The organism is Streptomyces sp. NPDC003248, assembly GCF_055563235.1.
The window spans coordinates 54,034-97,793 of the sequence record NZ_JBVHDT010000022.1; the positions used below are offsets into that span (position 1 = coordinate 54,034).

Consider the following 43,760-nt stretch of genomic DNA (forward strand, 5'->3'; position numbering starts at 1 on the left):
ACGCGGTGATGGCCTCGACGCAGTCGGCGAACTGGTCGGCGGGGCGCGTGATCAGCTCGCACTCGGCGCCGATGCCGTCACCGGCGAGGACGGTCCACTCGTCGCCGGTCGCGGGCGCCCGGTCGACGGTGATCTCCTCGTCGTCGGTGTCGCTGTAGAGGTAGAGCACGACGTAGGGCTCGACGAGCATGCGCGGGAAGCCCTTGCGGGTCTGGTTGTGCCCGACGACCAGCCACGTGTTCCCGGCGTCGTCGTCGCGGTGGACGGTGATGCCCCGCTCATTGAGGGCGCGGATCGCGATGGCCTCCGCCGTCTCGGGCTTCTCCGGGGCGTACGGGGCCTCCTGGTTCTCGTGCTCGCCGCCGTGCTCCACGATCAGGTCGCGCACGGCCTCGACCGGCACGTCCACGTAGAGCGAGCCGTCGCCGAACTCGCGGCCGGTCAGCCAGTCCTCCCACTGGTCCTCGTTCTCCCAGGCCTCCGTGTCGGGGGCGTCGAGGCCCGGGAACAGGAAGACCTCCGCCGTCGCGCCGCCGGGGGCGACGTTGAGGGTGAGCACGTGCCCGTCGGCGAGACGGATGCCGTCGAAGACCTTCTCGGTCCCGCCGGCCGTGAGGTTGTCGAGTCGCGGCGTGCTGATGGTCATGGGGTTGTGCCCTTCGTTCGTTGAGCGTTCTCGGTGTGGCCCGGGGGCCGATGCCGGTCGGGATTCCCGCCCCTTCCGACGTAACCAATACTCTCAAATTTCTAGGGGAGGGTCAACTCCTCTCCCCTGTGAATCCGCAGTTCAGGGCCCCGCCCGGGCCCACCCTCGGAGGGCGGGCCCGGGCGGTGAGGCGGCTCCGGTCCGGAGTCAGCCGCGGGCGAGCTGGGCGAGGTCGGCGCGCTTGCCGTGTAGGGCGAACACGGCCTCCAGCAGGGCCAGTACGACTTCCTCGGTGGCAGCCGCGGTGACGTGGTCGTGCAGGGTGTCCAGCGCGGCCACAAGCTGGGCGTCGTCGTCGGCGAGGCCGCAGGCGGTGAAGCCGAGGGGAGCCGAAGCCATGAGCGGGCGGCGGTCCAGGGCGTGTGTGACGTACTGCCCGAAGCCTTCCGGGAAGCCGGTGCCCGGGGCCTCGATGGCGGTGGTCTCGGCATCGGCGAGGGCAAGCCGGGCACTGTCGCAGATGCCGTCCGGGCGGGTCGGCTCCTCCTCGTAGAGCGACAGGGTGACGATGTCCAGCAGGTCGGCGATGACGAGCAGCGCGCGGCCGTTCCAGGCGGAGGCGAACAGGGTGCGGCGGCGGGCGATGTCGGCCAGCACGGCGGCCCGGACGGCGGCGGCGCGGGCCTGCTCGGTCGGCTCGAAGACGATCATGTCGACGTCCCTTCCAGGGGAGTTGAGGTTCTTCGGTGCGGCCCGGGCGCGGCGGGATTCCCGCCCCGCCGGCGTCCGGGCGGTGTGGTGCGGCGGTGCCGCCGGGCCCGGGGAGATCCGGGCCCGGCGGACGGCGGGCTACTTCTGGTAGGCGGGGATCAGCGCGCGGACCTTCTCCTCGCCGATGCATCCGCCCTCGTGGCGGAAGGCGGACGGCGGGTTGCCGTTGCGCCCGCGGTGGTGGCTCCAGTAGCGGACGCCGGACCAGGGGCACAGCTCGCACTGGAGGTACCAGGGGTTGTCCGACCCCGGGAAGCCGTGGAGCACGGCCCGCCAGTGGTGCTCGGTCAGCCCGGCGAACGCGACGTGAGCGCCCGCGATGTTGCGCGGGCTGGCGGGCATCCGCGGGTGCAGCAGGGGCACCGGGCCGTTCAGCGGCTTCGGGGCCTCGGCGCGGATCTGCTCCAGGGTGACGGCGGTGACGCGACCGGCGGCGTACTCCTCGGCGAGGTACTCGGCGGCCATGTCGATGCCCTTGGTACCGGTCGGCGGGCGGCGAAGGTTGTGCTCGCCCTCGGTGGTGACGACAAGCCAGTCACGGTGCCAGCGGTAGGCCTGCCCGATGACCCGGTCCTGGCCGATGATCACGGGGTAGCGGCACTCGATGTCCGGCTCTCCGATGCGGGTCTTCAGGGTGGTGGCGCTCATGGACGTGCTCCTTGTTGAGGTTCTTCGGTGGGGTTGGGCCCGGCAGGCGGACGGGGATTCCCGCCCCGCGTCCGCCCGCCGGGGTGTCGCTGGTCAGCTGCCGGTGGAGTAACTGGGGGCGACCCTGCCGGTCGGCGTGTAGGTGACCTCGCACGGGAACGGGTTCGGCTCCCGGATGCTCAGGTGAATGCGGCTGCCGTCGGTGTACGCCGTGCGGGCGTCGCCGCCGCCGGGGAGGTGAGTGACGAGATCCCGGAGCACCACCGTGCGGGACACGATGGACCGAAGGGACCGCTTGCCCGGCTGCCGGTGGACCTTGCGGTACTCGGCACCCCAGGGCGCATCGGGCAGGCCGATCAGGCGCCCCGTGCTGTACAGGACGGGGGTGTGACCCGGCGCCAGCCTGCGCAGGGCGGCGGTGAAGCGGAGGTAGTCCGCGCACTCACTGACCGCAACAGGGGGGCAGTTGAGCATCCGCCCATTGCGCAGTTCCGGGATGCGCACGTAGGCGCACGGCTCGGTCTGGTCGGCCTCGGCCTCCGCGCGCTCGCGGTAGACCATGCCGTCGTGGGTGCCTTCCGCGAGGCTTACGGCGATCCAGCCGGAGGCCTGGGCCGACAGCAGCAGCGCGATGGCGTCGGACATCTGCGCGGCGGCTTCGGTGTACTCGTCGCGGTTCTTCATGACTCTCCTGGGTCGTTGAGGTGTTTCGGTGGTGGGCCCCGGCGGGGTGGGCGGGATTCCCGCCCCGTCCACCCCGCCGGGCGAGAGGGTCAGCCCTTGCGGGCAGGGTTCTCGATGACGCGGAACGCGGTGCCGTTTTCGGCGACCAGGACGTGGCCGCGGGCGAGGTCCTGGACGTGGGCCGGGATCTCGCCGGTGCGGAAGTCGGCCTTCTGCATCTGCGGCCACAGCAGGCCCGCCACGTCCTCGGGCTCGACCGAGTCGTCGCCTTCGGCGATGGTGATCCACTCCTCGCCCGTGCGGCGGAACTGGCCCAGGTACTTCGGCTCCTTGGACTGCTCGACCGGCCACGTCGGCTGCTCGTGGCCGTAGTAGCGCACGGCGTTGAGGACGGCGTGCAGACCGCCGCCGGGGTGCTCGTCCACGTCGGCGAGGTGCATCAGGTCGGCAATCAGGTAGCTGACCTCCTCGCCGTGCAGGTCTCGGTACATCTCCCAGACCGTGCGGGCCCGCTCGGCGCGGTCCGGGGTGGTGAGGTCGTCGTGGTCCATGCTCAGCCTTTCGTTGAGGGTTCTCGGTGTGGGCCCGGGGCCCGGTGGCCGGTCGGGGATTCCCGCCCCCTTCCGACGTAACCAATACTCTCAAGTTTTAGGGGGTGAGTCAAGCCCGACACCCCACAAAACAGCAGGTCAAAGGCATTTTTCGAGGAGTTCCCCGTACCCGCCGCGGGCCCGCAGACGGACGCCCTGCCACGACGATGCGGACAGGGCTGACCAGCTCGACGGCCCCGGCCACATCGCGGCAGCAGCCGCTCCCCCTCAGCCACGCCCGGACGGCGCGCTCTGCTCACGCTCACGCATCCGCGACGGCGGCAGTACGGCGCCCGGCCCAACTCCGGCCCGCCGGACGGCACTCCGGACCCCCGCCGGGCACCCCTCCCCTCCCCGCCGGCCCCTACTACGCGCACAACAGCGAAAGCCGCAGCCGGGCGACGGCTGGCCATGTAAACCCCGGCGCGTAGCCGCCCCACCTCTTAAGAGGTGACTTGGGAGAGGGATCAGCCGACGAGTCTCCTGCGGCGCCGGCGTGCCCGTCCGGCTTGGTCTCGGCCACGGCAAAGGGCCCGGCGAGACGGGTGTCTCTCCGGGCCCGGGTGTCGGGCGGGTCAGTAGAGCTGGATGCGGGTGAGGACGATGTGCGGCGGGTCGGCGTCGGCGACGATGACGTACTCGGCGATGCCGAGTGAGCCGTCCGCGCCGAGCGGCATGCGCCGTTGCTGGGGCCACCGTGACGATGCGGTGCTGCCGGGCACCTGGCCGCTGGTCTCGTTGATCATGACCGTTGCGGCCACGATGGCGCCGAACACGTCACCTGGCAGGGCCTTGTCCATGAGGAGTTCGGTGACCTCCTCGGACAGCACGCACGGTAAGCCCTGCGGGTTCTCGTCGTGGGGCTCACTCAACGGGCAGGCCCGCGTCCTGGCGGCGCCAGCAGAGGTCGGCGACCGCTGTCGTCGGCAGGGTTCCCTCCAGCGCGGCCGCGGTGAGCCGGTCTCCGGCGGGGTCGGTGTCGAGCATCGCGTCGCACCACCAGCGCCGCAGGACGCCCTCCGCTTCCTCGGGTGCCGCCGCGAGCAGCTCGCGGTAGAACTCCATGCGGCGCTCGCCCGACAGCGCGGCCGCGATGCCCTCGGCGTTGCGCGGCACCCGCTCCGGCTCGTGCGGGTGGATCGGCTGTGCGGTCATTGCGTGCCCCTTTCGGTCTGCTCCGAGTCTGCCCGCTCGCGGCGGCCGCCGTCGACTGGCTGCGCGGGTGCCGCGGCCCGCTCCGCCCGGCTGGCGACCCCCGCCTCGGCGACCGCGTCGGCCAATCGGCGCACAGCCGGAGAATCGCGCCGGCGTCCGGGTGGCCGATCGACGTCACGGTCACCGCCCGGCGGACCTGGCTGAACGCGTGGGAGACTCTCACGTGATGTCGACCGTCGGATTCTCAGAATCCGTGTCATTTCCTCAGCTCACCCGTTCGATGCAGGCCGCTGACCTGCGACATGACACGGGGATGAGACTGCTGCGGAGAAAATGACACGGGATTTGAGAACCTACAGCAGGTCAGAAGCCCGTACCGAGGTCGCGGGCACGCGCATAGTGGCCCTGGAACGCGACGGTGACGGTACCCGTCGGTCCCTGCCTGTTCTTGCCGATGATCAAGTCCATCTCGCCCGCCCGCTCGTGCTCCTTGTCGTACGCGTCGGGGCGGTGCAGCAGGATCACGGCGTTGGCGTCGGCCTCGATCGACCCGGATTCGCGCAGGTCGGCCATCATCGGCTTCTTGTCCTCGCGCTTCTCGACCTCGCGGTTGAGCTGAGCCGCCGTGATGACGATGATCCCGAACTCGCCGGCCAGTGCCTTCAGACCGCGGCTGATCTCGTCCACCTCGCCCGTGCGGTTCTGCCCGCGCTTGCCGGAGGCCCGCATGATCTGGAGGTAGTCCACCACCAGGACGCGCGGGAGCCTGCCTTGCGCCTGGAGCCAGCGCAGCCGCGAACGGAGCTGCACCGTGGTGGCCGCCGGGCCGTCGTCTACGACCAGTGGCGCCCCGCCGATGGTCAGGGCCGCGTCGTGGATGCGCTGGCGGTCGTCGTTCTCGTAGTGCCGGTCCTTGACGCGGTTGAGCGGGACGCGCGCCTCCGCGGCGATGATCCGCTCCATCAGCTGCGGGCGGCTCATCTCCATGGACGACATCAGCACCGTCATCCGGTGCTTGATCGCCACGTGCCGGGCGATGTCGAGCAGGACCACGGACTTGCCGATCGCCGGACGGGCCGCGATCACAACCAGGTCGCCGGGCTCCATCGGCAGCATGGCCTGGAGGTCGGCGTACGGCAGCGGCAGGCGCTCGGGCGGCGGCGCGTCCATGCTGACGAGGTACTCCTCCAGCATGTCGTCCACGTCCGAGACCCGCTCCAGCCCGCCGCCGGCCCCGAGCTGGGCCGCCGCCTGCATTTCGGCCTGGGCGGCGTTGACGATGTCGGCGACCTCGCCTTCGGCCGCGTAGCCCATCTGCACGATCCGGGTGCCCGCCTCGATCAGGCGTCGCAGCTTGAACCGCTCGACCACGATCTCCGCGTGATACTGGGCGTTCGCCGCCGTCACCACCGACTGCACCAGCGTGTGCAGGTAGGACACGCCACCGATCCGCTCGATGTCGCCGGACTTCGTCAGGTACGCGGCGACCGTGATCGGATCGACCGGCTGGCCCTTGCCGTACATGTCCATGATCGCGTCATGGATGACACCGTGCGCCGGTCGGTAGTACGCCTCGCTGGGAACCCCGGCCTCGTTGACGTCGGCGATGGCGTCCTTCGACAGCAGCATGCTGCCGAGCTCGGACCGTTCGGCCTCCACATCGTTGGGCGGGACACGCTCGAACGGGACAGTCTGGGGCCCCTCATCGAACAGCGAGCCGCCTCCGTCCTCGATGCCGTCGTGCTGGGTGGGTACGCTCATGGGTGAATCCCTTCTTGAACCGGGTGATTCGAGCGGCGGCAGGGGCCTTTCCACGGGCTCCCCTGCCGCCGTTGTGCTGCGGAGGATCTAGGCCAGCACCGGCTTCTTGGCGTTGCTGGGGTGGCTCGGGTGGCACTCGCACCGGATCAGGCGGCCGTCGTCGGCCTCGCGCATCCGCTGGCCCGGCTGGGCGGGCGGGATGCCGTCGTTGCACTTGCCGCACCAGTCGGGCAGTGCGGGGCGCTGGCCGGGCACCACGCTCCTCGGCGGGACGAACCGCTCCAGGTGACGCGGCAGCGAGTACCAGTTGCCTCGGCTGCCCATATCGGCGGCCGCGGCGACCAAGTGTTCAACATCGATGCCGTCGGCGAGCAGCGCGGCCGCGTCACGGACCATCGCGGTCCGGCTGCGGGCCGGGACACCGTGACCGTGCCTCTGGCGGGAGGCGATCCAGGCCTCCGCCACCCGCACGTCGTCGTGGGTGTCCGGCTCCTCGGCGGCAGCCGAGGGGGCGGTGTCGTTCTCCGGCGAAGCCGAAGTCTCCTCTCCTCGTCCCGTTCTGGCCTTCGCCGTGACGGTGGGGCCCGTTGGGGCACCCGGGTCACCAGAGAGAGAGGCTTCTTTGAGAGAGCTTCTTAGAGGGTGATCGTTTTCGCTGGTCAGGGGAAGATCCGTTCCAGAAATCTGGTCTGGCGTTCCAGTTTTCTGGAAGGACGTTCCAGTTTTCTGGAACGAGGGGGTCTCGGGGGCTCCGACCTGCGGCGTTCCAGTTTTCTGGAACGGCTCGCCGTTGGAGTCGACCAACCGGACCCTGGCTCGGATCTGACCGTTCGGCGTTGCCTCGATCTCGGTGAGGTGGGTGGGCGGCGCCGGCGGGTTCTCTCGCCAGTCCGGCCGGTAAGCGTCGAGCTTGTCCCACGCGTTGCGCCACCCGGTGTGGACGGCGTCGGGGGGCAGGTCGTTGACGACGAAGCCGCGGGAGATGCCCTTGGCGGCCCGCTCCTTGCCTTTGAGCTGGCTGATGCCCTCTAGCTCCAGCACGTCCTTCGGCACGACGAGGTTGAGGTCTTCCAACGTGCCCAGGACCTCGTACATGGTCGAGACGCTGGTGGGCTTGTCCTTCGGGCCGGGCAGCAGCCAGCAGAGCTGGTCGATCGTCATGCGCCGCATGCCGTTCCACGACTGGCGGGAAGCCTCTGCGATCATCGACCGCAGCAGGCTATAGAGCCGGTACGCGGTGTGCGTCATTCCCGGCATCAACATCAGGTAGTCACGGACCTGCGTGTACGACCAGTAGTCGGTGATGGTGCCGGAGAACTCGTACAGTTCATCGCCGTCCGGCGGAGCGGCAGCGGCGGACAACGCCTTCTGCGGGCGCTTCACGGCGCCACCGCCTTGGTGGCGAAGAACACAGCGGGTGCGACCGAACGAGTCGGTGCCGTGACGCTGCGTGTCGTTGGGTGGGTCTGGTACATCGTGCGGGGTCTCCCCTGGGTGGTTCGGGGAGTCGCATACCGGCAAGTGACGGAAAAGAGACGTGGTGACCTGGGACACGCTGCTGCGTGTACACCGCCGCTCGTTCTATTCTGTGAGTGGTGACCTCGGGCCCCTGGCAGGGCTCGGGCCCCGGCGTCATCGCCGACCTACGACTCAAGCTGTGGAGGCTGGGAGTCGATCTAGATGGCCGTTCTGCTGGCAGGCAGGGCGGCCATCGGCATTTCATGGGGCTGGCCCGGTCCTGGTTTTCGCAAGGGACGGAGGCAATGGGAGGCACACGAAGATCTTGCCTCGGGATCCGGGCCGCGGAGAACAGCTTTCCGGGGCAGCGAGGCAGGTCCGCACTGTCGTCCGCGACCTCCTGAGTCGGGGTGCGGGGGTGCGTGAGGTGACCTTCATGCCGGGGCCTCTCGGTTCCGTGGGCTTCGCCGCGGGCGCGGTTACTCGGAGTGCCGCGATGCTGACCGGTATGGTCAGCAGCCGCGACAGGCGTACGGGCCGCATTCTCCTCCTCCGGCGCGGGCTTTGGCGCCACACCCCCCCGATCTCGGAGTGTCGCCTGACGCGCCGGAGTCCGATCCCTCTGGTCAGGGCTGTCAGCTGGTCTCTTCCGGTGTCTCGACTGGGTCAACGGGCCACTGCGCCGATTCACCCCGCTGGAGTTTTCCCGCCAGCTCGACCCGGTCTCCCGGGATCACGCGGACGGTGACCTCGATCGGCTTGCCGGTAAGGGCCGATGTCCCAACGATCGTGGACTCGAGCACGGGGATGGACTGGGCGATTTCCAGCAGCCTCGCCTCCTCGCGGTCCGGCATCCGAATGCGAGACGTCTCCTCCCACTCGATCGGGCCGTGGCCAGCCTCTTCCAGCCTGTCCAGGTAGCCGCCAGGGCCGGGTGACGGCTCGGCGATCCTGGGGGCGGTCTCCACGGCTTCGGGGCTGAGCCACGTGTCCACGAGCTGGAAGGGCGGTTCGCCGGCGGGGCTGGTGACACGCCGACGGCGCAGCACCTCGGCGCCAGGCTCCAGCTCGAATTGGTCGGTCACCTGGGCCGGGGCGGGGACCACCTCGCGGAACGGGCGGCCGTGGACCTGCCACGGTTCATCCGGCCGTGAGGCGGCCGGGAACACATAGCCGCGAGCGGGGTCGCGAGTGATAGTCACGCCGCGCGTGATCCGTCGTCGAACGGGGGGCTCCAGGACGACGGACCCCTTGCGCTGGATCGTCCGGACGAGCCCTTCCTTCTCCAGCTCCTTGTACGCCGCGCGAACGGTCTCGTGGTGAATCCCCCGTTCGCCCGCATACGCCTTGAGCTGCGGCAATGTCGATCCCGGCGGGTAAGTCCCGTCCTGGATTTTGGCGCGCAGCTCGTTTGCGAGCTGTCGCCACTTGATGGAGCTGGATTCGGTCATCGGAACGCATCTCTCCTTGGCTACTGGGCGTCACCACCACACTAGTTCAGACCTAGGTTTTAACGCTCATTGCACCTCACTGTCCAGGCGGTGAGGAAAAAACCTAGGGTTATTGACACGCTTCGTCGGTCATGGTGTCATCTTCCCAGGGCGGCAAAAACCTAGGTTTTAGTTCCGCTCGTGACGGTGTCAGCGGAGGTCCCTCGCGGGCTGAGGCTGGCTGGCCGCTCGTTGCTTGAGAACTCCACAGAGGACGCACCGCGACCTGAACACGGGAAGAAGCGGCCGTCAGAAGTACGCAGGCAACAGCGACAAGCCGTAGGCCCTGCCGCACACGAGAGCAGTAAGCACCTTCTCCCGATGCTGCCCTTGCGGGGCAGGTGGAGCCGAGACGTGCGGTGAGACAAGGGCGAAGATCGCGGGCCCCACAGGCAGCGCGACCGGTTCGAGTCCGGTCCGGGGCGCTGCGGCAGATGCCGCTCAACTGCGCCGCCCAGACGGCGCGACCCCCGACACGTGCGCACAGGCGTTGCAGCGCTCGTGCGTGTCGGGGGTCCACGGATCTACCAGCGAAGGAACTGATCCGCATGACCATCATGCCCGCCGACATGCCCCTGTCGTCCACCGGGATCACCGAGGACGTTCAAGAGGCCGTCAACGAGGTTTTTCCCCTTTTCGAGTCGGTCCAGAAGCTGGCCCGCCTCGGCGTGAGCGTCGCCTTCGAGGTGGCGCCCTCGCGCATCGTCGCCACGATCAAGGTCACCGCGGACGCGGTGAAGGTCCTGCCGGCGCTGCTGGAGGAGATCGACGGCACCCGCCCGGGCCAGTTGCCCGACGGGCAGCTCGTCGTCACCGGCTCGATGTGCCAGGGGACGGTCACCCTGCGGGTGCTGATCCCGCAGGAGTGGGTGACCCCCGAGGAGCTGGCCGTGCTGACCGGCATCGCCGTCGCCGACCCCTCCAACCTGCTGTGAGCGCCGAGTCTGCCGCCCAGGCCGCCCAGGCTGCCGAGGCCGCTGAGGCGGCCCGCAAGGCGGAGGAAGCCCGACAGCGTGCACAGGCCGACTTGCAGCGCCACGGACAGGCCATGTCCGGGATCGGAGGACGACGGTGACCCTCATCCTGCTCACCCGGCCGAAGAAGGCCGTCAAGAAGTTCTACTACGAGCACGGACCGATGGACGGCTGGTCCGCCGACGACTTCGAGCACCTGCTGGACCTGCTCGTCGTCGTGAACGCCCCCGGCCCGCTGGCCCGGCTCCGCCTGCGGCTGACGCTGCTGATGTGGACCGGCGCGGCGATGCCGTTCTATGCCCTCGGCGAGCTGCTGTGGGAGGTGCAGAACCGCATCCCCGAGCGACTGGAGAAGCTCACCGACTGGGTGGACGACCGCTGCTCGGCCATCGAGTCCGCGTGCAGGCGGGCCGGTGACCACGCGCTGGTCGAGCGCGCCAGCAGTGCCGTCGAGTGGATCTCGACCGCGGCCAACTCCGTTGGCCGCACCGCCGCCCGCCGCGTGCGGGGCTGACGGACCGAACACCGAGGTGGCCGCCGGGAGGCGGCCACCTGCATGAGAGGAGGTCGGTGTGGGGGCCCGAAAGCCAGCCCGCAACGCCAACGCCCGGAAGACGACGACGCCGCGCCGCCCGGCCAAGGCGGCGGCCCCGCCGCCGAAACCGGGGGCGGGGGAAGACAGCGAGGCCCTGGACGCGGATCTCCGTGACCGCGCCGCCGACGTGATCGACGGCGCCCGGTGGACCGGCGCTCAGGAAGCGGCGGCGCTGATCCAGGCCGCCAAGAGCGAGGTGGACCAGATCCGCCGGGCGGCGGCCGCCGACGCGAAGCGCGTCTTGGTGGAAGCCGCCGAAGAGGTCGGGGAGCGGCTGCGCCGAGTCGAGGGCGACGCGGACACGATCCGCGCCGGTGCCCGCAGCGACGCGGAGGCGATCCTCGACCGGGCCCGGACCGAGGCGGCCGCCGAGACCGAGGAGGTCATGGCGGCCGCCGAGGAGCAGGCCAAGAGCCTGCTCGCCGACGCCGAGAAGCAGGTGAGCGTCGTGCTCGCCGAGGCGGAGGACCGGGCGAACGCCCTGGTGGAGCTGCGCCGCACCTCGGCGGAGGCCGCCTACCGCAAGGCCCTGGACGACGCCGCCCGCATCGTCGGTGAGGCGCAGGACCAGGCGGTGGAGATCCGGACGGCGCGGGCCGCCCTCGACTCGGAGCTGGACCTCACCCGCCGGTCGGCCCGGCTCGACCTGGACGAGGAGCTGAGCGCGCGCCGCGCGGAGATCGACGCCGAACTCGCGGCCTACCGCGAGGAGGTGGACGCCGCCCGGGCGGACATCGAGAGCCAGTTCCGTCAGCTCGGCGAACAGCACGAGCGGGAGCGGCAGGCGCAGCGGACTCGGCTCGCAGCCGAGTTCGAGGAGCTGCGCCGGGAGGCGGAGAAGGAAGCCCGGACCGCCGCCGGCGCGGTGCGCGAGGAGGCGGACGCCAAGCTCGCGGAAGCCAACCGCGAACTGGACGCCGCCCGAGAGGCCCGCCGCATCGCCGAGAAGCGCGCGGCCAGCCTCAAGAGGACCCGGGACCGGGGGGAGGTCATCAAGCATGGCAGCATCTGGATCGCCCTCGCGGCCGTGATCGCCCTGACCGCCTCCGGTGAATGGGCCTTCGCCCGGATGGTCGGGCTCGGCAGTACGCCGTTCGGAGACCTGGGGTGGGCAATGCCGGTGGGCCTGGACGTCTACGCGGTCACGGCGTTCCGCATGCGGAAGGACGTGCCGTACGCGCTCGGGCTGATGGCCGCCACCAACATCACGTACCACGTGGCCGACATGACGGGCACGGGCGTGACCGTGGTCGACGGCAAGCAGCACCCGAGCATTGGGCTCATCGTCGTCGCGGTCCTCGTCGTCGTCGCCATCGTCTGGCGGGTTCACCGCCTCCTGGAAAACGACCACGAGGAGAAGGCGACGGCGCCCGCCGAGCTCGAGACGGACGCGGACGCCCCGTCCGCCGGACGGGGCGAGCCCGACCGTACGGCGACCCCCGAGCCGCACCGTACGGCCGACCCCAACCCTGACCGTACGGAGCCCCGTACGGACCCCGCCCGTACGGGGCGTACGGCAGACCGTACGGACGCACCCCGTACGGACCGTACGGCGGCCCGTACGGCAAAGCCCCGTACGCCCCGTACGCCCGCCCCCCGTACGGGCGGACGTACGGCGGCGGTCCGTACGGACGAAGAGGCGATCGAGATCCTGCGGGGCCTGCCCCGCGGGGAGGACAGGTTCGTCACCGTCAACGCCGCCCGTACGGCCGTCGGATGCAACCGCGACCGGGCCGTACGGCTGCTGGACGAAGCGGGGCTCCTGAGCCCTGCGGACCGAGAGAAGCACCTCGCCGCTCGCTGACCCGCGCGGCACGTACGTCGCGGGCCGGGCCCGCTACTGCCCCCCGAGGTCGGCGGGCCCCATCCCCCCGAGAGGAGATCACCCCGTGCCCGAGATCGAGCACACGAACAACGACGAGGTCCTGAACCGGGTGCCGGCGGAGTTCCGGCCCCTGCTCAACCTGGACCACCTGACCACCTGGACGCTGGACCGGCAGCGCGTACACAACGACGACCAGAGCGAGTACGAGGCGGCCCGGGCGATGTTCCAGGCCGTCCTGCGTTCCCAGCACGTGGAGGGAGACGGCAGGTGGTCGGCCCGGCGGCGGGCTCGGAAGGTCGAGAAGCACCTGAACCGCCTGGTCAAGGGCTCGCGGGAGGCGGCGCGGGGCGCGGAGGGCCTGCGCACCGCGTACGCCGACCACGTCCGCGTCATCCAGGCCCTGCCCGGTCAGCGGGCGGCCAAGGCCAAGGCGAAGGCCGACCGGCGCGACCAGGTGAACACCTTCGCCACGAAGTCGCTGAACAAGACGATCGGCGCGATGACCGCCCGGCCCGACATCGACAACGAGGAGAGCAGCGAAACCGCAGGTCAAGACGCCGGTAAGGCGTCCGGCGGCCGCACGGTCCGGGGCGTCAACGACCTGTTCGACCGCAAGGGAGCCTGAGCAGTGCAGCAGGTGCCCTCGATCTCCGAGGTCCGCAAGGCCCGCCGCTCCGCCCACTGGGCGGAGCGGCAGGCCCGGCAGGTCCAAACGCGCGGTGACGCGGGTCTGGCGGATGCCTGGTGGGACCGGGCCCGCGCGATCTGCAAGGCCAATCCGGAATTGTGGAATGACCTCGCGCGGACGCTGGAGAACTGGACCGGCCGTCACGACGGCAGTCACGGCGCGTAAGCGTCATCACCATCATCATCACCCGGGGGCGGACCGGTTTTGGGGGGCCAAGGCGGGCGCGCGGGCGCACGGGCGCGCGGGCGCGCGAGGATCTCCTACCCGGTCACCCTCTGTCAACCCTGGAGAGCACGTGGCTGATGACCCTCGGGACGACAACCGGAACGGCAACGTCGTCTCCTTCCGATCTCGGGGTGGGGCCCCGCCGGGGCTCCCCCCGATCCCGGGCGCCCCTCCCCCGGCGCCCCCGGCCCCGCCCACCGAACCCCCTCCCTCGGCTCCCGGTCCGGACACGGGCAGCGGCGACGGGATGGTGGTCCCCTCCCGACGGCGCCGGTCGGTGGCCGACTCCCTGGCCGACCTCACCCCGGCCCTCCCGCCGGCGCCCGGGGCGACCGGCACCGCGGGCACCGTCGCTCTCCGCTCGGAGGGCACGGTGCCCGCTCGCCGGGACGACGGTGACGACGAGGCGGACGGCCCCGGCGTCGCCGCCCTCGGCCTCGCGGCGACCCTGGCCATCGCGCTCGCCGCACTGCGGGGCACCGCAACCGCCCTGACGGACTGGCGCCAGCGGCGCCAGGAGCGAGCCGAGGAACTGGCCCCGCTACGCGAGGCCCGCCTCAAGCACCGACTCGCGGGCGAGGAGGTCGCCGCCAAGCACGCCCTCGCCATGCAGAGCATCGGAGACAAGGCGGCGCAGCAGCGCGGCAAGTCGATCCCCTCCAGCCAGGACTTCGGCCGGAAGTCGCTCGGCGGCGGCCGCGGCTCCCTCATGGGTGGCGGCGGAAAGGGAGGCGGAACCGGCGGCGGCAAGGGTGCCGGCGGGACCGGGCCCGGCCGCAGCGGCAAGGGCGGCTCGGGCAGCGGGCTGACGCCGGGCGGCAAGAAGACCTCGCCGAAGGCGTCCACCGGGCTCGGCTCGGTCGGCGGCAAGGGCAAGGGCGGCTCGAAGACTCCGGGCTCCGGGAAGAACGGCGGCGGCTCGGGGTCGGGGATCAAGTCGCCCTCGGGCGGCAAGTCCCCCAGCTCGAAGAAGTCCAGCCCGGCGCTGGAGCGAGCCCGCAGCCGCCAGGAACGGACCGCCGCACGGCAGGACGGCAAGCACCAGCGGCGCGCGGACCGGCAGGCGGCCCGGCAGGAGAACCGGGCCAAGGACCGGGACGCCGCCCGCGACCGCAAGACCCGCGCGACGGACGCCCGGCAGGACATCAAGGACCGGGTCCGCAACGCCCGGGCCGACGCGAAGCAGGCCCGCAAGGAGCAGGTCCGCCAGGACCGCTTCGAGGCCAAGCAGAAGGCGCGCAAGGCCCGGGCCAAGGCCCGCCGGAAGAAGAAGGAGACGGCGGCCGCCGCCGACGCGGACCGTACGACGCTCGGGCAGGCCGTCGCCAAGGAGGCACGGTGCCGGTTGAAGAAGCGCCGTAAGAACCCCGCCCCGCCGGTGCTGACCACGGTCAAGCGCAAGAAGTCGAAGAAGAAGGGAGGCAAGAGCGGCGGGTCTGCACCGGCCGGGCCGAAGGTCGACCTGAACAAGAAGCCGAAGCCCGCCGGCGGTTCTGCGACCGCCACCGCGCCCAAGGTCGACCTCACGAAGAAGCCGAAGCCCGCCGGCGGTTCTGCGACCGCCACCGCGCCCAAGGTCGACCTGACCAAGAAGCCCAAGCCCGGCGGCGGCACGAAGGCCTCCGGGCCCGGCAGGAAGCAGAAGGTGCGGGTGAAGCCGAAGTCGAAGAAGAAGCGCGGCGGCTCCGCCTCGGGCACCGGCCCCGCCGACCGGCGCAAGGCCAGCCGCAAGGAGCGGGCCCGCCGCACAAGCGAACGGGCCCGGGCCAAGGCGGAGGACACCAGCGACTCCCCCGGGAGCGGCTGGGAGTTTTACACCCCGCCGCCGCGCGGGGAACGGCGCAGCGCCTACGACTCCATGCGGGACACCGACCCGCAGCAACAGGAGGTGTGGGTGACGGAGCAGGTCTCTCCGCCCGGCTACCAGGCCTCCCCGCGCGAGCTCCTGACCACCGGGGCCCGCGGCATCCCCGCCGAAACCGGCAGTCCCACCACGAACACGAAGGAGGCCCCCGTGGGTAACTCGCCCGCCGTACAGACCGGAGCTGTCACGACCGCGATGGACGACGGGATGAACCCCAAGCACGCGACGGAAGTCACGCTCGATGACGTCGTGGACTTCCTGGACGAGGTGGTCTCGGAGGCCTTCGCCGCGCACGACGACTGCCTTCAGCTCTCGGCGCAGGCCAAGGAACTGATGTACGCGCTGGACGAGGTGGCCGCCCGGTTGGCCGTCAAGCACAACCTCATCGGCCGCGTCACCGCCTGGGCGATGCGCAAGCTTGCCGAGTCGATGGAAGTCCTCTCCCGCAAGGCCGAGGAGATGTCGGTCAAGTCGCTCCACGCGGCCGAGACCTGCGAGACCGCGAAGACCGAGATGGACGACGCGTACCGGCCGCTCACCCAGGCGACCGCGGACGCGGGCCTTCGTACCCCGTCCGCCCGCGTGCACAACGAGAACTAGGAGGTCACCCCCGTGTCCGGAGAAATCGTGCCCGGCCAGGTCGTATCCGGGGAGATCGTCCCCCGAGAAAGCTACGTCCCCGCGGTCCCCGTCGGCGGCGACAACCTCCCGGCGATCCCCGACAGCAACCTGGGCTTCGTCAGCCTCGGGCTTGCGGTCACCACGCTCGCCGCGCGGGCGCTGTGGCTCAAAGAGAAGATCTGGATTCTCCAAGGGCTCTTTCGCCGCAACGCCGATAAGGCGAGCAACATGTCGGAGATGTGTGACGCGGCAGAAGTCGAGCCGCGATTCACCGCTCTCATCATGGAGGGCGCCAACTCGCTGCGGGAAGTCGCCGATGCATCGGGCGACCTGGTGAGCGCTGCCGACCAGATGCAGATGGACGCGCAGGGCTTCGCGGACTCCCACCAGAGCGAATACGGCGGGATCTACGAGACCGTGCAGTCCATGGGCGTGCAGCAGCCCAAGCCCGGATTCAACGAAGTCAAGTAACCGAACAGCCGCCCCGGCCGTGAAAGCGCCGGGGCGGAAAGCCCCACGGGAGGGGCCCCGGCGAAAGCGCCGGGGCCCCTCCCCCTTTCTTTTCTCCCGGAGGGGAAATGACGATGACGACGACCGACGTCGTGAAAGCCGATGCCGCCGCCGGTGAGCGGGGGCTGACCCGTAGGACCGCCCACCGCCTCGCCTGGGCGGAGCGCACCGTGTACGCCGCCGCCGGCACCTGGGCCGCCGTCGGCCCGGTGACGGACGTTCCGTGGTGGGCACACGGCGCGGCCCTGGCCACAGGCGCCCTCACCAGCGTCGGCCTGTGGAAGCGCAGCGACACCGACGACTGGACGCGGCGGCTCACCTCGTCGCTGCGGGCCCTGCCCGTGCTCGGGTGGACGGCCGCCTACACCGGCGGCCTGCTGGTCCCCGTCTTCGACTACCCCGACGGGTGGCCGATGCTGTGCGCGGCCGCCTGGACGGCCGTGATGGTCCCCATGACGCCCTGGACCCGCTCCAAGGGCCTGAAGCGGGCCGTCGGCAACCTCCCGGTCCTCGCGGGTGAGCCGGAGGTCGTGGACGCGGAGCCGGTCACCTTCGCCGACCACATGCGGGCCCTGTGGAATCAGTCGCAGGCCACCGGGGACACCACCCTGGAGGGCATCCGCCAGTACGACCCCGACGGGCCGGACTTCGAGGCGATCGTCCTGGCCCCCGCCGGCCACACCGTGCCGCGCACCCTGGACGAGCGGGCCATTGCCGGGGTCTTCGACGTGCCGGTCGACGCGGTCGACACGGCACCGGTCGCCGGGTACGGTCCCGGCCGCCTCGCCATCCAGGTCGCACCCTGCCTCGCTGAGGATCGGCGCGCACGCGAGGCCCTGGAGGTGGAGGCCGAGGACCCCGGTGCCTCCCTGGAACGCATCTGGGCCGAGCACGTCAACTGCACGGGTGGCGCCGCCCCCGGCGTCGACCTGGTCGCGTACGCGATCGGCGAGGATCAGATCCGGCTGCGGATCGCGGCCCCGCGCGGCAAGACGCTCCGGGTCAACCACGAGGCCCTGTGCTCCGCGCTCGGGATTGACGACATCTCCCGCCTCGTCATGGATGGCGCGGGCCCGCGCGAAGCGGTCGTTTACATCTACCGGGCCAACCCCCTGCTGCACGTCCGGTCGCCCACGGTCGAGGACCTGACGATGGACGACCGCGGGCGCATCTCGATCGGCGTCGCCCACGACGGGAGCGTCGCCAGGATTCAACTGTTCAACTTCGACACGGGCAGGGCGCAGCACGGCATCACCGCCGGAACCACCGGCGCGGGCAAGTCGGGCCTGATGCGCATCCTCGGTGCCGCTCAGCGAATCTCGGGCGTCATCTCCTGGATGGCCGACGTCCAGGGCGGCATGTCGATGCCGGAGATGGAGGGCCGCATCGACTGGATGGCCAAGGGCCCCGTCGAGACGATGCAGCAACTCCGGGCGCTGCACGCGGTCAAGGAGTACCGCGAGGCCCACTCGCGCGGCCGCGGTGACTTCGACTTCCACGGCCGGTGGCGCCTGATCCAGTGGACCGGTGACGAGATCAACCGCCTGCTGAGCAGCCTGGACCAGGAGGTCCGCAAGGAAGCCGCCTGGATGATCGGCGACCTCCAGAAGACCGGCCAGAAGGTCGGCATCGGCGTCGACCTCGCGGTGCAGTCGCTCCACCTCAAGGAGCTGGGCGACAACCACGAGATCCGCGAGAAGGGCAAGGAGGGCCACGTCTTCCTGCTGCGCACCGCGTCCTCCTCCACCCAGGGCATGGGCCTGGACGGCATCGCGCCGGTCGGCGCACACGTCTCCCCCATCCCGGAGCGGATCTACGAGGGTGCCGGGGCCAAGGAGCTGTTCGAGGGCACCGCCGCCACCGAGGGCGTGCCCACGCCCGGCATGGGATGGCTGATCACGGAGGGCAAGGCCATCTTGTTCCGGACCTTCGTCCTGAAGAAGGTCAACGGCCTGTACCCGCAGCTCGAAGAACTGATGGACGGCCGCCCGATGCCGACGCTCACCCCGGAGGAAGCCCGCGCCGCCGGCGCCGCGTACGCCCACCGGGGCACCGCGGCCGCCAAGGACGCAGGAAAGGCCGCAGGCGGCCCGTCACGGCCCCCGCAGGGGCCCGGCGGCAGCAGCACCTCCAGCACCGAGCCGGAGCCCGCCACGGGCTCGCAGGAGGTCGACAGCAAGGCCACGGAGCAGGGCGCCGAGGAATTCCCCGAAGCGCCGTCACCCATGGCGGCCGCCAAGGCGAAGGCCCCGACGATCCGCGAACGGATTCTCGCCGCGCTCCAGGGCCACCCCGAGGGCCTGGCGCTCCGGGAGATCCGCACCGCCGTCGGCTGCGGCACCGAGGGCGGCCCCGCCACCCGCAGCGTGAACAACGAGGTCAGCACGCTCGCCAACGAAGGCGGTCTCGTCGCACTCGGCAAGGGCGTCTACCGCCTGCCCTGAGCCGCGAAACGGCAGGGGACCGGCTACTCCGTCAAGACCGGCCGGTCCCCTGCCCACTCCCCCAACGCATCGAAGGAGCCACCCCAGTGAACCACCCCGACCGCCCCGCCGGCCGCGCGCTCAGCGAAGCCGAGGCGGAGGCCGAAGCCGCTCGCCTCATCGCCGAGGGCTACAGCACTAACGCCCCCGTCGCCACCTTCTACAAGGACGTGGCACCGGTCCCCGCCGTCGGCACCGCCCCGCCCGAGCCGCAGCCCGGCCGGACCGCCATGAGCCAGCGCGCCACCGACACCAGCGTCCTCATGCTCGCCGGCGCCGGATCGGTGTCCATGGTCAGCGTGTCCGCCGGAATTCTGATGTACCTGTCCCAGTACGCCGACCCCGTCGTCTGCGGCATCGTCCTCGGGGGCCCCACGGCCGTCGTTCTCGCCCTCTGCCGCCTGGCCAGCCGAGCCAAGGAGGTCGTGGAGGCTGCCCCGCCCGTCGTCCACCACCACTACGAGGGCACGGTCATCCAGGACAACACCGAGATCACCACCCACACCCGCGGCGTCATCGCCCGCACCCACAACCGCTTCGACCGCTGAGGGGAACACCGTGACGCGACCCGGGAACGTCCTGACCGCCGTCCTCGAACAGTACGGCGGGCGCTGCGCCTGCCATGGCGCCTGCGGCAAGACGCACACGGGCGACGGCGAGCGCTGCAACGCCGCCAGCAGTGGCAAGAACAAGCCCCTGCTGGCCGCTCCGCAGACCCCGCACGCCACAGACGTGCAGAACGCGGCCGCGCCGCCGGAGGAGCTGCGGCCCTGGTGCTGGCCCTGCTGGCGAGACGCGCTCGCCGCCGAGCGGGCCCGCGCCAACGACCAGCGCGGCCAGGAACTCATGGAGATGCAGATCGGCCTCTTCGACGTCGGCACCGACGCTGCGGCCTAGCACTCCGATCCATCTGCAAGCGGTCAAGCACAACGTCGACTGGCCACCGACGCGGGAGCGGCCGGACTTCTGGCCGGGTGCACGGCCGCCCCCGCACCCCCCGTCCAGTCCAGCAACCGAGGAGAAGCCTCAGTATGAACCGCAACCTCGCCGCCCACTTCGGCGCCGCCTACGCCCTCTTCCGCATGGCGGCGGACTACGCGGACCACTGGGGGCAGTCGGACTTCGACGCCCAGTGCAAGGGCGCCACCGACGACGCTCCCGTCACCTACAAGTACGAGGACACCGGAGAAGAGACCACCGTCGGCACCAAGGGTGGCCGCGCAGCCTGCATCCGCCACGTCATCCGCTACACCGCCACCCAGGGGATCGTCTTCGTCGCGGGCTCCCGACTCCTCGGTATCCGCCTCAACCCCGCAGCTGTCGCCGGCGCGCTCGCCCTCTCCGGCCTCACCCACTACGCCGCCGACCGCCGAGTGCCCAACGGACTCCTCCACCGACTCGCCAAGGCCAGCGGTCAGGAGCGGTTCTACAAGCTCGCCGACCACGGGATGAACGGCGCCTACTGCCTCGATCAGAGCTGGCACCACTCCTTCGAGACCCTCGCCGCGGGGCTGGCCGCCCTGGGATCCTCGACCCGCTGAACGACCTGGTCGCCCTCGCCTGGTGGGAACTCCTCCAAGAGTCGGGTGGTGATCCGTTCACCAAGCTGTTCACCGCGGCCTGCGCACAGCATCTGAGCGGACAACAAGAAGCGGGCCCCGTCCTCGGACGGGGCCCGCTTCTTGCGTTCGGGGGTACTTACGCAGCCACAGCTTCCGATTTCTCGGCGTCCGTCTGCGAGGCCTCAGAATCCTTCTCGACCTCGGTGGGCTGCTCCTGCGCCTCCGTCGCCTTCCCTGATCCTCGCTTGGGCTTCGCGGCCTCGCTGAGCTGCTCCCGGCACTTCACGATCTCCGCTTCAAGCGCGTCGAGATAGCGCTCGGCGGCCGCCCTGTCCTTCCGGGCCAGGCGTCGCACCCAGGGCGAGGAGATCGCCTTCTCCGCCTTGGCGGCGATGTCGACCTCCCCCTCACCCTTCTCGTCGCTCCAGTTGTCCAGGAAGGCCTGGATGGCTGCCTTGGCGGCCTCCTTGTTGAACTCCTCGCCCTTCGGGAGGGCGTCGACCGCTCCTCGTAGGACCTCGGCTGTGACCGGGACGTCCGAAGTGGCCACCGTCGCGTACACGAAGACGGCGTGCTCCACGTCCCACGTCTCACGGACGGATACCAGCTCCCACACCTGAGCTTGGTTGGCCTTCTTGGCTTGCTCCAGGGACAGGCGAGGCGTTCCAATTGGAACCGAATTGTTCGATGCCAAATCGAACAGGGCTTCCGCGACCTGCCATGTGCGAATGAGCTTCCCCGCGTAGTTGGCCTTCATCCCCCAACGGGTCCAGCAGTAGTCCTCGAAGCTGTCGTGCTCCGCGCGGTACAGCCGACTGTCTCGGATGATCTGCAACGCCTTGCCGGCCAACCAGAACGCCCACTTCAGGGTGTCGACGGCCGCCTCGCACTGGGCAAGCGACTGACGCTCGTCCGAGGTGAGGGTCTTGGGCTGTCCCGAGATGGGGCGGAAGAGGTTCGGCAGGGCCCGAGCCATGTCGATGGCGCTCTTGAACTCGAAGCGCTCCTGGGCTGACGCGCCGCGCTGGCGTCCCATCAGATCAGTCCTTCCACGGCCAGGGCCAACTTGTAGAAATCTTCGCGCGCTCGGAGCGCCGTGCCGCTCTCCGGGTACTGGATCACGGTCAGACCAGCTTCGGGTGCCTTCGCGTGGATCTTGTAGCGCCGGATGGCTTGGGGCATGTACGGGTAGCCGCGCACTTCGCACCAATCCTGCATGTCCTTGAGGTCAGCCCGTGTGCGATCTGCCCCGGAGTCCCAGTTGTTGATGACCACCCGGAACTTGATCCCGTGCGGGCGCAGCAGGCGCTCGATGGTGTACTCGGCTGGACCGTGGGTCAGGGTTTCCACTGGAACGACCGGCACGAGTGCGAGATCGGTGAGGTCCAAAATCTCGCGCATCGCCTCAGCCGCCGGTCCGGTACCCAGAGGGTCCTCCGCGTCCAGGTCCTTCGTCGGGTCGATGTCGGCGAAGCCGGGAGTGTCGACCACGATCCTGGTGACCGCGGGGTCCTTCACGAGGGCGGGCAGCTCGCCCAACTTGCCGCGTGTGATGACGTAGTCGAACGGAAGGCGTTCCTCGGGCACCTTCCGTGCCCACTCGTCAAGGGAGCCCTGGAGGTCGATACCGGCAGCGACGACCGGGCATGGGCAGTTGGGGTCGTTCGGGTCGGAAGGGGGGTTGTTCTCACCCAGAACAGCGGCCACGTTGATGCCGATTGTGGACTTCCCGGCGCCGCCCTTCTGTTGGAAGGTGGTGATGACCTTGGCGCGGTGCTCTGGCTCGGGATTGTCATGGGGGGGCATGTGACCTCCGTGGGCTTCCCCTGGTGGGTACTCGGACGCGGTCATATTGCCAGAGGTCGAGCTGGCGACCGAGCATCGGCCGTCAAGGGTGAGCTGAGCCTGCGAAAGCATGCCCGTTGTTCTATTTCTAATCGAACGAAGCCGTTCCAATTGGAACGGCGCTCTCAGGACTGCTCGGGGATTTCGGGCTGGTTCGCTCCCGCCGCCCGGTCGATCGCGGCGCGAAGCAGGTCCCCGGTGGTGAGCACCTGGGCGCGGAGGCGGTCACGGATCTCCAGTGCGGACTGCGGTGCGGAGGGTCGCCCGGCTGCGGACATGAGGGCGAGTTCGGCAGGGATGCCGTCGCGCTCGGCTTCCCGGAGGGCGACGTCGACCCCGTCCCCCCAGCGGTCGGCCCAGTCCTGGAGTGCTTCGACGGCTTCCTTGCTGGTCCAGTACGCGGCGCGGCGGATGGTATCGCCGAGGTTGTACGGCAGGTTCACCGACACGCGATGGGTGTACCCGCCGTCACCCATGGGGGCGCTCGGCGGGGTGCCCCACGGGCGGCCCGGCGCCTCGACCTCGCCCTCCGGAGGCTTGGGCCACTTGCGGTCAAGGCCGCGGTCGCGCAGCTCCTCGCGGACGGCGCGGGTCACGATGTCGTCCCGGGTGCCGCCGAACTCGCCGGTCCGCCGCATCCGTGCGACCCGGGCCCGGATGTCGCGGCGGACAGATGCGGCCGCACGCCGCGACATGCCGGGCAGGATCAGCTCCTTCCGGCGTGCGGCGATCCACTCCTCCTCGCGCTCGCGCTCGTCCTTGCGGCGCGCGTTGAGCGCCTTCAGGGCGTCCTCGGTCACCGCCACGTGGAACTTCATGTTCACCCTCGCCATGGGGGAAATGTAGCCAGATAATTAGGCCGCGTGCTGCTGCCGCTGTGACGCGGGGTGCCGTGAGGCAACCTCCGGTGCGGCAGGGGAAATCCGCTGTTGGTGAGTCGTAGGGTCACAGAGGATGGATCATGTCCGGCCGCTGTTGAGCATCCGGGCGAGGCCGGGGGAGCCCCTGGTCCCGTCCGTGGTGACGGTGTGCCGGACCGGGTCCTAGGCCTGTGCCCTACCAGCACCGCGGGGGAGAACGCGTATGAGCATCGGGGGAGTGGAGCCGCCGCTCCGCGACAAGGAGGAGAACCGCAGTGACGCAGCTCAGCAGGCACGGGCAGACGGCTCGGGAGTATTGGGAGACGTACCGGCCGCAGGCCCTGGAGTCGCTGGGGGGTCCGGTGCAGCAGGCGGCGTTCTTCCAGGAACTGGACCTGCGGGTGACGGAGAAGATCGGGCAGGTGACGACCGAACTCCTCCAGAAGCTGCCGATGGAGCAGCGCGCGGCGGCCCGGCGGGCGACCCGGTCGCAGGCGCAGGAACTGGTGTACGCGGAGGAGATCTGGCTGGAGAAGGAGCCGGGGACGGAGCATCGGGAGATGTAGCTCCGCCCCGCTTCCGCCCGGAGAGCCAGCGGGACCTCGCGCCGGCCGGGCAGGGCGAGCGGGCCCGCGCCAACCTCGCGGCCCTGGAGACGCTGCGCGTCCTGGAGCGCGAGCATCGCCCGGCCAACGATGAGGACCAGCGCACCCTCGCGCGCTGGTCCGGCTGGGGCGCTCTGCCAGTCATCTTCAACCCGCGGCCGGCGCGGGCCGCGTTCGGCCCGGACGAGGACGAGCCCTTCGAGCGGGCCGTAGCGCGCTGGGACGCCGTCAGCGACCTGCGCGAGCAGATCCGGGAACTCCTCTCCGAGGACGAGTGGGCGGCGGCCCGCCGCAACACCATCAACGCGCACTACACCGACGCCGACCTGGTCCGCTCGATCTGGGGCGCGGTCCGCGGGCTCGGCTTCACCGGCGGCCGCGTCCTCGAACCTGGCTCCGGCTCGGGCAACTTCATCGGCTTCGCGCCGATCCTGACCTCGACCCCGGTACAGATGACCGGCGTTGAGGTCGAGCCGACCACTGCGGCGATTGCCCGGCACCTGTACCCGGACGCCGAGATCATCACCAGCGGCCTGGAAGAGGTCCCGCTCGCCGACGGCGGCTTCGACGGTGTGGTCGGCAACGTGCCCTTCGGCCGCTACAAGCGGTTCGACAAGGTCCACAACGCCGACCTGTCGCTCTCGATCCACGACCACTTCGTGCTGAAGTCGCTGTACGCCACCCGCCCGGGCGGCGTCGTCGCGCTCATCACCTCGCGCTACACCATGGACGCGGAGAAGCCGGACGCCCGGGAGCGCATGTACCAGCTCGGCGACCTGGTCGGCGCGGTCCGTCTGCCCGCCCGGGCGCACGCGGCGGCGGCCGGGACGGACGTCGTCACCGACGTGCTGTTCCTGCGGCGCCGGATGCCCGGCGAGGAGCCGGGGGACAAGACGTGGCTGACCTCCCGCAAGCGGGTGCTGCCCGGCCACGACGACGAACTCGCGGTCAACAGCTACTTCGACGCCCACCCCGAGTATGTGCTCGGCGAGCTGCGCGCGGGCTCCCGGGAGTGGGGGCCGGAGGTCACCGTGGTCGGCCGTACCGACCAGGCGCCGGCCGAAGCCCTGGCGGCCGCGGCCGCCGCCATCGTGGTGGAGGCCCGGGCCGCAGGCCTGTCGGCGGCCGCCGACCAGCGCACCGAGCCGGTGCAGACGATCGTCACCGGCGGCACCGAAGGCGCGCTCGGCCTCGACGCCGAGGGCAACCCCACGATCATCGACGGCGGCCGCCCGGTCCCGCTGGAGATCCACCCCGACCAGCGCGACCAGCTCGTCCAGCTCATCCGCCTCAAGGGCCTGACCCTGGCCTTGTACGCGGCGGAGGCGGACACCCCCGAGCCGGGCGAGACTCCGCAACTGGCGGCGCTCCGCGCGGAGCTGCGGGTCGCCTGGCGGGACTACCGCAAGAAGCACCCGCCGCTGACCAAGCCGCGTCAGCACTACAAGTTCACGCCGCCCGAGGCCCGCGCGCAGGCCACGGCGCAGGGCCTGAAGGAAGTCCCGGAGGCGTGGAAGCAGCGCACGGCGTTCGCCTGGATTGACGACGACCCCGACGCCTCGCTGCTGTTCGGCCTGGAGGAGTGGGACGAAGCGACGGGTAAGGGCACCGAGCAGAAGGTGCTCCTGACTCGTGTCCTGGAGCCGCGCATCCTGCCGTCCCGCGCGAACAGCCACGAGGACGCCATCGCCCTGGCGATGGAGTACGACGGCGGCCGCCTGGACATGAGCAGGGTCGCCAGCCTCCTGGGGCTGGACGAGGAGAGCGCGGCCGCGCAGTGCGCGGACGCCGGGCTCGCTTACCGCGACCCCCTCCAGAATGACGCCTGGGAGCCCCGGCACCGCTACCTGTCCGGCAACGTCCGCACCAAGCTCGGGGCTGCCCGGGAGCGGGCCGCTGAGGACCCGACGTTCCAGGGCAACGTCTCCGCCCTGGAACGGGTCCAGCCCGCCGACCTGGCGCCCTCCGAGATCAAAGCGAAGATCGGCGCCCCGTGGATTCCGGTCGAGACGTACAACGACTTCCTCGCCCACCTCGGCTTCGAAGACGCCAGCGTGCTGCACGCGGGTGGCACCGTGTGGGAGGTCCGTGGCGCCAAGAACGGCGACCTGGCGCGCACCGAGTGGGGCACTGGCTCCCGGCCCACGCAGGACCTGTTCACCGCATTGCTGCGGCAGACCGAGTCGACCATCCAGGTCACCTATCGCGACCGTGAGGGACACACCTACGTTGACAAGGAGGCCACCGACGCGGCCCAGGAGAAGGCCAAGCTGATCGCGGAGGCCTTCGAAGACTGGGTGTGGGACGACGAGACCCGCGCGGGCCGCCTCGCGAAGATCTACAACGAGCAGTTCAACAACATGGTGCTGCCCGAGTATTCGGGCTCCGCGCTGACCCTTCCCGGGCTGATCAGCGACTGGAACATGAAGGAGCACCAGAACGCGGCGATCCGCCGGATCGTCAACGAACCGACGGCGTTGCTCGCGCACGTCGTCGGCGCGGGCAAGACGGCGACCATGGCCGCCGGCGCGATGGAGCTGCGCCGCACCGGCCTGGCGACCAAGCCGTGCATCATCGTGCCCAACCACATGCTCAAGCAGTGGTCGCGCGAGTTCCGGCAGCTGTACCCCAACGCCAAGATCCTGGCGATCACCGCGAGCGACCTGAGCAAGAAGAACCGCGCGAAGTTCATGGGCCGGATCGCGGGCGGCGAGTGGGACGCCGTGATCCTCACCCACGAGGCCTTCACCCGGGTGCCGCTGCGGCCCGAGAACATGCGCGCCTATCTCGACCGTGAGATGAAGTCGCTGCGCGACCAGCTCGACGTCGCCGCCGAAGCGGGGATGCACCGCAACACGGTCAAGCAGATCGAAGAGTCCCTGGCCAACGCTGAGGCCAAGCTCCAGCAGCAGATCGACTCCATGGACGACGAGATCGGCGTGTTCCTGGAGGACACCGGGATCGACTACGTGTTCCTGGACGAGGCACACGAGTTCAAGAACCTGCGCACGGTCTCGGCGATCCCCGGCGCCGCCATCCAGGGCTCGGCGAAGGCCACCAAGCTCCACATGGTGCTCGACTACCTGCGGGCGAACAACGACTCCGAGCGCGTGGCGACCCTCGCCACCGGCACCCCGATCGCCAACTCGGTGACCGAGGCCTACGTCCTCAAGCGCTACCTCGCCCCGCAACTCCTGGAGGAGATGGGGCTCGACGCCTTCGACAACTGGGCAGCCACCTTCGGCGAGGTCGTGAGCCAACTGGAGCCCGACCCCAAGGGCGACGGCTACAAGTACAAGGCCCGCTTCAGCCGCTTCTTCAACGTCCCCGAGCTGATGGCCGCCTACCGCACGTTCGCCGACGTACAGATGGCGGAAGACCTCGACCTGCCCACCCCGCCCGTCCGGGAGAACGAGGACGGGCAGCGCGGCGAGACCATCCTCATCCCGCCCACGCCGGCGCAGCGGCAGTTCATCAAGGAACTGCCGCACAAGCCCTGGGTGCGCAAGCCCGGCGGCGTCCTTAAGGCCCTCGGTGAAGGCCTGCGCGCCTCCGTCGATCTGGACCTGGTCGACGCCACCGAGGCCCTGCGCAACCTCGGCCTGAACGTCACCACCGACCAGGTGATGAGCGACGACCCGGTGTACGGCGGGCGCGTGCTGGACATGACCAAGGTCGCCGAACTCGCCGACGCTGCCGCCACCGACATGCGCAGCCTCGGCGGCAGCAAGGAGATGGGCAGCAAGATCCCGTACGCGGCCGAGAAGATCGCGGAGATCTGGCAGGAGACGAAGGACATCGTCTACCCGGTCTCCGGGGACGACCCGACCCCGCAGGAACTGCCCGGCGGCCTCCAGCTCGTCTTCCTCGACGAGGGCACCCCGGGCAGCACCGCCAAGCATGCCGCCGACCTTTACGCGGACCTGCGCGACGAACTGGTGCAGCGGGGGATGCCGCGCGAGTCCATCCGCTTCATCCACGAGGCGGGCACCGACCGCAAGAAGGAGAAGCTGTTCGCCGACTGCCGTGCCGGACGCGTCCGCGTCTTGATCGGAAGCACGCAGAAAATGGGCACCGGGACCAACATCCAGGACAGGGCGGTCGCGCTGCACCACCTGTCCTACCCGTGGCGGCCAGCAGACATGGCCCAGCGTGACGGCCGGATCGAGCGGCGCGGCAACCTCAACGCCCCGTGGATCGAGAACACCCCCGACGACGTCCGCATCCTGTACTACATCACCGAGCGGACCTTCGATGAGTTTCGGCTGACCACCCTTGCCCGCAAGGCGAGGTTCATCGGCCAGATCCAGCGCAAGGACTTCTCCGCCCGCGAGATCGAGGACATCGGCGCCGACGCCATCAACCTCGGCATGCTCTCCGCCCTGGCCTCCGGTGACCCGGCGATCCTGCAACTCGCCGAGGCCACGGCCGAACGCGCCCGGCTCCAGGGGCTTGCCCGGAGCTGGGACCGCCAGCAGGACACCCGCACGCAGCAGCTCAGCGACATCGACGACTTCCTCGCCCGCGCGGGCACGGCCTTGGAGGGCATGCGGGCGGCGGCACCGAACCGGCGTCCGACCACCGGCGACGCCTTCGCGATGACCGTGGAGGACGCCACCTACCGCAGCCGCGACGCGGCCGCGGACGCGCTCGGGGCCCGGATGGCCGCCATCGCCGGGGACCAGTCCCTGCGGCCCGGCGAGCGTGTCCCGGTCGGTACCTTCGGCGGGCAGGACTTTCACGCCGAGATCGCCTACGGGGCCAGCGGCCGCCGCCAACTGCGCCTGCGCTTCGCCTGGGGGCACGTCGTGCCCATGGGCCAGCGCGAGGACCGTGCCCAGTGGCAGGCCTCCTCCGTCACCCCGTCCAACGGCAAGGGCGCCATCCAGTCGCTGGAGCACTTCCTCAACCACCTGGACGACGACCTCGACAAGCTGGAGAAGTCGGCCGCCTCCCTGCGCGGCCGCCGCGAAGAGATCGCCGCCAACCTCCGCCCGAAGGACGAGAACCCCTACCGCATCCAGGCCCGTTCCAAGGAGCGGGAGGAGAAGGCCCTGGGCAAGCTCGTCGTCGCCAACGAGAAGGAGGCCGCCCTCGCCGAGCGGGTCGAACGCGCTGCGAGCGTCAACGAGGACGCGGCCGAAGAGGTCAACGAGGAACTCGAAGCGCTGCGCGAGCACATCGCCAGCCTGCGCAAGTCCATCGCCGACGAGCACGAGATCCAGGCCCGGGCCCGGGGCCTGGTCCAGAACGAGACCCGCTCCGACGATACCGACGCCGCCACCGATGCGGAGAAGACCGCAGCGGAAGCCTTCGCCCAGGACCTGGCCGATGCGTTCTTCCCCGACGGGAGCGCGGAGCCTCCATCCCCTGAGCGGACTGCCAGCGGTGCCGAGCAGCAGCAGGGCGACACCCCGCCGGCCGAACCGCAGGACCAGCCCGGCCCCGCCCCGTCCGGCCCGGACACCGAGCCCGCACAGGCCACCCCCGAGCCCGTCGCGCCCGGACCCGAGGCAGGACCGTCCCCCGAGACGGTGACGCCCGAGACCTCTGGCGGCGCCGCACCCTCCATGCAGGACCCGCCCACCGACCCGCTTGAGGACAACTGGTGGGCGGGCGCCAGCGAGGAGGCCGTACCCGAGGGGCACCATCCCTTCAGCGACGGCTCGGTGACGCTGGTGACCGGCGACCGGGTCCGCGCGGGATGGCGCCGGTACGCAGAGGACCGCCAGCTCCACTACTGCACCGTCACCGTGGAGGGGCGCCCCGACCCGAGAGACGGCTACTACGTCGGCCGCAACGACGACGGCGTGGCCCGCCGCTTCCACCCCAGCCAGATCGTCGCCGTCCCCGACAGCTCGCGCCTGCTGCCGGACAGCGCACCCGCTCCGCAGGAGATTCCGGCCCCCGCGCCGGAGGAAGCGGCGCCAGAGGAGACCGCGCCGCTCCAGGACCTGATCGACGCCCTCGGTGACCGCGTGTCGGTGACGCACATCGGTGGCACGCAGCCGGAGCCTGCCGCCGAGGCGGCCGCGGGTGAACCGGAGGCCCCGGCGCCACAGCCACAGCCGGAGCCGGAGTCGGAGGCGGAGCAGCACACCGGCCCCTCCCCGGCCATGGCGCGGTGTGCGGCCGTGCTGCGGTACTACGAGCCGCTGTTGCAGCGCCACAAGCTGTCCGGCCGGGACGTCGTCGCTTACATCGACCGGCCCGGCTTCGGGTTCTCCTACGAGCCGGACAACCCGCTGCCCGAACTGATCCACCAGATCGGCAAGGTCGCCGAGCGTGTCGGCGGCTCTTACCGCGTCAGTTACCACGAGTGGGTCAACTACCAAGTCGGTGAGCGCCGCCAGCAGGAGAGCGACGTCCTGACCAACCTGAACCTGGACTTGCTCACCCTGTACCAGGGGGAGACCGAGCCGCTGTTCTTGGTCGACCTGGAGGCGATCCTTGCCGCGCCCGGCACGGTCATCGAGCTGCCGTCCGAGGCGCAGACCGAAGCCGAGGATGCGGCCGCGGCCCGCATCGTGATCAACCACGACACGGAGGGCACTGAGGTCCGCAATACCCCTCGCGGCGGGGACCAGCGCATCCGGGACGCGCTGAACGACCGCGACTTCAAGTGGTCGCGCCGTCAGCAGAAGTGGTACCAGCAGCGCGACACCCCCTTCGAGGACCGCGACACGGCCGTACGCGGCCTGCGCGTCGCCTTCGAGCGGCTGGGCGTCCCCTACACCTACAACGGCCCCGACCCCGACTCGGAGGCGGAAGACACCCCGCAGGCTGAGCAGAAGACCACCGCCGCCCCGTCCGCGCCGGAACCCGCGGCGCAGGCCTCCGCCGACGCTCCCGGACAGGCCGCTGACGGCGAGAGCGCGCCGGACACGGGCGCCACGGAGGCCGCCCCGCCGACCGCCGCCGAGCCGGAGAACGCGCCCCTGGCCGGGCCGGACCAGACTGCACCCGCGCCCGAGCCCCAGCCCGAACCGGCCGAATCCACGGTCGAGAGCACGCAGGCCGCGCGCATCCGCCAGTCTCCTGGGTGGGCCATCATGGCGGTGCTCAGCGAGGACCAGGTCAAGACACTGGTCAGCGCGGTCACGGTCGACCGCCAGCCGGTCAGCACGCAGCCACAGCGCCTGCCCGGCGACCGGGTACGGGAGTGGATCGCCGAGCAGCGGCAGACGCCGACGACGGCCTTCCACGCCTCCACCAGCAGCGACCTGCCGCCCGCCGTGCGCGGCGACGGCGACGTACACCTGTCGACCCGCGCCGACGGACTGACGATCGAGCAGGGCGACGTCTCCACCACGATCCTGTGGGAGGAACTGCCCGCCTGGATTGACGCTGCCGTGGCGCACGACAAGGTCAACCGCTCCAGGTTCCAGCCTGCCTGGCGCTACGGGAGCCTGGACCGCGAGATCCATTTCCGGATCGATGAACGCAACCAGTCGGCGGCCCTGGCGCTGAATGCCCTGGCCACCGCACTGCGCGAGACCACTCCGCCCACCGACGATGAACTCGCCGAAGCGCGTGAGAGGTTCGCCCCGCCGGCTGCGGCCGCCGACGCCGCTGCCGACGCTGCGACGGTCGTCCAGACCCCGGACGGGCCCGGCAGGGTCATCGGCACCGATGACGGCGACCTGGTGCTCGTCACCACCGAGTCCGGTACCCGTGTCTGGCAGGTCAGCGAGGTCCAGTGGCCCGACGGGGCCGCTCGGCCCGAGAACACCGAACGGGCGGTGAAGGAGCGCCAGAACGCCGCCGACGCTGCGCAGGCCGCCACCGCCGAGGGCATCGAGCTGCGCTACGGCAACGGCAACCGGCTGGTCGACCTGGACACCGAAGCCGGGCACGGCACGGTGGTCGACGCCGACGGCGCAGTCATCGGCTGGGTCCGCGCCCGGACTGGCGACGACGGCCGCCGCTACTGGTGGGCGCAGGACGCACGCGGCGGCGCCCCCGACGACATGCCCTACCACGAGGCGCTGCCGCCCTCGGCGGGCGTCCCGGCGATCCGGGCCGCCGGGAGCATCCGTTCCGAACTGCACGCGGTCAAGGAACCCGCACACCGCGGCCCCATCCCGGCCGAGTACGCCGCCCGCGAGGTGCGGCTGACCACAGCTCAGGTCCGGGAACTGCGCCGCCTGGCGCTCGATGCCACCTACTCGGACGGCACCCCGATCGAGCCGCCGGAGTGGGTGGCCTCGCACCGCAAGTACGTCCTGAACACCGCGCAGATGCGGGCCCTCGGCGACGCGGCGCAGGCCGCCGCCGACGCCTTCCCCGGCTTCACCACGGAGGAACGGCGCACCACCCGCGTGCTGCGCAACGCCGCCGAGCGCTTCGAGTTCGAGGTGTACGACACCGCCCGGTGGCGGGCCACCATCCCGCCGATCGGCGAGCCAGACCCCTACGCCGGGCCCTACCAGCCCCGCCCCCGGCCGGAGACGCCCGACGCACCGCAAGAGACGGCGGACGCACCCGCCCCCGCCCCGGAGCCCGCAGCGACCCAGGCACAGCCCTCCGCCGGGAGCGAGGCAGAGCCCGCGGCGCCGGCCGACACCGGCACCCCGGAACCGGACGCAGAAACGGAGAGCGCACCCGCCGACCCGCAGCCCGAGGACCGCGCGGACACGGCACCAGACACCCCGGCCCAGGACCCCGCGCTCACGGCGGAAGCGCCTCCCGGGCCGACCGGTGCGGAATCCCAGGACGCCGAAGCCGAAGACGAGGAGACACAGCTCGACCTCTTCCCCAGCGGGACGCCGGAGGCCCCGGCGCCCGCGAGTCGACCCGGCAGCCGCCGGCAGACCAGCCGGAGGGAACCCGCCATCCACCCCGGCGCCGAAGGCAGCCCGGAGGACGGACGCCTGGGCGTGTACGGGCACGCCGGTCACGGCGAGTGCGACCGGTGCGGCACCCCCGACACCGATCGCTACACAATGGTGTGGAGCTGGCACACACGGACCGAGGACGGCGGCGCCATGGCCGCCGAGTGCGGGAGCTGTGTCGAGCTGACCACCGGCCTGTCCTACACGGAGTACCAGCGCCTCGCCACCTTCGCCGAGGCCCGGCGCGCCGGCCGCCGCATCGTGCCGAGTCCGTACGCGCAGGGTGACGTCACCGGGAGCCGCACGGCCGAGAACGAGTGGACCTACGTCCACCAGCCCACCGGCAAGCGGTACCGCCTCGCGCAGGAAACCGCCAGCGGGTACCGGGGGTTCGTCCTGCGGGATCTGCACGGCATCGCCCAGGGCACAGGCATCTCCACGAGTTCCGGCTACGAGCTGGCCGAGCGGGCGGCCCTGGGCCGCACGGCAGAGAGCCACCCGAACGACAGCGACGACTGGGTGTTCTTCGGCTACCGCTCCAGCAAGGTGGCGCTCCATGAGGGCGAGAGCATCAACGCTCATTACCCCAACGGGCCGCGCCGTCACGGCGCCCCGTTCGAGCACGGACCGCGCTGGGACATCACCGTCAGCGGCACCGACTACCAGGTGGAGATGGTCTACCAGCAGGGCCAGCCCGGCGAGGACGGCCACCGCCTGGAGGTCACCGCCCCGGACGGCACGAGCGCCCGTTACGTGGAGTGGGACGGCGTGCTGGAGTGGGCGCGCGAGCGAGTCCGGGCACCGGAGCCGGAGCAGGCAGCCCCGACGCTTGCCGCGCCGCTGGCCGAAGCCGAAGAAGCGCTCACCGCAGCGGAGGGCATCCGCGACGCTCTTCAGAGCCGCAGCACCACCAGCGCCATCGTCCGGGCGCGCGAGGCCTGGGACCGGGCCCAGGCCCACTACGAGGCCGGTCGGCTCACCGAGGGAGACGGCCACCTCGCTACGGCGCGCAGTCACGCGATCTGGGCCCGGTTCCGGGAGAGCGCGCATGCCGACTTCCAGCCGCTCAAGGCTGCTGCGCGCCGCTTCCACGACGCGGTGGACGAGATCCTCTACCCGGGCGGCGCGGGATGGCGGCCGACGGTGGGCGACTACGTCCGCTCCCGGCACCAGCACGTGCCCGAGTCCGAGGGCTTCTGGATGAAGGTCACGGCGATCGGGGCCGACGGCATCCACGTCCAGTCCGGCTCGACCGGAGACGTCAAGACCGTGTTGCAGCCCGCCGACCTCGGGCCGCACGCGGATCTGGCCTGGCAGGAACAGCCCTTCCGTGCTCCCGGCGAGCCGAGGGCATCGGACCAGGAGCGGCGGGCGCACCTCGGCATGCCGCCGCACGAGGCGGCGCCCGAACCCGGCCTCCCGGAACCGGCGGAGACGCAGAGCGCGCCCGGTGACTCGGACAGGGAACAACTGGACCTGTTCACCGCCACGACTCCGGAGGCACCCGCCCCGCCGGCCACCCCGGAGGACACCACGGCGTCCGGCACCGAGTCGTCGGGCGAGTACAGCCTGCACCTGGTCGACGGGGAGAGCCTGACGTACCGGGGTCACTGGGACGGCCGCTACGAGATCACCCTTCCGGGCACCAGCTACCTGCTGTTCCTGCCTTCCATCGAGTACCGGCGCACGAAGTGGGCCGTCGCGTCGAACGATGAGCCGGACACCATGTCCCCCAAGCGGCTGCGCCGGTTCGATGATCCGAACGAGATCATGCCGTGGGTGAGGGCCCATGCCTCGAAGCGGCAGACCGGCTACGTCTTCCGCGACGGCACATGGACCGAGGCCCCGGAGACCATCGCACCGGAGCCGCCGGCGGAGGACGCGGCCGCCGAGGACGGACAACTCACGCTCCGCGGGGCCGACGAGAACGCCGCCCCCGCTCCCGACCTGGCGGCCGGAGAGGACCCGGCCGCCCCCGACGCATCACCCGCTGAGGCGGCCGCGCCGGACGACGCGGACGAGGACCCCGACCAGCAAGACCAGGAGGAAGCAGTGGCAGACGAGCCGGTACCCACCTCCGTCGCGACGGACGTCCCGGCCGTCGACCCGCCCGTGGAAGACCTCCCGGCGGAAGCCCCCGCACAGGAGGTAGCCGAGTCCACCGTGGACATCGAAGACCCGCCCGCGCCTCGGAACTTCACCGAGACGTTCCCGCTCGCTACCGACGCGCGGTATCAGCTCCTGCTGACCAGCGTGGAAGGCGAGGGCCCCCGCGAGGGCGAGCTGCGGTACGGCGAGGCCACCATCGCCGCCATCCGACTGTCTGCCTCCGGGAGCTGGTTCGCCCGGATGACGGTCGACGGCATGCCCGCCGACGTCACAGAACTGAACGGCTCACCGCTGGACGCGGCGCACCAGGGCGCGGTGATGTTCGCGGTCATCACCGGGGAGTCGTACGGCGAACTGCCGGTCGCGGCCGATGCCCGGGGGCCGCTCTCGCGGGCGGACGTGTTGCGCGGCGAACTGCGCTCCGCCAGCGATCAGCACCTGCGCACCATCACCGTGGCGGCCGCCCGGGTGACCCCGGACTACGGACAGAACCCCCAGTTCCAGGCCCTGAGCACCCAGCTCGGGCGGCTCGGTGCCGCCGACGTTGAGTACCACGGCTCGCGGCAGATGGCCTCGAACCTCACTGCGGTTCAGGAGGCGGTCAACGCCTGGGGGGCCGCGCTGCCGGTGGACCCCGCCCTCGATGAGCGTCAGCACCTGGCCTTCCCACTCCTGAACCTGCTGCACGAGACCACGCGCCTGCAAGCACGCCTCCAGGCCACCCTGGACGCGATGGTGGCCGAACGTGCGGCCGCCGAACGGCAGGAGGCCGCGGCCGCCGCCCCCGCGTCGACCGAGCCCGCCCGGGACGACAGCGCACAGCAGGCCCCGGCGCCAACGCCCGACCCCGCCCCGGACCCGGCGCCCGCCCCGACGGCGGAGCCGCCCGAGCCTGCCGACGCACCCGGCCCGGACGGCGCCGCCGAGACGGGCGAGGAACAGCAGCGCCCGGCCGACATCACGCAGCGCGAGAGCCGCGCCGACCGGCCCGGGACCGCCGAATCCGCGCCGCCCGCCGCAGCGGAGCCGGAGACCGACCTGTTGACCGGCCCGGCGGAACCCTCCGCCTTCGACCCGGGAGAGGACCTCCCGTTCGACGCCGGCGCCGACTTCGCGGCCGTCCAGGAGGCGCGGGACGATCACGTGCCCGCCGACAAGGGCACAGGCGCGGACCTGTCCGCCACGGTGGAACCAGTACGCGGCCCCGTCGTCACGTTCGCATTGCGGGAGGCCAGCCACGGACAGGTGGTCGCCGAGGTGCGCACCGAGGGCGCCTCGACCACCCTCAGCCTGCCGGGCGCCACAGTGAACGACCTGCCGGTCACGGTGGAAGTGCCCATGCTGAGGCGTCCGGCCCAGCGGGCGGAGCAGCTGGTGTCCTACGAGGAGACGCAGACATGGCTCGCCGCGTACCTCCCTCAGGGCCCGCTAGCCCCCGTCTGGAACACCGACGGCGCGCGCCAGATCCTCGTCCTCGGGGTGCGCGACATCTTGCGTGATGCCATGGCCCCGGAGATGGAGGCCCTCGCGGACTGGCTGGCACAGGCCGCCACCGAACAGGACGACCTGATCCGTGCCGCTCACAGCCTCGGCCTGGAAGACTTCACGACCCGGTTCGCGCAGGCCTCCGACGCCCTGGTCGCCGACGGCGGGTCCGAGCACCTGCTGTGGACCTATCTCGGGCACGGGAGAGGCCTACGGGATCAGGTGCTGGAGCGGGCCGCGCCCGTCGCCTACGAGCAGCTGCGTACCCTGCCCGTGCCGGTGTCGGCCCCGGAGCGGGCCGCTGATGTCACCAGGAGCGAAGTGCCTGCCACCCCGCAACCCGAAGCAGCGAAGGAGCCCGAGACGGCCACCACCGCCAGGCCCGTGATGCCCGAGAACCGGTGGACTGCTGCTCAGGCCCCCGCCGAGACTGTGAAGCCTTCTACTCCGGCACCCACTGGGGAGCTGCCGCTGTGGACCGGCCCGGCAAACACCGACGAGCCGGAGGCCCGGCCGGTCGACATCCTCGCCGACTTCCGGGCCGTCCAGGACGCCTGGAACGCATCCGTCCCCGCCGACAAGGGCACAGGCAGCGACTTGCTTGCCGACGTGCATGCGGAACTGGCCCGGCTGAAGCAGATGCTCGCCGACGCCGTCTCCACAGTCGAGCCCGCTCCCGAGGTGCCGCCGGCCGCTTCGATGCAGCCCGCTCCGGCGGCACCGCCCGCGGCCGCACCGTCCTCCGGCGAGTGGGGCGAGAGGGGCCGCGACCCGAAGAAGGAGGCGGACGCGGTGAACACGGCTCTGCGGCAGAGCGACGCCCACGCCTCGACTCTTCAGAACCTGCCGGAGTGGCAGCAGATCCAGACGGTCCGTGGTGCGTTCAGCCACCTGGTGAGCGTCATCAAGAAGCGGGCGGGCGAGCACTTCGACAAGCTGTCGAGTGACGGCCGCGTCGCCGACTTCTTCCGCCGCGTCTCGCTGCGCGTATGCGAGAAGGTCGCCGAGTGGGCGCAGGCCGGTGCGGACCGGCTCCGGCGGGACGACGACCGCAGTACGGAACAGCGTCGGGAACTGCCGAGCGCCGTCGCGCTGCTCCGGCTGGGAGACGCGGCCCTCGAGTATCGCGGTCCACGACACGGCGGCGGCAGCACACCGCCCCCGTCCACGGCCGCAGTCGACATCCCGGCGATGCGCAAGATGGGTGAGGCGTTGAACCGGCCCATGCCTGGTGCCACCCGGCGCGTGTCTACGGCGGCCGCCCGGGGCCGGTCGACCACCTCCAAGCGAGGAGTGAAGAAGCCCACCGACGGCACCGAGCAGGCCGGACACCTTCGCAGGGGCGGCGCCGAACAGCAGCAGGCCCACAAGCCCACCCAGCGGTAGGCGCGAGTGTTCTCCGGGCGGCTCTGGCCATGGTCACCCGCCCGGAGCCGCACCGGGTGGCTGTGTCGGTGAGAACTGTCCGTTGACAGCGAAGTCGGTCGACCGCGAGGCGCTGACCTGCGCGGACTAACTTCGGTGTCAATGCGGCCTCGTGGCATTGGCCTTGCTGCGAGCCCCATGACCTGCGACGACTGGATTGGATGTCAAGAACGGCCGCGGACTGGGTTCGATGTCGACGGACAAGAACGGGAGTCGCTGCGCGGCCGTGCCACTTGATCAGTGTCCATGAGTTTGGGAGTCACTTAGCGCGCGGTGCGCCGTTGGCAGGCCACCCGTCGGTGAATGCCCGGAGCTGCCTGCGTTGCCGTTCTTCCTCCGCGATGCGGTCGGCGAGTACCGCTTGGTCGATGTACGGGGCGACGGCGGCGAGGACCAGGCGCTGAAGCTCAACCGGCTCCAAGGCCTCGACCTCCCACTGCACCGGCCGGGACGCGTCCAGCCCGTATCGGCTGGCGAAGCGCGGCCACCGTGGGTCTCCGGCCTTGCCGGCCGCCGGGGGAAGCTCGTACTCGCGCACCTGGTCATGGGTGAGCAGGACGCGCTCTACACGGCTCCAGCAGTTCGTGCGCGCCACCCAGTCGCGCTCGATGTCGGCGCCCGAGGCGTCGAAGTCGCCGACGTAGAGCAGCACGGCCGGGCGTGTGTCGCGGGCGGTGCGCTCGCGCACGACCACGGCCCCGGGGATCAATGGAACCGTGATTGGCGCTGAGGTTGATCATGGTTGGCTAGCACACGGCCGGGTGCTGCGTCGGGTTTCTGGGGAAGCTCGTCGGCCGCTGGTGAGAGGCGTCTAGCGTCCGCCGGGTGCCGGTGGAATTTCTGACTGATGAGCAGGCTGCGGCGTACGGGCAGTTCGTAGAGGAGCCGACTCGGCCGGAGCTGGAGCGGTTCTTCTTCCTGGACGACGTGGACCGGGACTTGATTGCGCTGCGGCGTACGACGGCCCATCAGCTTGGGTTTGCGGTGCAGATGTGCACCGTTCGGTACGTCGGCCGGTTCTTGGTGGACGATCCCCTGGACGTGCCGTGGCCGGTCATCGAGCATCTTGCCGCGCAGCTGCGGATCGAGGACCCGTCGGTGGTGAAGCGGTACACCGAGCGGTCGAAGACGGCGTACGAGCATGCGTGGGAGATCCGGGACGCCTACGGCTACCACCCGTTCGAGGACCCGGCGTGCGGCCGGAAGTTCCGTACGTTCCTGCACGGGCGGGCGTGGACGGCCGCCGAGGGGCCGGTGGCGCTGTTCAACCAGGCGGTGGGCTGGCTGCGGCGCCATCGAGTGTTGCTGCCTGGCGTGAGTGTGCTGGCCAAGCAGGTCGCGTCCGTGCGGCAGGTAGCGGAGAAGCGGCTGTACGCGACGGTGGCGGGCGCCGCGCGTCGTGTGGACGCGCAGCTTGCGGCGGACCTGGTGGCCCTGCTCGACGTTCCGGAGGGGCGCCGCATCTCGGAGTTGGAGCGGCTGCGCCGGCCGCCGACGCGGACGACGGGCTCGGGCATGGCGAAGGCCCTGGAGCGCGCGGATGAGATCTCCGCGTTCCGGCTCGGCCGCATGAAGCTGGACCAGGTGCCGCCGAACCGTCTGGCGACGCTGGCGCGGGTCGGCCTGGGTTCGAAGGCGCCGATCCTGGAGCGCACGCCGGAGCCGAAGCGCACCGCGCTGCTGACGTCGGTGGTGCGGCACCTGGAGGCGTCGGCGATCGACGACGCGCTGGACCTGTTCTCGCTGCTTATGCAGGTGAAGCTGATCAGTGCCGCGCGGCGGGCCACGGACCGGGACTGGGTCGCGGCACGCCCTCGGGTGGCAAAGGCGTCCAGGATGCTCGATGGGGTGGTCCGGCTGTGGAGCCAGCATCTGGACCTGGTCGTCGAGCACGGCGTCGACCTGGACGCGGGCGCGATGTGGCGGGCGCTGGAAACGGAGATCGGGCCGCGCCAGGAGGTGATGGCCGCCTCCGCTCTCCTGGAGGAGCTGATCGGGCCTACGGACGAGGAGGCCGAGGCGGAGATGCGGAGCCTGCTGGCCAGCCGCTACAACACCGTCCGCCCGTTCCTATCGCTGCTCGGGGAGTCGCCAGCGCTGGGGGCGGCCTCCGGCGGCAAGCGGGTGTTGGAGGCAGTCAAGCGGCTCCCGGCACTGTCGCGGCGGAAGGTGAAGGTCAAGCCGCTGCTGCCGCGCGAGATCGACCAGAAGCTGGTGCCGCCGGCGTGGAAGCGGGCGGTGTACTCAAACCCGGAGCTGCCCGAAGGGGCGGTGGACCGGGACGCGTACGTGGTGTGCGTGCTGGAGCAGCTCTACCGGGCGCTGAATCGGCGGGATGTGTTCGCCTCACCTTCGAACCGATGGGCGGACCCGCGGGCGAGGCTGCTGGACGGTAAGCAGTGGGAGGCCGTCGCCGAGGACGTCCTGCACGGTCTGAGTCTGGACGAGCCCGTCGAGGAGCACCTCGCCGGGCGGGTGCGTGCGCTGGATGTGGCCTGGCAGCTGATGGCCGAGCGGCTGGAGGAGGCCGGACAGGACGCGAAGCTGAGCTTCGAAGTGCAGCCCAACGGCCGGCTGAAGCTGAACGTGGACCGGCTCGGCGCGGTCGGCGAGTCCCCGTCGCTGCGCTGGCTGCGCAAGACCACCGCGGCAATGCTCCCAAAGATCGACCTGCCGGACCTGCTGTTCGAGGTCGACTCCTGGACCGGGTTCCTGGATGCCTTCGTGCACCTGGGCGACGGCCGTACCCGTATGGAGAACCTGAAGACTTCCCTGGTCGCGTTGCTAGTCGCCGAGGCGTGCAACATCGGCTACACCCCGGTCATCGACCCGGACGACGAGGCGCTCACGCGGGCGAGGCTGGTGCACGTCGACCAGTACTACCTGCGCGCCGAGACCATCGCCGCGGCGAACGCGAAGCTGATCGAGGCCCAGGGGCGGGTGCCGATCGTGGAGCACTGGGGCGAGGGCCTGCTCGCTTCGGTGGACGGGTTGCGGTTCGTCGTGCCCAAGCGGACGATCAACGCCGGGCCATCGCCGAAGTATTACCACTTCAAACGCGGGATCACTTGGCTGAACGCGATCAATGACCAGGTGGCCGGGATCGGGCAGATGGTCGTGCCGGGCACCCCGCGCGACTCCCTGCACGTTCTGGACACCCTGCTGAACCTGGACGCCGGGGTGAAGCCGGAGATGGTCGCCACTGACAATGCCTCCTACTCCGACATGGTGTTCGGGCTGTTCTCGCTGCTCGGCTACAACTTCTCGCCTCGCTTCAAGGACCTGGCGGACCAGCGGTTCTGGCGGGCGGAGATGCCCGGAGTGGACTCCGGCAGGTACGGACCGCTGGAGCCGCTGGCCTGCAACAAAGTCAACCTGAACAAGGTGGTCACGCACTGGCCCGACATGTTGCGGGTGGCCGGCTCCCTGGTGACCGGGCAGGTGCGGGCGTACGACCTGCTGCGGATGTTCGGCCGTGAGGGACGCCCCACCCCGCTGGGCACCGCGTTCGCCGAGTACGGGCGGATCGCCAAAACCCTGCACCTGCTGCGCGTGGTCGACCCGGTCGACGACACCTACCGGCGGCAGATGAACCGGCAGCTCACGGTGCAGGAGTCCCGGCACAAGCTCGCCCGGGAGATCTGCCACGGCAAGCGCGGGCAGATCATGCAGGCGTATCGGACGGGGCAGGAGGACCAGCTCGGCGCGCTCGGCCTGGTCCTCAACGCCGCCGTGCTGTGGACCACCCGCTACCTGGACGCCTCCGTCGAGCAGCTGCGGGCACTGCCCCCCGACCAGCGCGAGCACGACGTCCTGGACGAGGACGTGGCCCGGCTCTCCCCGCTGCGCCACGCGAACCTCAACGTACTGGGCCGCTACAGCTTCCGGGTCGCCATCCCGGCCGGCGGCGGCCTGCGCCCGCTGCGCGACCCGGCCGGGGCCGGACTGGACGACGAGGACGAGACCTGACTGGGCCGGTTCCTGGGCCCGCCCCGCGCATGCCGCAAGGTGAGGCCAGCCCGGCACTGGGGCGGCCGGTGAAGCGGTGAGCCTGATCCGGGCCGGTAATTCCTCTGTCGCTTGCCGTCAGGAATCGTCGTGGTTTTCCTGGATGAAATCCTGCTGTGAACCCGCAATGAATCCGTGAGAATCGTGAATGTTGAATACATTCGTCACGCCGCCCCGCAGTTGCATCTCATGCCGCGCTTGCTCGCGCCGCAGTCGCATCTCGTGCTGCGCTTGCTGTTTTTGCCTGAGATACTCTCGATGGAGCTGTTTCCCGGCATCGGTGAGTCGAACAGCCGGAAACGGGAACATCCCCCATTTTCCGGCCCGCACCGTAGTCATGCTGGCGAGATTCTTTGCTACCAAAGACTCAACGCTCGCCGAAATGGCGTCAGGGATATCATCCAAATACGCGGGATTTCCCTCGGGAGGAACTGGGAGAGGGGGCCGCTTAGCTTCAAGTTGACATTCAAAGCAGTCATCCTCAAGGGGGTGCGTTGGATTGGTCCGGAGGGGTAGCCGCATCCTCTCGTGGAGGAACTCAAGAAGTTCCAGTTCGTCGTCGGTCAGCATGCTGGGATCCACGTGACTCCTCCTCGCTTGTGTGGCTTCTCAGCTGCCCAGCATTGAACCCATGCCTTGGTCAAAGGCCGACAGAAGCATCTGCTGGACCATGGAGTCAGCAGGAGCCGATACGAGCAACTCCTTGATCCTCCGGCCGATCGCGCGAATCTTGCTCTCATCCGGGCTTGCGCTGGTGGCCTCATCTTCAAGGATCTCGGCGTCCTGAATCAGTTCATCTCGTTGAGTCTCCGGCAGCCCCAGCAGGTCCCCGTTACGCCTGATAAGTTCAGCGAGCTTTGCCACATCCTCCGGTTTGTATCCCGTGTTGTGGACGTTGTTCTGAATGAAGTTCTGTTGAGAACCGGCGATGAAGTCTTGCGAGCCTGTGATGTTCCAGGTCGTACTGGGTTCGTTCTTGTCTTCCACGGGTTCCCCTTTTCATGGGTTTGGGTCGATGGGTGCGAGTAGTCCCGTCGGCGCTTTGAGACGCGTCATCAGAGGGGTCGGGATGAGCGCTACTACCCGAAGCCCTTTCATGCGCGGGGTTCTTCCAACTGCCCTGGGGCGCTGGAGACCCGGAGTTGTTTGAGATCGGGGACGTGGTTGTACAGGGTGCCGACGGAGACACCAAGGATCCTGGCGATCGACTCCACGCTGTTTGCCGGGTTGGGCAGCATGTCGCGGGCCTTGCGGATCAGGTCCTCGTTGACCACGGTGGGCCGGCCGCCAACGCGGCCACGGGCTCGCGCAGCGGCGAGGCCTTCGTTCGTACCCTGGACGATCAGCTCCCTGATGAACTCAGCGAGCGCCGCGAAGACATGGAAGATCAGTCTGCCGCCGGGGGTGAGAGTGTCGAGCCTCTCGTGCAGCGAGGTGAAGCCGATCCCGCGCTCGCGCAGCTCGGCAACCATGTTCACCAGGTCTTGAAGCGAGCGGCCGTAGCGATCCAGGCTCGGGACGACAAGGGTGTCACCGGCCTGGAGGAAGGCATGGCACGCCTTCAACTCCGGACGCAGTGCGTTCTTGCCGGATTTCTTGTCCGCGAAGATGCGGCGGCACTTCGCCTCGGTGAGGACGTCCATCTGCCGGTCGAGCCGCTGCGATCCGGTGCTGACCCTCGCGTACCCGATCCGGATCTCACTCGGGTGGAGCGGGAAGGCACCGAGGAGGTTGTCGGCGGGTCCGAGCGTGTCAGTCAGAGCGGTCATGGACGCCAGTGTGCCCTCAAGTAACCAACGTTTTCTGAGGGTTGGCCGAAGACCCCTCGAAGGGGGTTCAAGCCCCTCAAGAACTCCCTCAAAAACCCTGGCGCTTCAAGAACGCCTGACCACCCTTTGATGAGGAAGATTGCGGGCTGCACAGCCCCGCCTGCATCACGCAGGGTGGCCAGCCCCTCGTCTGATCTTCACGCTAGGCCCACGACGACCATGATCAATCTCAGCGCCAACCACGGTTCCAGTGATCCCCGGGGCCGGACC

General features: G+C 70.4%; 31 protein-coding genes (1 of these 31 running past the window's edge). 14 read left to right on the top strand and 17 right to left on the bottom strand.

The window, feature by feature from the left end:
- The 10 genes from ACZ3KJ_RS33365 to ACZ3KJ_RS33410 form a co-directional block, all read right to left on the bottom strand.
- Window positions 1-646 carry the 5' portion of a hypothetical protein gene (locus ACZ3KJ_RS33365; protein WP_467532522.1) on the bottom strand. The gene continues 41 nt to the left of window position 1, outside the view, so the window shows 646 of its 687 coding nt (coding positions 1-646); it begins with the start codon at window positions 644-646; its stop codon lies off the left edge, out of view.
- Between the two features lie 207 nt (window positions 647-853).
- Window positions 854-1,357 carry a hypothetical protein gene (locus ACZ3KJ_RS33370; protein ID WP_467532524.1) on the bottom strand — a complete coding sequence of 168 codons (504 nt, stop codon included), beginning with the start codon at window positions 1,355-1,357 and terminating at the stop codon, window positions 854-856.
- A 138-nt stretch (window positions 1,358-1,495) separates the two neighbouring features.
- A complete protein-coding gene (locus tag ACZ3KJ_RS33375) occupies window positions 1,496-2,065 on the bottom strand; it encodes a hypothetical protein (protein WP_467532525.1) in 570 nt (189 codons plus the stop codon).
- A 93-nt stretch (window positions 2,066-2,158) separates the two neighbouring features.
- Window positions 2,159-2,749 (bottom strand): hypothetical protein, encoded by a 591-nt coding sequence (locus tag ACZ3KJ_RS33380; protein ID WP_467532526.1) that lies wholly within the window; start codon window positions 2,747-2,749, stop codon window positions 2,159-2,161.
- A gap of 89 nt (window positions 2,750-2,838) precedes the next feature.
- Window positions 2,839-3,300 (bottom strand): hypothetical protein, encoded by a 462-nt coding sequence (locus tag ACZ3KJ_RS33385; protein WP_467532527.1) that lies wholly within the window; start codon window positions 3,298-3,300, stop codon window positions 2,839-2,841.
- Window positions 3,301-3,914: 614 nt separating this feature from the next.
- Window positions 3,915-4,211 carry a hypothetical protein gene (locus ACZ3KJ_RS33390; RefSeq protein WP_467532529.1) on the bottom strand — a complete coding sequence of 99 codons (297 nt, stop codon included), beginning with the start codon at window positions 4,209-4,211 and terminating at the stop codon, window positions 3,915-3,917.
- On the bottom strand, window positions 4,204-4,494 hold the full coding sequence (locus ACZ3KJ_RS33395; protein WP_467532530.1) for a hypothetical protein: 291 nt from the start codon (window positions 4,492-4,494) through the stop codon (window positions 4,204-4,206). The genes ACZ3KJ_RS33390 and ACZ3KJ_RS33395 overlap by 8 nt, the downstream gene beginning before the upstream one ends.
- A 363-nt stretch (window positions 4,495-4,857) precedes the next feature.
- Window positions 4,858-6,255: a replicative DNA helicase gene (locus tag ACZ3KJ_RS33400; protein ID WP_467532531.1), complete on the bottom strand. Its 1,398-nt coding sequence runs from the start codon at window positions 6,253-6,255 to the stop codon at window positions 4,858-4,860.
- Between the two features lie 87 nt (window positions 6,256-6,342).
- Complete coding sequence (locus tag ACZ3KJ_RS33405) at window positions 6,343-7,638, bottom strand: hypothetical protein (RefSeq protein ID WP_467532532.1); 1,296 nt, start codon at window positions 7,636-7,638, stop codon at window positions 6,343-6,345.
- Between the two features lie 710 nt (window positions 7,639-8,348).
- Window positions 8,349-9,164 carry a GntR family transcriptional regulator gene (locus ACZ3KJ_RS33410; protein WP_467532533.1) on the bottom strand — a complete coding sequence of 272 codons (816 nt, stop codon included), beginning with the start codon at window positions 9,162-9,164 and terminating at the stop codon, window positions 8,349-8,351.
- 587 nt (window positions 9,165-9,751) lie between these two features.
- On the opposite strand from ACZ3KJ_RS33410, the gene ACZ3KJ_RS33415 reads away from it, so the two are divergent.
- From ACZ3KJ_RS33415 to ACZ3KJ_RS33465, 11 genes are all read left to right on the top strand, one after another.
- Window positions 9,752-10,138, top strand: a complete 387-nt coding sequence (locus ACZ3KJ_RS33415) for a hypothetical protein (RefSeq protein WP_467532534.1) — start codon at window positions 9,752-9,754, stop codon at window positions 10,136-10,138.
- A 136-nt stretch (window positions 10,139-10,274) separates the two neighbouring features.
- Complete coding sequence (locus ACZ3KJ_RS33420; RefSeq protein ID WP_467532536.1) at window positions 10,275-10,691, top strand: hypothetical protein; 417 nt, start codon at window positions 10,275-10,277, stop codon at window positions 10,689-10,691.
- 58 nt (window positions 10,692-10,749) lie between these two features.
- On the top strand, window positions 10,750-12,576 hold the full coding sequence (locus ACZ3KJ_RS33425; protein WP_467532538.1) for a hypothetical protein: 1,827 nt from the start codon (window positions 10,750-10,752) through the stop codon (window positions 12,574-12,576).
- Window positions 12,577-12,661: 85 nt separating this feature from the next.
- Window positions 12,662-13,222 carry a hypothetical protein gene (locus ACZ3KJ_RS33430; RefSeq protein ID WP_467532540.1) on the top strand — a complete coding sequence of 187 codons (561 nt, stop codon included), beginning with the start codon at window positions 12,662-12,664 and terminating at the stop codon, window positions 13,220-13,222.
- Window positions 13,223-13,225: 3 nt separating this feature from the next.
- A complete protein-coding gene (locus ACZ3KJ_RS33435) occupies window positions 13,226-13,450 on the top strand; it encodes a hypothetical protein (protein WP_467532542.1) in 225 nt (74 codons plus the stop codon).
- Window positions 13,451-13,787: 337 nt separating this feature from the next.
- Window positions 13,788-15,974: a hypothetical protein gene (locus ACZ3KJ_RS33440; protein ID WP_467532544.1), complete on the top strand. Its 2,187-nt coding sequence runs from the start codon at window positions 13,788-13,790 to the stop codon at window positions 15,972-15,974.
- Between the two features lie 12 nt (window positions 15,975-15,986).
- Window positions 15,987-16,466, top strand: coding sequence for a conjugal transfer protein TraB (locus ACZ3KJ_RS33445; RefSeq protein ID WP_467532545.1), 480 nt, complete (start codon window positions 15,987-15,989; stop codon window positions 16,464-16,466).
- A gap of 113 nt (window positions 16,467-16,579) precedes the next feature.
- A complete protein-coding gene (locus ACZ3KJ_RS33450) occupies window positions 16,580-18,949 on the top strand; it encodes a hypothetical protein (RefSeq protein WP_467532547.1) in 2,370 nt (789 codons plus the stop codon).
- 86 nt (window positions 18,950-19,035) lie between these two features.
- Window positions 19,036-19,536: a hypothetical protein gene (locus ACZ3KJ_RS33455; protein WP_467532549.1), complete on the top strand. Its 501-nt coding sequence runs from the start codon at window positions 19,036-19,038 to the stop codon at window positions 19,534-19,536.
- Window positions 19,537-19,546: 10 nt separating this feature from the next.
- Entirely contained in the window at window positions 19,547-19,885 is a 339-nt protein-coding gene (locus ACZ3KJ_RS33460) for a hypothetical protein (RefSeq protein ID WP_467532551.1), read from the top strand.
- A 134-nt stretch (window positions 19,886-20,019) separates the two neighbouring features.
- Complete coding sequence (locus tag ACZ3KJ_RS33465) at window positions 20,020-20,529, top strand: hypothetical protein (RefSeq protein ID WP_467532552.1); 510 nt, start codon at window positions 20,020-20,022, stop codon at window positions 20,527-20,529.
- Between the two features lie 157 nt (window positions 20,530-20,686).
- Here the strand turns inward: ACZ3KJ_RS33465 and ACZ3KJ_RS33470 are convergent, their stop codons facing one another.
- The 3 genes from ACZ3KJ_RS33470 to ACZ3KJ_RS33480 all read right to left on the bottom strand — a co-directional run bounded on the left by ACZ3KJ_RS33470 (window position 20,687) and on the right by ACZ3KJ_RS33480 (window position 23,228).
- A complete protein-coding gene (locus ACZ3KJ_RS33470) occupies window positions 20,687-21,586 on the bottom strand; it encodes a hypothetical protein (RefSeq protein ID WP_467532554.1) in 900 nt (299 codons plus the stop codon).
- Window positions 21,586-22,356, bottom strand: coding sequence for a ParA family protein (locus ACZ3KJ_RS33475; RefSeq protein ID WP_467532556.1), 771 nt, complete (start codon window positions 22,354-22,356; stop codon window positions 21,586-21,588). Before ACZ3KJ_RS33475 ends, ACZ3KJ_RS33470 begins: the two co-directional genes overlap by 1 nt.
- A gap of 164 nt (window positions 22,357-22,520) precedes the next feature.
- Window positions 22,521-23,228: a hypothetical protein gene (locus ACZ3KJ_RS33480; protein ID WP_467532558.1), complete on the bottom strand. Its 708-nt coding sequence runs from the start codon at window positions 23,226-23,228 to the stop codon at window positions 22,521-22,523.
- Window positions 23,229-23,530: 302 nt separating this feature from the next.
- Between ACZ3KJ_RS33480 and ACZ3KJ_RS33485 the strand changes: the two genes are divergently transcribed.
- Both ACZ3KJ_RS33485 and ACZ3KJ_RS33490 read left to right on the top strand, forming a co-directional pair.
- Window positions 23,531-23,821 carry a hypothetical protein gene (locus ACZ3KJ_RS33485; RefSeq protein ID WP_467532559.1) on the top strand — a complete coding sequence of 97 codons (291 nt, stop codon included), beginning with the start codon at window positions 23,531-23,533 and terminating at the stop codon, window positions 23,819-23,821.
- Between the two features lie 491 nt (window positions 23,822-24,312).
- Window positions 24,313-37,674: an SNF2-related protein gene (locus ACZ3KJ_RS33490; RefSeq protein WP_467532561.1), complete on the top strand. Its 13,362-nt coding sequence runs from the start codon at window positions 24,313-24,315 to the stop codon at window positions 37,672-37,674.
- Between the two features lie 298 nt (window positions 37,675-37,972).
- Here the strand turns inward: ACZ3KJ_RS33490 and ACZ3KJ_RS33495 are convergent, their stop codons facing one another.
- Window positions 37,973-38,422 (bottom strand): hypothetical protein, encoded by a 450-nt coding sequence (locus tag ACZ3KJ_RS33495; protein ID WP_467532563.1) that lies wholly within the window; start codon window positions 38,420-38,422, stop codon window positions 37,973-37,975.
- A 116-nt stretch (window positions 38,423-38,538) separates the two neighbouring features.
- Here ACZ3KJ_RS33495 and ACZ3KJ_RS33500 point away from each other — a divergent pair, with 116 nt between their 5' ends.
- The gene (locus ACZ3KJ_RS33500) at window positions 38,539-41,682 is read left to right on the top strand and encodes a Tn3 family transposase (RefSeq protein WP_467532564.1); all 3,144 of its coding nucleotides are present in this window, start codon (window positions 38,539-38,541) and stop codon (window positions 41,680-41,682) included.
- 117 nt (window positions 41,683-41,799) lie between these two features.
- Here the strand turns inward: ACZ3KJ_RS33500 and ACZ3KJ_RS33505 are convergent, their stop codons facing one another.
- From ACZ3KJ_RS33505 to ACZ3KJ_RS33515, 3 genes are all read right to left on the bottom strand, one after another.
- The gene (locus tag ACZ3KJ_RS33505; protein WP_467532566.1) at window positions 41,800-42,303 is read right to left on the bottom strand and encodes a hypothetical protein; all 504 of its coding nucleotides are present in this window, start codon (window positions 42,301-42,303) and stop codon (window positions 41,800-41,802) included.
- Window positions 42,304-42,330: 27 nt separating this feature from the next.
- Complete coding sequence (locus ACZ3KJ_RS33510; protein ID WP_467532567.1) at window positions 42,331-42,708, bottom strand: hypothetical protein; 378 nt, start codon at window positions 42,706-42,708, stop codon at window positions 42,331-42,333.
- 107 nt (window positions 42,709-42,815) lie between these two features.
- Window positions 42,816-43,490, bottom strand: coding sequence for a recombinase family protein (locus ACZ3KJ_RS33515; RefSeq protein ID WP_467532569.1), 675 nt, complete (start codon window positions 43,488-43,490; stop codon window positions 42,816-42,818).
- Between the last annotated feature and the right edge of the window lie 270 nt (window positions 43,491-43,760).

Bases quoted from the DNA above. Each gene is read 5' to 3' on its own strand.
- ACZ3KJ_RS33380 (WP_467532526.1), bottom strand. From the start codon at position 2,749: ATGAAGAACCGCGACGAGTACACCGAAGCCGCCGCGCAGATGTCCGAC.
- ACZ3KJ_RS33490 (WP_467532561.1), top strand. From the start codon at position 24,313: ATGACCGGCGTTGAGGTCGAGCCGACCACTGCGGCGATTGCCCGGCAC.
- ACZ3KJ_RS33370 (WP_467532524.1), bottom strand. From the start codon at position 1,357: ATGATCGTCTTCGAGCCGACCGAGCAGGCCCGCGCCGCCGCCGTCCGG.
- ACZ3KJ_RS33450 (WP_467532547.1), top strand. From the start codon at position 16,580: ATGACGACGACCGACGTCGTGAAAGCCGATGCCGCCGCCGGTGAGCGG.
- ACZ3KJ_RS33385 (WP_467532527.1), bottom strand. From the start codon at position 3,300: ATGGACCACGACGACCTCACCACCCCGGACCGCGCCGAGCGGGCCCGC.
- ACZ3KJ_RS33395 (WP_467532530.1), bottom strand. From the start codon at position 4,494: ATGACCGCACAGCCGATCCACCCGCACGAGCCGGAGCGGGTGCCGCGC.
- ACZ3KJ_RS33400 (WP_467532531.1), bottom strand. From the start codon at position 6,255: ATGAGCGTACCCACCCAGCACGACGGCATCGAGGACGGAGGCGGCTCG.
- ACZ3KJ_RS33410 (WP_467532533.1), bottom strand. From the start codon at position 9,164: ATGACCGAATCCAGCTCCATCAAGTGGCGACAGCTCGCAAACGAGCTG.
- ACZ3KJ_RS33475 (WP_467532556.1), bottom strand. From the start codon at position 22,356: ATGCCCCCCCATGACAATCCCGAGCCAGAGCACCGCGCCAAGGTCATC.
- ACZ3KJ_RS33480 (WP_467532558.1), bottom strand. From the start codon at position 23,228: ATGGCGAGGGTGAACATGAAGTTCCACGTGGCGGTGACCGAGGACGCC.
- ACZ3KJ_RS33375 (WP_467532525.1), bottom strand. From the start codon at position 2,065: ATGAGCGCCACCACCCTGAAGACCCGCATCGGAGAGCCGGACATCGAG.
- ACZ3KJ_RS33465 (WP_467532552.1), top strand. From the start codon at position 20,020: ATGAACCGCAACCTCGCCGCCCACTTCGGCGCCGCCTACGCCCTCTTC.
- ACZ3KJ_RS33515 (WP_467532569.1), bottom strand. From the start codon at position 43,490: ATGACCGCTCTGACTGACACGCTCGGACCCGCCGACAACCTCCTCGGT.
- ACZ3KJ_RS33470 (WP_467532554.1), bottom strand. From the start codon at position 21,586: ATGGGACGCCAGCGCGGCGCGTCAGCCCAGGAGCGCTTCGAGTTCAAG.
- ACZ3KJ_RS33415 (WP_467532534.1), top strand. From the start codon at position 9,752: ATGACCATCATGCCCGCCGACATGCCCCTGTCGTCCACCGGGATCACC.